The organism is Dialister micraerophilus DSM 19965 (assembly GCF_000194985.1).
GTDB classification, from domain to species: Bacteria; Bacillota; Negativicutes; order Veillonellales; family Dialisteraceae; genus Dialister; species Dialister micraerophilus.
This window is the reverse complement of the sequence record NZ_GL878519.1, coordinates 395211-452881: the sequence shown is the minus strand read 5'-3', so window position 1 is coordinate 452881 and position 57671 is coordinate 395211. Positions and strand designations below refer to the sequence as shown.

Below are 57671 nucleotides of genomic sequence, written 5' to 3'. Positions count from 1 at the left end.
TTTCCGTTCCGCTTTCAGTTCTTGACGGTAAGATTGAAAAGACGGTGAAAGATAAGAATAAAACTGTTATCGTTTATTGTCAAAGCGGCGGAAGAAGTGCAATGGCTTTGCGTGCGCTTGTCGGTAAAGGTTATACTTCGGTATATGATTTGGGCGGCATAAATTCGTGGCCTTATGAAATTGAACCTTAGATTATATTTAAAAGAATACCTGCTATGGCTGAAAGTATTATGTACCATATCGGGTGTTTTTTTAATTTGCGCAATGCAATCCATACGATTGCGGATATAAGTACGGTTTTTATATTGAATATATTTGTAAGCATACTTGGATTTTCAAAAATATTTTGTTGAATCCATGTAGTTTTTGCAACTCCTATTCCTGCAGCTGCGATTAATGCGCATGATGCAGGATTAAGTCCGTAAAAAATATCTTTCAGTGTTTGAGAGTTTTTATTTGTCATAAAAATTTTGTGAATAGATATTATACATAAAAGAGAGGGAAGAGTGAGTGAAAGTGTTGCGACAATTCCTCCGTACGGATTTGTAATGCAGTATCCGGCATATGTGGAAATATTTACACCCAAAGGTCCCGGAGCGGATTGTGCAATTGCTATCATGTTTGCAATATCCGCTGTTGTGAACCAACCTGTTTCGGCAGACATTGCATAGAAGAAAGGCAGCGTTGCCAGTCCTCCTCCTACTGCAAAAAGTCCGGCCTGGAAAAATGAAATGAAAATTTGCCAATATATCATTTAATATTCCTTTCGGTTTTAAATTTTCTTAAGATGTATCCTGCTACACCTGAAAGTATTATCAGTATTGTCGGAGAGATTGATGTAAAGAGCGACAGTAGCAGTACGATAAGAAATATAAGTAATCCGAAGTTGTCTTTTAAGGATTTTCTTACGAGATTTATTACCGTATCGAGTATAAGTACGGTTACACATGCACGTATACCTTCAAAAGCATATTGTATGTAAATATTGTTCTTGATTGAAGATAAAAACATTGCAACGAATGTAATGATTATCATTGAAGGAGTGATAACTCCTAAAGTTGCAAATGTACCGCCGATGATTCCTTTTTTCTTGCAACCTATAAAAGTTGCGGTATTTACTGCAATCATTCCGGGTGTACATTGACCTATCGCAAAGTAGTTCATCAATTCTTCTTCTGTTGCCCATTTATTTTTTTCAACGATTTCTCTTTGCAATATGGGAAGCATCGCATATCCGCCTCCGAATGTCAGTGCGCCTACTTTTGCAAATGAAATAAAAAGCTTTAAAAGTTCGTTCATAAATCCTCCTTTATAGATAATATCAGAAATGGAAGGTTGGATTTTGAAAGATTGAAAGATTTTATTATAGAAAAATTTTTTATATTAAGCTAAAAAATTTTGCTATTAGTAAATAATTTATGATATAATACAAAAATAGTAAGCTGACGTGATCCGTTAAGGATACAAAGAAAGATGCAATTGTAAGGGAAACGTACATGCGTTTCCTTTTTTTATCAATAAATTTAATGCGAAAATATTAAATTTTACAGACACATGAACACAGGAGGATACATGTACGAAACATTTAAAGAATTGGGACTTAGTGAAGAGATAATGAAGGCTGTTGCCGATATGGGATTTGAGGAACCTTCACCTATACAAAAAGAAGCTGTTCCGATTGCGATGCAAGGTAAGGATTTAATAGGTCAAGCACAGACCGGTACAGGAAAAACTGCAGCATTCGGTATTCCGATTTTGCAAAGAATAGATACTTCCAAACCGGGACCGCAGGCTATTGTGCTTTCACCCACTCGTGAACTTGCCATACAATCTGCCGAAGAAATAAATCATTTGGCACAATATATGAATATAAAAACTATTCCGATTTACGGTGGTCAGGATATAGAGCGTCAATTTCGTGCATTGAAAAAGAAGACGAATATAATTGTTGCCACTCCGGGTCGTCTTATGGATCATATGAAGCGCAAGACTATCGACCTTTCAAATGTGCAAATTGCTGTACTTGATGAAGGCGATGAAATGGTGGATATGGGATTTATTGACGATATCCGTACTATCATGGCGGCAACTCCTAAAGAAAGACAAACATTGTTTTTCTCCGCTACAATGCCGGCCCCCATTCGTGAACTTGCAAATTCATTTTTGAATGAACCGGAAATTGTAAAAATTAAAGCTGCAACGGTGACAATAGATTTGATTGAACAGGAATATATCGAACTTCCGGATCGCCAAAAATTCGATGCTTTGTGCAGACTTTTGGATATGCAATCACCGGAACTTGCAATCGTTTTCGTAAGAACGAAACGTCGTGCCGATGAAGTAACCGAAGCACTCAAAAAACGTGCATACTCGGCAGAAGGTTTGCATGGAGATTTGTCACAGCAAAAACGTGACAGCGTAATAAGACAATTCAAAGAAGGAACGATAGATTTCCTCGTTGCTACCGATGTCGCCGCAAGAGGATTGGATATAAGCGGAGTAACACATGTATACAACTTCGATATGCCTCAAGACCCTGAAATTTATGTACATAGAGTAGGACGTACAGGACGTGCAGGTAAGACAGGACTTGCGACTACATTTGTAATTTCACGTGAAATGGGACAACTTCGTGAAATCGAACGTGTAATCAGAAGAAGAATAAAAAGACGTGCAGTTCCGAGTTTGTCGGAAGTAATTAAAGGTAATGAACGTACTGCAATTGAAACATTGAGAAATACCGCACAATCCGGCGGACTTGAGCATTACATAGAAACAGCCGAAGAACTTTTGAACAATATCGATTCGGTATCGTTGGTATCGGCCGCAATCAAGCTTTTGACAAAGCAGCCTGATATAACACCGGTAAAAATTACGGAAGAAAAACCGATGTTCAGAAGAAACAGAGGAAAAGGTAAAGGCAACTTCCGTCATCGCAGAAACGGAAAATCTTTTGAACATAAGAACAGAAAATTTTCATCAAAAAAAGATCATAAATTCAAAGAAAAGAAAGTTCGCGGAAAATTTGTACCGTACTTCAAAGATTAACGTAAATCGCAATATGTTTGATTTTCAAATATATTGCGATTTTTATATTTTAACTGTTTTAGTACAATGCAATAGTATATAATGAAATCAAAGTATAAAAAAATTATAATATTGAAAAATTATAAAAGGAGTGAAAATTATAAAAGAAATAACAAAGCAACTTGTTATACAAGAAATTGCCGAAGCATCACGATTATTTGAAAAAGAAAACAAATACATTCATATAATAGGCAAGCACTATGAAGCCGACATAATGGCACGAGGAAATATGATAAAAATTTCCGGTGACGAAGAAAAAGTAAACAAATGTATAAAAGTATTGTCGGAATTACATCGAATGTATTGTGAACATATTGCAATAAATGAAAAGCAAGTAAGAACGGTTATTGAACTTTTGGATACAAATCAAACCGACCTTCTTTATGCAATGCAAAACGATATAATAAACGTATCTAAAAACGGTACGATGATACGACCTCGTACAATCGGACAAAAATATTATGTAGATGCAATACGAACACACGATATTACATTCGGAATAGGGCCTGCAGGTTGCGGAAAAACATACTTGGCAGTTGCGCTGGGTGCGTTTTATTTGAAAAATCACAATGTACAACGAATTATACTTGTAAGACCGGCAGTGGAAGCAGGAGAAAAATTGGGATTTTTGCCGGGTGATTTGCAAGAAAAAGTAAACCCGTACTTAAGACCGTTATTTGACGGACTGTCCGATATGTTCGGAATTGATGAATTTATAAAACTTCAACAAAAAGGAATGATAGAAGTTGCACCCCTTGCATACATGCGAGGAAGAACACTTGAAAAATCATTTATAATTTTGGATGAAGCGCAAAATACCACAAAAGAGCAAATAAAAATGTTTTTGACACGATTGGGAAATCGTTCGAAAATGGTAATAAATGGAGATATAACTCAAATAGATTTACCGTCACATACCGTAAGCGGACTTGTCGATGCACAAAGAGTACTAAAAAATGTGAAAGGTATATCTACAATTAAATTCACATCCGAAGACGTAGTACGTCATGACTTGGTAGCGGCAATTATAAATGCATACGAAAAAGATGCAAAAAGAAAGAGAAAAGCGGAGGACAGAAAGAATCATGGAAATAATGATCAGCTACAGTGATCAAAAATATTGCAATGAAGAAACCGAACAACTCATACTGAAAGTTTTGAAAAAAGGTGCCGAATTACAAAAACTTCCCGAAGACGCCGAATTGGGAGTTCTTATATGCGGAGCCGAAAGAATACATGAACTGAATAGAGATTACAGAGGTATAGATGCACCGACGGATGTACTCTCTTTTGCATTGAACGAAGGAGAAGACTATATACCTGAAGAAGAAAAAGCACTTGGAGATATTATTTTAAACATAGATCGTGCAAAAGAACAAGCACATATGTACGGACACAGCGAAGAACGTGAAATGGCATACTTATCCGTACACGGTTTTCTCCATATTTTGGGATACGATCACTATGAAGCGGAAGAAAAGAAGGAAATGCGCAAAGCGGAAGAAGACATATTGGGAGCTTGCGGACTTCAGCGTGTAGTGACAGAAGGAAAAATAGAAAGAAAAGAAAATGAAACAGGAGAAATTAATGGATAACGAAGAAAAATTTCATTCCGGATTTATTGCACTTGTAGGTAGACCGAATGTAGGGAAATCTACATTGTTGAATACCGTTTTAGGCGAAAAAATATCAATAGTCTCCGCACATGCACAAACAACAAGAAACAAAATTACAGGTGTATGGAACGGAGAAAATTCTCAAATCGTATTTTTGGATACACCGGGAATGCACAAACCGAAAAGCAAACTCGGAGAAGTTATAAGACAATCCACTGTCGACGCAATAGGTGAAGTGGACATAGTAGTAATGCTATGTGCATGTGACGATCCGCCCGGAGCCGGAGACAGGTATCTTTTGAGTCTTTTGGAAAACAAAAAAACACCGGTAGTACTTGTATTGAACAAAATAGACTTGGTAAGTGAAGTCGCAATTTTGAAAAAAATAAAACAATACAGTCAAATGTACAACTTCAAAGAAATAATACCGGTATCGGCACAAACCGGAAGAAATATGGACGAACTCATGCAAGTCTTGGAAAAAATGTTGCCGGAAGGCCCGAAATACTTCCCGGACGATATGATTACGGACCAACCGGAAAGAATAATAGTACAAGAAATTGTTCGTGAAAAAATACTTCTCCGTACACACGAAGAAATTCCGCATGCGATAGGAGTATTTACCGAAGAATTTAAAGTACGTGAAAACGGAAAAGTATATATTCGTTGCACCATATATGTAGAAAGAGAATCACAAAAACGTATAGTAATAGGCTCAAAAGGAAGTTTACTTAAAGACGCCGGTAAAGAAGCAAGAGAAGAAATACAAAAAGTCGTAGGCTCACCCGTATTTTTGGACTTATGGGTCAAAGTAAACAGAGATTGGAAAAATAAAGACTATATGCTACGAGAATTGGGTTATAAAGAACATAAATAAGAAAGGAAAATGAAATGCCCCCTGATCGACTGTTAATATATTTTTTTATAGCAATAATCATGCTTTTGTTGAACAAATTGTGTACATCTATAAACTTATCGTTTTCGAGAATTAAAAAAAATCAAATAGAAAAAGACGAAAACGATAAATTTTATTATAAAAAAACGTTCGCAGTTTTGGCGGCAACACAATTCTGCTCATTGATTTGCTCGGCAATATATGGAATATCCATATACGAAATATGTTTGAATTTTTATGAAATTTACTTTAAAGTTCACGGCAATATTTTTACAACAATTGCTGTTTACATAGTTTGTATCTATATATTCATATTGCTATACTGGACATTTTCAATGAAAATTCCGGGAGTAATCACATTAAACAAACCGATTAAATCTCGCTTGTTGTCTGTAAAAATAATGACAAAAATATTCAATCCGTTCACCACTTCGGGATTTGCGATTGTAAAACTGATTTGCAAATATAAAAAAGTACCGTTTAATGACGGCACGAGATTTATATACACCGAAGAAGAATTACGATCGATTATAGAAGAAAGTCATAGCGGTGGCAGACTTAATGCACTTGAAAATATACTGATAAAAAACTCATTCGACTTTTTTGATTTGATAACAAAAGACGTAATGATTCCGAGAAACAAAATGGTTACATTGGACTATGATGACGATATTGAAACTATGCATAGAATAATAGCGAAATCGCATCATACCAGATACCCCGTATACATAGACGATAAAGACAGTATTTTGGGATTTATACATGTAAAAGATTTTATGGAAAATACACTTTGCGGACAAAACAATATGAAGCACATACTGCGTGAAATATTGACCGTTCCGGAAGTAATGCCTGCATCGTCGCTCTTGCAACTTATGAAAACTAAAAGAGTATACCTTGCTATAGTGGTGGATGAATACGGAAGCACCGCCGGACTTGTAACACTTGAAGATTTGGTGGAAGAACTTGTAGGACAAATTCCTGAAGAAGATTCGAAAACGTTGGACATATTGAAAGTAAATGAAACTACATATGAATTTGACGGAATGGTAATATTAAATGACGTTTCGGAGCGTTTGGGAATAAATTTCGACGGTGACAGTACAGGTACAATCGGAGGATTTGTATTTGCAAGACTTGAAAGAATACCGAAATTCGGAGATTGTATATTTTTCTCGGGATGGAAGTTTACCGTACTCAAAATGGAAGGTTTCAGAGTAACACGCATAAGAGCGGAAAAAATAATGTTGCCGAAAATTATTGAAAAAGAAAATTGTAAATGAAAAAAGTTCAAACAATAAAAAATATTGAAGGAATACTTTTACACTCCAAGGAAGCAGGAAACGGAAATCGCATCGTTTTCATATTTACAAAAAATTATGGAAATCAAACCGCTTTCGTATCTCAAAGCACTATAAAATCATTCGGAAGCGGACTTTTGATGCCGTTTACATATTTGCGATGTTCAATGGCGGAAACAAGTTTCGATAAATGGACACTGATTCAATATGAAGGTAAAAATATATGCGACATAAGTAAATTTTCTTACGAAGATTGGTGCAGATGGTGCTTCGTCATAGAAATAATAAAATGGGGATTTCCTCTTGGAGAAAAAGATATAAATGCATACATCAGACTTGTCAAATGTTTAAAAGGAATTTTGGACAAAAACAAGCAAGTATCGGCTTATATAACCGCATTACAAATGTTGTATGCGGCAGGCTATGATGCGTCTGCACAGGAAATGTGCGAATTATATAATTTATCCGATGAATCGAAAACACTTTTACAAAAATTTATAAACTACTCATGGGAAAAACCTATGGGGATAAATATTTCAAAAGAAATGCTGAAAGAAATTGCATTATATTTAGATAAATTTGTAAAATCTGTTTGCGATATGGAATTGAAAAGTAAAAAAATGTTTATTTAAACACATACTGCTCAAGTATGTGTTTTTATCATTTATATATGCGTTTGTTATATGAATTAAATATACATTGAAAAAAGACTTGCAAAAAATGCGATAAAACAATATAGTAGAAAATACAAATTAATACTTCTTTCGGAAGGGGAGGCGAAAAAATTGTTTAGTCTAGTTAAAAATTTTGTTTGTAAGGTCTCACTCATAAAACAAATCATTGTAGGTTTGATTGTGGGATTCCTTATTGCCGGATTTTGGCAGAGTGCAGTTCCGGTAGTCGCAGTTTTCGGAGATTTATTTGTTCGCGCATTGAAGAGCGTGGCTCCGGTGTTGGTATTCTTCCTTGTCATGAATGCTATGGCAAGTAAAAAAGAAGGTCAAAACACCAACATGAAACCTGTAATTGTTCTTTATATTCTAGGTACATTTTTTGCATCGCTTGTCGGCGTCACATTATCTTTCCTCTTCCCAACGACGTTGAGTTTGCAGATTGCAAATGCGGAAGTATCACCGCCGAGCGGAATTATAGAAGTATTACACAACTTACTTTTATCATTGGTGGATAACCCCGTTAACGCAATACTTCATGCCAACTTTATCGGTATTCTGGTTTGGGCGATTGTCTTGGGATTGGCACTTCGTACTTGCGGAAAAGAATCTACAAAAGTATTTTTTGCCGATGTAGCTGAAACAGTTACAAAAGTCGTAGGTTGGATTATACGTTTTGCACCATTGGGAATTATGGGATTGGTTGCAGATGCAATCGGCAGAAGTGGTTTCAGTGCGTTGGTAGGATACGCACACCTGCTCGCAGTTTTGATAGGTGCATATGCAATTGTAGCTTTGGTAATGAACCCTGCAATTGTGTACATGTATTTGAGAAAAAATCCGTATCCGCTCGTATGGGCTACAATTGCACAAAGCGGTATATATGCATTTTTCACAAGAAGTTCGGCGGCAAATATTCCTGTCAACTTGAAACTTTGTGAAAGATTAGGACTCGATCCCGATATGTATTCCATTTCAATTCCGTTGGGCTCTGCAGTAAACATGGCGGGTGCTTCGATTACAATTGCAGTACTTGCATTGGCAGCGGCAAACACACTGGGAATTGCAGTGGATTTACCTACAGCATTATTGCTTTGCATAGTATCTACGGTAGGTGCATGCGGTGCATCCGGTGTAGCCGGAGGATCATTGCTTTTGATTCCTGTAGCATGTGCATCATTCGGTATAAGCAATGATATCGCAATGCAAGTAGTAGGCGTAGGATTCATTATCAGTGTTCTCGAAGACTCGTCCGAAACCGCATTGAACAGCTCCAGTGACGTACTGTTCACAGCAACTGCGGAATTTGCACAAAGACGTAAAAACGGAACATTGAAAGCGGAAGACATGGTACCGAAAAACTGAAACGAAATATAAAGTCGCAATAAGTAAGGTCGTAACCCGAAAAGTTGCGACTTTTAAATTTGATATAATTAAAATAAAATATTTACAATTTATTTTGGCTGTTTGCAACTTAAATTTGGTATATATATATGATAAAATTATAGTGATACATATATAGGAGGTACTTATGGCAAGACTGGGATTATTGGCCGGAGTAGGAACACTTCCTTTTGAATTTGTTCAAACGGCGAAAAAACAAGGACATGAAATTGTTTGCATAGCAGTTGTTCCCGATGTCGACACAAGACTTAGAAGTTATTCGGATAAATATTTTGAAATAAATGTTTTTAAACTCAATAAAATTTTGAAAACCCTTTGTGAAGCAAATGTCAAAGAAGTCACAATGCTGGGTAAAGTTACAAAAGAATATTTGTACAAACGAAAGTTGGTAATACCCGACTTAAGAACTGTAAAAATATTGAATAAATTAAGAAAACTTGATTTTAAAGACGATACAATCATGCTTGCATTGGTAGATGAATTGGAAGGCAGCGGATTAAAAGTTATGGATCAGACGAAATACTTGAAACCTTTGATGCCGCCGCCGCAAATTTTCACGCATGCAATGCCGAGTGAAGAACAAATGGACGATATTGCATTCGGATTTAAAACTGCGAAATTGATCGGACAAATGGATATGGGACAAACCGTAGTTGTAAAAGACAAAGCCGTAATGGCGGTAGAAGCGATTGAAGGAACGGATGCATGTATACGAAGAGGCGGCAAACTTGCCGGAAAAGGCGCAGTTGTCGTAAAAGTGGCAAAGCCGAACCAAGATCCTCGCTTTGACGTACCGGCAGTAGGACTTGATACATTGAATGCAATGATTGAAACGAAATGTAAAGTACTTGCAATAGAAGCAGAAAAAACATTATTTGTAGACAGATTTGATGTTATGGATAAAGCTGACGAACACGATATAGTAATTGTATCCGTAAATCAGGAGAGCTTATGAAAATTATGATGTCCGCCGGAGAAGTATCCGGAGATATGCATGCAGCTGCAGTTGCAAAGGAAATAAAAAAAATAAATTCGGAAGCTGAAATTTTCGGAATGGGCGGAATTCGTATGCAAAAAGCCGGCGTACGAATTATTTATGATATAGAAAATTTGGGAATTATAGGATTTGTAGAAGTAATTAAACATTTACCTCTATTTTTTAAATTGCTGTCTTTTTTGAAACAAAAATTGAAAGAAGAAAAACCGGACGTACTTGTATGCGTAGATTATCCGGGATTCAATATGAAACTTGCACATGCGGCAAAAGAAATGGGAATTCCCGTAGTTTATTACATAGCTCCGACTATTTGGGCATGGAACAAATCACGGGCAAAAAACATAGTGCGTGATGTGAAGAAAGTGGCATCCATATTTCCCTTTGAAGCGAAAGCCTATGAAAAAGCCGGTGCGGACGTTACTTTTGTAGGGAACCCTTTGGCAGATACGGTAAAACCTTCATTGAATTATGACGAGGCGATGAAATTTTTTAATGCTGACCGCTCAAAAAAACGTATATTGCTGATGCCCGGAAGCAGAAAAAAAGAAGTTTCGGATTTACTCTTTACCATGCTTTCGGCATGTCGTGAACTTTCTAAAACATTTGAATGTCAATTTTTCCTGCCGAGAGCGGATACCGTTTCGGAAAAAATGCTTGAAGAAATTTTCAAGAAAGTGCCGGAAGTAAAAGTACAAGTAACAACTGAAAAAACTTATGACTTGATGAATATTTGCACAATTGCAATAGCATCATCCGGTACGGCAACACTTGAAACCGCATTGATGGGATTGCCTACAGTGCTTTTGTATAAATTGGCACCGATTACATGGTTCTTTGCGAAAAGACTTGTACAAGTCAAATATGCCGGACTTCCGAATTTGCTTTTGAAAAGAGAAATAACACCGGAACTTTTACAAGATGAAGTAACCTTTCAAAATATTACAAAAATTGTTACACCACTGCTTGAAGATGAAGAGAAACGGAAAAAAATTGTAGAAGATTTGAAAAACGTAAAAACGGCAATGGGAGATGAAGGCGCTGTAAAAAGAACTGCGAAATTAATATTGAAAACAGCGGGGAGCATAGATGGAAAAGACGAATAAAATAAACAGCTACAAAAGACTGCTTACATATTTATATCCGTACAAAAGTAAATTGCTTTTGTCGATTTTATGTATGTTGGTAGTTGCATCTTCCAATTTGGTAGTACCTTGGATAATAAAAGATGTAATAGATAAAGTTTTGGATAAAAGAGATGTGTACATGCTCTCGCTTGTAATAATCGGAGTATTGGTTGTATTTCTTTTCAGAGGAATTACCACATTCGGACATAGATACCTTATGGGTTTTATCGGACAATCGGTAATTATGGACTTGCGAAACGTATTATACAAGCACTTGCAAAAATTATCCGTTTCATACTATGACAAAAGAAGAATAGGAGATATCATGAGCAATCTGACAAACGATATCGCCGCACTTCAGACAGCCATAGTGGACAACTTCGTTGTTTTCGTACAAGAAAGTGCGATATTCATAGGATCGTTTGCAGCCATGCTCTACCTGAATTGGAAACTTACTGTACTGTGCATGATAATGGTTCCTATGGTATATTTCGCAATAAAATTTTTCGGAAACAAATTGAATTTAAGCGGTAAAAACGTACAGGAAAAATTGGCGGACGTTACATCCATATTACAAGAAACAATTCAAGCGGTAAGAATTATAAGAAGCTTCAATCGTGACGAATATGAAATAGAAAGATTTGAAAAAGTAAACGGAGCAAGCTTCAGTGCCGCAATTAAAGCCATATTCCAACAAAGTCAACTTACACCGGTCGTGGAATTTGTAGCGGCATTGGGAGTTGTGGCAATTATATGGTACGGAGGAATTTCGGTAATTGACGGAACGATGACAACCGGTGCCTTGATAGCATTCTTGGTATATGCCATAAATTTGGCAAATCCGACAAAAAGACTTGCGGAATGCTACGGAAATATACAAAAATCATTGGCGGCGGCAGACAGAGTTTTTGCAATTTTAGACGAAGAATCCGAAGTAAAAGAAAGGGAAAACGCAAAAGAACTTATAATAACAAAAGGAGAAGTATCATTTGTTCATACCGCATTTTCATATGATTTGAAAAATTACGTACTCAAGGATTTGAACTTTACCGTAAAAGCCGGAGAAACGGTAGCGATAGTAGGTCCTAGCGGAGCCGGAAAAACAACCATAGCAAACTTACTTCCAAGATTTTATGACGTTACATCGGGAGAAATTCTGATTGACGGAATTGATATACGTGACGTTACGATAGATTCACTCAGAAACAATGTAGGACTTGTACCACAAGATACCATTTTATTCAACTCTACTGTAAAAGAAAATGTACTTTACGGAAAACTTGATGCAACGGAAGAAGAAGTTTGGAAAGCAATAAAACTTGCAAATGCGGAAACATTCGTAAAAGAACTTCCGGAGGGAATTTACACAAAAGTCGGAGACAGAGGAATGGTACTCTCAGGCGGACAAAGACAACGTATAGCAATTGCACGTGCAATACTCAAAAATCCGAAAATTCTCATATTGGACGAAGCCACCTCCGCATTGGATACCGAAAGCGAAAAAATAGTACAAGAAGCACTCGACAATCTGATGATAGGCAGAACATCATTCGTTATAGCACACAGACTCTCTACAGTGCGTAATGCCGATAAAATAATAGTTTTAAACGGCGGTGTAGTAGAAGAATTCGGAACGCATGATGAACTTATGCAAAGAAAAGGACTATATCACGAACTTTATACAATGTCGGATGAACGCAATATAGAAGGAGCATAAATGTACTTTATTTATAATTTCCTGATGATAACGGGTTGGATTTTTCAACTTCCGGTCATGCTGTATAAAATGATATTCAAAAAAGATGCATATATAAAAATAAAATCATACATGGAAATAGTATCCTATGAAATAAAAAACAAACTGAAAGATAAAGAAGTTATATGGATACATATGGCATCTGTCGGAGAAACCGTAGCTGCAAAACCTATAATAAAAGAAATAAAAAATAAATATCCGAATGCGGGTGTAGTAATTTCATGTAACACCTCCGGCGGAATGGCGATGGCAAAAAGCAACATAAAAAATGTTGAAGGATACATCTACTTTCCTTTCGATATGGTATATTTTGTACGAAAAATACTTGATGCACTTAATCCGAAAGCGGTAATAATCATAGAAACCGAACTTTGGCCAAATCTTTTGAAATCTACAGCACAAAAAAATATACCGGTATATATAATGAACGGAAGAATATCTGAAAAATCAATGGAAAGATACATGATGATAAAAGGATTTATATCAAGATATTTTTACAATATACGTGCATTTTGTATGATATCGAAAGAAGATGCCGATCGTATAATTAAACTCGGAGCAAATCCCGAAAAAGTAAAAATAACGGGAAATACGAAGTACGAAAGAACCGGTAATCCGATTTCACAAGAATTTATAAATGAATGGAACGACATACTGAAAATAAAAAATACAACAAAATTGATTGTCGCAGGAAGCACACATTCCAAAGAAGAAAAAATACTCTGTAAAATGTTTAAAGATATATCTTCAAAAAGAAAAGATGTAAAAATGGTAGTTGCGACAAGAAATATAAGTCGTTCGAATGAAGTTGAAAAAATATTTAAAAACTCGGGAATTGAAGTAAAACTCAGAACACAAATAAAAAAAGAAGATGATGCGCAAGTCATAATACTTGATACAATCGGAGAACTCGGACAATTATATTCGATAGCGGACATAGTATTTATCGGAGGAAGTTTGGTACCGGCAGGAGGACATAATTTGCTGGAAGCGGCAGCATATGGTAAACCGATAGCAGTAGGCCCGTACATGTTCAACTTCAAAGAAATACATGAACTGTTTTCAAAAGAAAAAGCATGCAAAACGGTAAAAGACGAAAATCAACTTATCGAAACATTCAATGAATTTTTTGAAAATGAAGAAAAATTCAAGAAAATGGGAAATATAGCGATGAAAATAATAAATGAAAACAGAGGATCCGCAAAAAGAGATGTAGACATATTCGGAAAAACATTTACTCAAAATTGTTAAAAGGTGAAATTGATGAGTAAGGAAAAATATTTTTTAAAACTTATATCGGAAGAAAATCCCTCAATAGCGGAAAAATGTATTTTAAAAGGACTTTTGCTTTTGGAAAAAATATATTTGAAGATAATAAGTGAAAAAGATAAAAAAATAAAAAAAGTAAGAGTAAACGTGCCGGTAATAAGCGTTGGAAATATTACCGCAGGCGGTACCGGAAAAACCCCCTGCATAATTCAACTCGGAGAATACTTGCAAAAAAAAGGTAAAAGAGTTGCCGTATTATCGAGAGGATACAGAGGAACATACGAAAAACAAGGCGGAACGGTATCCGACGGGAAAACGATATTTCTTAATGAAAAAGAAGCGGGCGACGAACCTTGTATGATTGCACACAAGCTTCCCGAAGTATCGGTATATGTCGGGAAAAACAGAATAAAATCAGCACAAAAAGCGATAAAAAACGGAAGCGAAATACTGCTTTTGGATGACGGATTTCAATATAAAACTTTGGAAAGAGATAAAAATATAGTGCTGATAGACAGTACAAATCCGTTCGGATACGAACATCTTTTGCCGAGAGGATTACTCAGAGAACCTTTGGATGAATTGAAACGTGCCGATCTTATTATTTTGACAAAAGCAAATCAAGTTTCAAAAGAACGGATAAATGAAGTAAAAGCAAGAATTTTAAGTATAAATTCTTCAGTGACTATACTTGAATCATTGCACAAACCCGTATATTTTTTTGAAATAAAGGAAAACGCAAAGAAAACTCCTTTGGAAGTCATGAAAGGCAAAAAAGCAGTTCTTTTATCCGGTATAGGAAATCCCGCGGCATTTGAAAAGACGGCAAAAGAATCCGGACTTGAAATTTGTAAAAATATAGCGAAAAAAGACCACTTTTCATTTGCATATATAGACATTGAAAAAGCTGTAAACGAAGCGAAAATTCATGGTGCGGATATAATCGTAACCACTGAAAAAGATGCAATAAAGTTGAAAGACATTATAATGAAAAACGATGTGAAATTTCCTATATATTCACTCTGCATAGAAATGAAATACCTTGAAAAAGGCGAAGAAAAGATACAAAAATATTTGGAGGAACTGATTTGAAAACCGCATGTATTATTCCGTCAAGATATGCATCGACAAGATTGCCCGGAAAGCCGCTCAAAATGATTGTCGGCAAAACTCTTATCCGGCGTGTATATGAACAAACTTCTAAAGCGAAATTGATTGATGATGTAATTGTCGCAACTGACTCCAAGCTTATAGAAAAAGAAGTAAAAGGCTTCGGCGGAAAAGTTGTAATTACATCAAAGAAGCATAATACGGGAACCGACAGGATAGCTGAAGTTGCAAAAAATACGGACTATGACATTATTGTAAATGTACAAGGTGATGAACCTTTGATAGAACCGGAACTTATAGACAATCTCGTAAGAGAAATAAGTACAAATGACGACTTGGACATGGTAACTGCAGCCGCACCATTACGTGAAAGTGAATACGAAGACCCGTCATGCGTAAAAGTTGTAAGAAATATTTACGGAGAAGCATTGTATTTCTCACGTTCGCTTATACCGTATCCGAGGCATGAATTTTCAGTACCTCCTTTGAAACATATAGGTATATACGCATATAGAAAAGAATTTCTTTTAAAATATGCAAACATGAAACAAACATCTCTTGAAAAAACGGAATCGCTGGAACAATTGCGATTGTTGGAAAACGGATACAAAATAGGAGTTGTTACTGCAAAATCTTACGGTATCGGTGTAGACACTCAAGAAGATTTGGAAAAAGTAATCGAATACATAAAGAGGAGAGAATTATGAAAGCCATTCAAGTAGGAAATATAAAACTCGATGGGAAAAAATTATTTCTTATCGCAGGTCCATGTGTAATAGAAAGCTATGAACGCACATTGATGATAGGAAAAGAAATAAAAAGAATTTGTGAAAAACTGGACGTGACATACATATTTAAAGCATCTTACGATAAAGCGAACAGATCTTCATATGATTCATTTCGCGGCCCCGGACTTGAAAAGGGTTTAAAAATACTTGCAGATATAAAAAAAGAATTGAATGTTCCGATTTTATCTGACGTACACGAAACGTCACAATTGGAAGCGGCAGCAAAAGTACTTGATATACTTCAAATACCGGCATTTTTATGCAGACAGACGGATTTGATCTGCGGAGCGGCAAAAACCGGAAAAGCCGTAAATGTAAAAAAAGGTCAATTTATGGCACCGGAAGACATGAAAAATGTAATCGGAAAACTTGAAAAAACAGGAAATTACAATATTTCATTGACAGAAAGAGGAGTTTCATTCGGATACCACAATTTGGTAGTAGATATGAAAGCCTTTCCGATTATGAGAAAATACGGATACCCTGTAATTTTCGATGCGACACACAGCGTACAATTACCGGGAGGTAACGGAACATCTACAGGAGGGCAAAGAGAATTCATACCATGTCTTGCAAGAAGTGCCGCAGCGGCCGGAGCGGACGGATTTTTTATGGAAGTGCACGATAATCCTCCCGAAGGACTTTCAGACTCTACAAATATGTTATATCTTTCGGACTTGGAAAAATTGCTCACGGACTTGGTGGAAATACATGAATTGGTAAAAAATAAAATTTAACTTAAATCGGAGGATGTATGGACGTTTTAAAAACAGCTAAAGAAGCTATGCGAATTGAGGCAGAATCAATTCTTTTGACGGAAAAAAGTTTGGACAAACACTTTAAAAAAGTTGCAGAACTTATTTTGAATATAAAAGGAAGAGTAATACTGACCGGCATGGGAAAATCCGGACAAATAGCGGGGAAAATAGCATCAACCCTTGCAAGTACCGGAACACCGGCATTCTTTTTGCATCCAGGCGAAGCCATACATGGAGATTTAGGAAAAATAACATCTTACGACATTGTATTTATGTTATCAAACAGCGGAGAAACTGAAGAAATAATAAATTTGATACCCTCTATAGAAAAAATCGGAGCAACCGTAATAGTTATGACAGGATGTAAAAACTCGACACTTGCACAAAAAGCGGACGTTGTTCTCCCTGTAGTAATAAAAAAAGAAGCTGATGAATTCAATATGGTACCCACATCATCATCGACAACCATGCTTGCAATCGGAGATGCACTTGCGATCACACTTATGAAATTGAAATCGTTTACATCCGAACATTTTGCACTCTATCATCCCGGAGGCACATTAGGAAAGAAAATGCTCATGACGGTAAAACAAATAATGCACTCGGGAAAAGATAATCCCGCAGTTAAGCCGAAATTAACCGTACAAGAAGCACTATTTGTAATGACTGCAAAAGGACTGGGGGCGGTTTCAATAATAGATGAAAAAGGTAAACTCAAAGGAATTTTGACAGACGGAGACATTCGCCGAGGACTTGAAAAACATGCGGACTTTTTGAAATTTGAAGTAAAAGAAGTAATGATAAAAAATCCTATAACAGTGCATCCGTCACAACTTGTGGTAGATGCAATAGAACTGATGAAATCGCATAAACCCAATCCCGTCACCGTACTTCCGGTATGCGAAAAAGACGGATACGTATGCGGAATGATACACTTGACAGATTTGCTCAAACAAGGAGTATTGTAATGGGCGCACTAATAAATATAAAAATGATAGCATTTGACGTTGACGGAACACTTACAAACGGCAAGCTTTATGAAAATGAAAACGGAGAACTATACAAACAATTTCACGTACATGACGGACTTATGCTGAGCCTTGCTCACAGCATAGGAATAAAAACAGGACTGATTACAGGAAGAAATTCGCCGATAGTAAAAGCACGAGGAAAAGAACTTGATATGGACTTTGTTCTCTTGGGAGTGAAAAACAAAGTAAAAGCCATGGAAAAATTGAAAAGCGAGTACAATTTGAGTTGGGAAGAAATTGCATACATGGGAGACGACTTGAATGATTTGAACTTGCTTAAAAAAGTTGCCTTCTCGGGATGTCCGAAAAATGCACGTGAAGAAAATAAAAAAATATGCGACTTCATTTCCGAATACGAAGGCGGAAACGGAGCTGCAAGAGAATTTATAGAAAAAATTTTAAAAGCACAAAATCTTTGGGAAACGGCATTGAACAAATTCAAAGAAATAACGGAAGAATAATTTTATTGAAATGAAAAGGAGACATTATGTCATTAAGTGTCAGATACATACTTCTGAAAGGTTTAAGTAAAATACTTTGCAAAATGTCTTACTCCCGTATTTTATCAATGGGTAAATTTACGGGGCCTTTCATTATGAATAAAATAAAAAAGCAAAAAAAACGCGGAATAAGTCAAATAATGACCGGACTTTCATGCAATCAAGAAAAAGCGGAAAAAATTTTACAAAAAGTGTATGAAAATATAGGCATGACATTTTTCGAACTTCTTTACACTCCGAGATTGGTAAAAGAAAAAAACAATATAAATGAATATATAAAAATAGATCATGAGGAATATTTGAAAGAAGCACTTAAAGAAGGAAAAGGAGTTATCGGACTTACCGCACACTTCGGGAACTGGGAATGGATGGGTGCCGGCGCAGCTTTGCACGGATACAAAATATCCGCAGTAGCAAAGAAACAAGATGACGATATAATGAAATTGATATCCGAATTTCGTGAAATGTCGGGACAAATCATATTCACCACCGGAGGAAGCAAGTATGAAATGATAGCTGCCGCACGTGCGATGAAAAACAATTATTTACTGGGATTTTTATCAGACAAAGACGGAAGAAAAACCGGAATACCGGTAAGACTTTTAAACAGAATTTTTTCATTTCCTCAAGGACCCGCAGTTTTTGCAAGTAAATTCAAAAGTCCGATATTGCCTGTTTTCATCATAAGAAATAAATCGGGGAAAGGGCACACCATATGTGTTCGCAAAAGTTTCTACTATGAATACACCGGCGACAAAGAAAAAGATTTAAGAGTAAACTCTCAAAAAATGGCGACAATATTGGAAGAATTTATCAGAGAAAATCCTGAAAATTGGATGTGGTTTCAACACCTTTTTTGGACGGAACCCGATGAAATTGAAAGATTTGTAAATTTATCTGAAGAAGAAAAAAATAAAATGGCCGAAGGTATGATAAATGCGCGGGAGTATACGAATGAAAAGTAAGAAAAAGATATTTATTATAATCATAACGGTTATAATATGTATAGGAATATACTTGCTGTTTCGCAAAGACGGTTTTGAATTCAAACATTCCAAAGAAGCGGAATTTGCAATAGAATTTAAAGGAACCGAACTCAAAGAAGAACGTGACGGAAAGCTTATATGGAAATTGAAAGCCGACCGTGTTAATATTGACAAGGATAAAAACGTAATGAGCATAGAAGGTGCCGAATGCATATTCAACGACAACGGAATATCCTTGAACGTAAATGCGGACTCTGCGATTTTCAATAAAAATGAAAATGTACTTTACTTGAAAGGAAGCATAAAAGGACACTCCGACGACGGTACCTCCTTAAAAGCGGAAAATTTAAAATACGAAAGCAAAACGGGAATACTTTCAAGTGACAAACCGTTTTTCATAGAAAAAGACGGACACAAATTGACGGCAGATTCTTTTACGGCAGATCGGATACTTAAAACTGTAAAAGCAAAAGGAAATGCAAGTTTAACCGACAGGGGATGATCAAATGAAAAATATATACAAACTTATAACGGTAATAATATTTACATTGCTTTCTGTCGGAAGTGTATTTGCAGCAGATATTACGGCGGATGAACTGGTTTATGACTCGCAAACGAAAACGGTTTCCGCAACGGGAAACGTAGTAATAAATGACGGAGAAAGTACTATAACCGGTGCAAGCGGAAAATACGACTTCAACGACAAAACAGCAATCTTGAGCGGCGGGGTAAATTATACAAAAAATCAAGACACTTTAAGCTGCGAAACACTCTACATTTACAGTGACAAAACTATAAACGGAAAAGGAAATGTAGAGCTTGACTTCAAATCTGAAAATATTTTTCTCAGCGGAGATGAAATAAGTTATAATCAAAATACGGGTATAGGACAAATCAACGGTAACGGATACTTCAAATCCCAAGACGGGATAATACGTGCGCCGCAAATCGAAGGACATTTGAAAGACGTACTTATAACCGCAAGCGGAGGAGTGGAAATAACTGCATACACTCAGAATGTTCACGCAACCGGAAACGAACTGATATACACAAAAAGCGGAACATACGGAACTGACGGAAAACTCGTTTTGAAAGGAAATGCAGTTGCGACACAAAACGGAAATCGTTTCGAAGGACCGGAACTTATATTTAAAGAAGAAGAAAAAGTTATCGAAACAAACGGAAGAAGCACCATGACTATCAATCTGTAGCCGAGGAAAAAATAAATGAAAATAGAAACGCACAATTTAGTAAAAAGATACGGAGAAAGAATTGTAGTAGACAAAGTAAACGTAGAAGTCGAACAAGGCAGTGTAGTAGGACTTCTGGGACCGAACGGCGCAGGTAAAACCACAACATTTTACATGATAGTCGGAATAATAAAACCGGACGAAGGCGATGTGACTGCAGGCGGAGTATCACTCGTAGGAATGCCCACACATAAACGCATAGAATTCGGAGTGGGATATCTTCCGCAAGAAGCATCCATATTTCGTAAACTCACAGTAGAAGAAAATCTTATGGCACTTCTTGAAACAAGAAAAGAATTGACACAAACTCAAAGAGAAGAAAAAGCGGACACATTACTCAATGAATTCAGAATACAACACGTAAGACACACAAAAGGAAATGCTCTCTCGGGCGGAGAAAGACGAAGAGTGGAAATTGCAAGAGCATTGACAATGGAACCGTCATTTATATTACTTGACGAACCGTTTGCAGGAGTAGATCCTTTGGCGGTAGAAGACATACAAAGTGTAATAATGCACCTTAAAACACTCGGTATAGGAATACTGATCACAGATCACAACGTTCGTGAAACATTGAGAATTGTCGACAACGCATACATACTGTCCGAAGGCAAAATACTGCTTTATGGAACATCGGATGAAATCGCACGAAATCCGATAGCGAAAAAATTTTATCTCGGAGAAAATTTCAGCTTATAACAAATACAAAAGGAGGAATTCTTATGAGAATACTCGACAAATACATACTTAAAGAATTCCTCGGACCGTTTTTATTCGGTGTTGCGGCATTCACTGCAATCTTTTTGGGATCGGACACACTCTTGAGCATTGCCGGATTTATTACAAAATACGGAGCATCATCACTGTCTGCGATAAAAATATTCATTTTGGCAATACCCCGAATTATCGTATACACATTTCCGATGGCGGTACTTTTAGGAGCACTCATGTGTATGTCATCACTCTCGGGCGCAAGTGAACTTATCGTCATGCGAAACTCCGGACAAAGTTTTTTAAGACTTGCAATGCCGATATTTATTTTCTCGGCAATAATAAGTATTTGTGCGATAGCGTTCAACGAATTTGTAGTACCGTGGACAAATCGTGAATATCAATACATATTGGACGTGGAAATAAAGAAAAATTTAAATCCGGACATTGTAGATAATATAGTAATGAAAGACATACAAGACGGAAACCTTCTGCATTTGATATATGCAAAGAAATACAATCCGGAAACGAAAGAGCTCAAAGACATAACAATACAAGAATTCAAAGACGGAAAACCCGTAAAAATTGAAATGTCACCCAAAGCCGTATGGAAAGAAGGCGTTTGGGATTTCAAACAAGGTGTAGCATACGATATAACACCTGACGGAGTTGAACACAAACTGTCATTCGACAGCCAAGCAGTACCGTTCATACAAAAACCCGATGAAATAAAAAATTCAAACAACAACGTCGGAGAAATGTCGATAAGTGAACTGAAAAAGACGGCGGACCTTCTGAAATCTGCAAACCAAGACCCGACAAGCTTTTACATGGAAATACACAAAAGATTTTCACTGCCGATTGCAAGTCTTGTATTTGCAATCATAGGCGCACCGCTGGGAATACGAAAACAAAGATCGTCATCATCGATAGGATTCGGAATATCGGTAATAGTAATTTTCATATACTATGCGGTAATGACATTTATGGAAGCAATGGGAGAAGGACACATCCTTCCTCCGTTTGCAGCGGTATGGCTTCCGGACATACTTACATTTTTGATAGGTTGCTACTTGGTACGACGTGCCAATATCTAACAAGAGAGGAGGGAAAAATGTTTATCGGCATATCAATATTTATCATACTTATGATTATGGGCGGAATAATTGCCTTTTTGGGAGACAAAATAGGATCAAAAGTCGGTAAAAGAAGACTGACCCTCTTCGGATTAAGACCCAGATACACATCAGTCATAGTAACTATAGTATCCGGTATACTTATATCGGCACTTACAATTGCGGTAATGGCGGTTTTAAATGAAAATGTACGAGTTGCACTGTTCGGAATGCAAAAACTTCAAGAAGAAATGTCCGAACTGAACAACAAAATAAAATTGAAAAATCAAGAACTTATAGAAAGTAAAGAAAAACTCGATACAAAAACAAAAGAATACGAAAACGTAGAGAAAAAATCAAAAGAAATCTCATACGAACTCGCACGTGTAGACTCGCAACGTATACACATGGAAAATGAACTTGTCGCAGTACAACAAGCATACGACGAAGCAAAACACGGAATAGACTTATCCGCAAAAGAAATCGAAGAACTCGAAAGCACAAAAAATCAATTAAATAAAAACATAGAAAAACTCAACAAAGAAAAAGAACTGCTCTTGGGAAACATAACGGCAATTCGAGAAGGTACCGTAATATTCAGAGCGGGACAAGTAATAACCGAAGCGGTAATTGACGAAAAAACATCAACAGGAAACACAATAGACACACTCGAAAACATACTCGGACAAGTAAACAACGCACTTAAAGAAAGAATGCGGATAAAAGACGAAAAACTGCAACTGGTACGCATACCCAAAGACTCATTCACACATGCAGTATCACAAATTGCAGACTCCGACAATAAAAAACTCGTACGAGTAGTAGCGGCAGGAAACCTCATACTCGGTGAACCTACAGTAGTAGACTTCGAAGTATACGACAACAAACTTATATTCAACGAAGGACAAACAATTTACAGCTCCGGACTTGAAAAATACAAAGACATAAACAGTTACGAACTCAAAGTAATCAGATTTTTGAAAGACCTCAACAAATTTGCAGCGAAAAAAGGAGTGCTTCCCGACCCGATAACAGGAAACATAGGACAACTGGAAGGAAGAGAACTTTTGAGAGTAATACAAGAAGTAAAAGACTGCGGAGGAAACTGCAAACTGTATGTAATTGCAAAAACAGACATATACACAAGCGGACCGCTCATCATAGAAGTAAGAGTGGAGAGAACAAGATGATACTTTCAATAGATCCGGGATCTGAAAAAACAGGAATTGCCGTCGTAAAAAAAGACGGCAATCTTGTTATGAAAAAAATAATAAAAACAGAACGCCTCGAAGAAGAAATCAAAACACTTACAAAAAAAATTGAAATAACTGAAACTGCAATCGGAAACGGAACACACCATAAAAAATTAGAAAAACGTATAGAAAAATTATACGAAGAAATGAAAAAAGAAATACCGATATCAATCGTAGATGAAAAATATACAACTGAAATCGGAGAACAATGGTACAAAAAAGCAAATCCTCCGAAAGGATGGAAACGCATTATTCCCTTCGGAATGCGAACGGTCGACAAACCGGTAGACGACTACGTAGCGTGGGTAATAGCATGCATACATTTGGGGAAAATTGAAGCGGAAGACGTAGGACACAAAAAAATATAAAGTATAAATATAATTAAACGGTTGACGAAAATACATAAATATAATACAATAATAAAGTGTTCCGGGGCATAGCGCAGTTGGTAGCGCACCTGCTTTGGGAGCAGGGGGTCGCCAGTTCGAGTCCGGCTGCCCCGACCAACAATATGGCTCAGTAGCTCAGTTGGATAGAGCAACCGCCTTCTAAGCGGTGGGTCGGGGGTTCGAATCCCTCCTGGGTCACCAGAAAAGGACAGCCGTAAACGGCGACAAAACAGAATCTTCTACAAGATTCTGTTTTTTAATTGAAAAATATTTATAAAATAAGTAGGAAGATTAATGAATACTTATATTTCCGATAAAGGAATAAAAATTTTAAAAGAATTGAAAAATAAAACCTTTATCAGAATTATTGCAGATGATTGGAGAGATTATAATAGAAGTTGCGGAAATATCAAAATAGATTTTGAGGATTGTTCCATAGAAATAGAAAATGATTATAGAAATGTTTCGTACTTCGGTGTAAATGAAGAATTGGCTGGATATGACGTTATATGTTTAAAAAACGGAAATTTTGAATCGTCCGTTATGTCGGATAATTTGTATGTAAAAAAATAATAAGAAAATTACAGGAATCAGTATTATTAGAGATACCGTTATGATTGATTATTCAAGTAATTTAAAAAAGAAAAGTATTTAATAGATTAAGCCGTTATTTTTAAGTTTGATTATATGAAATGGATTATTTCTCAAACCTCAATATTTACTCTTATGTCAAAAATGTTAATTTCAAAAATTATTCTATTTCCGAAAATAAAAAATTTATGTTGGAAAGCAGCGTTTTTTGCTGTATGTGAAATGTTGAGCGTGTGAAATATTTTATTTTCTGTTTGACAAATGATATTTTTGTGCTATATTGAAAATGTAAATATAATATTTTTGAAATAAAATCTATAAAAGAGAAAGAGTGCCTAGGGTTCCGAAAGTTTTGCTTTGCTGGTCCGAGCGGCACGAGTACTTGAATGCAAGTATGACACCAAGGGGATAAAAGCCCGGAAGGTAGGTTTCACTTTGAAGCTTACTTCCGGGTTTTATTTTTTTCACAAAATCAGGAGTCGGAAGCAGGCAAGGTTGATTTATTTTTACTTTTATGGAGGTATTTCTGTGAAAAAAATTTATGTTGGCAAGACAAAAGATATTTACAAAAATTCTGCCGGTAATTACGTTTTGAAGTTTAAAGACGATGTTACCGGAGCAAACGGTGTTTTCGATCCCGGTGCGAATGCTGTCGGTTTGTCTATTGACGGTGTCGGACATGAGGGTCTTCAAATTACAAAATATTTCTTTGAAATTTTAAAGAAAAGGGGTATAGCTACTCATTATATCGATTGTGATTTGAATGAAAATACTATGACTGTAAAACCTGCACAGGTTTTCGGTGACGGTCTTGAATTTATTTGCAGATTCAAGGCGACAGGAAGTTTTTTCAGAAGGTATGGAAAGTATGTAAAAGAAAATGCGGATTTGGATACTTATGTGGAAGTAACTTTGAAGGATGATGAAAGATGCGATCCGCTTGTTACCGAAGATGCATTGGTTGAATTGAATATTTTAACGAGAGAAGAATACGAAGAGGCGGTAACTCTCACAAAAGAGGTCTCTACTATTGTGCGTGATGTTTTGAATGATAGGGGACTTACTCTTTTTGATATCAAATTGGAGTTCGGCAGAATTGACGGCCGAATTGTTTTGATAGATGAAATTTCCGGTGGAAATATGAGAGTTTACAAGGGCAATAAATTTATTGCTCCGACTGATTTGTATTCTTTTTTGCATGATTGATTTTATGAAAATTTCAAGGGGTGTGAGTTTATGAAAGTTGCATTGATTGCAGGAAGTATTTCTGACAGGGAGATTGTAAAAAAAACGTGTGATGTTTTAAAGAAGTTCGGTGTCGATTATGAGGCGAGAGTTATTTCGGCACACAGATCTTTGGATTTTGCGATTGATTTTGTGGAAGGTATGGAAGAGAACGATATCGAGTTGATTATCGCTTTTGCCGGTAAGGCTGCACATTTGGCAGGTGTGCTTGCAGGCATGTCGACTGCTCCGGTTATCGGTGTTCCGGTGAAGAGTTCAACGCTTGACGGTCTTGATGCTCTTTTGTCTACCGTTCAAATGCCTAAGGGCGTTCCCGTAGCTACCGTTGCGATTAACGGTGCGGAGAATGCGGCAATTTTGGCAGTTCAAATTCTTTCTCTCAAGTATGACGAATTGAAAGTGAAACTCAAGGATTACAAATCGGAAATGAAAGCGCAAGTTGAAGAGATGAATAAGGAACTTGATTTATAAACAGGGGGAATTTATGGCACTTACTTATGAATCTGCAGGTGTAAATAAAAATGAGGGATATAACGAAGTAAATTTAATAAAGAAATTTATAAAGAAAACTTATACCGACGGTGTTCTTTCGGATTTGGGAGGTTTTTCGGGACTTTTCGAGTTGAATAAGGATAAGTTCGAGTGTCCCGTTTTGGTTTCGGGGACTGACGGTGTAGGTACGAAGGTGAAGCTTGCACAGATGCTTGATGTTCACAATACAATCGGTATTGATTGTGTGGCGATGTGTGTGAATGATATTTTGTGTCAGGGTGCAAAACCGTTATTCTTTTTGGATTATATTGCTTGCGGCAAACTTGTTTCCGAAAAAATGGCAAGTATTGTAGAGGGTGTTGCAGAGGGGTGTGTGCGTGCCGGCGCTGCTTTGATCGGCGGTGAAACTGCAGAAATGCCCGGAATTTACAAGTTGAATGATTATGATCTTGCAGGTTTTTGTGTGGGTGTTGTCGACAAAAAGAAAATTATCGACGGTAAAAAAACTGTAAAGAAAGGAAATGCAATTCTCGCTCTTCCTTCTTCAGGTTTGCACAGTAACGGCTTTTCGCTCGTGAGAAAAATAATTTTTGAGCATAAGAAGTTTTCTCTTGATATGAAACTCGACAGCGGAAAAACTTTGGGTGAGGAGCTTTTGACACCTACAAATATTTATGCAAAACAGATTGGAAGATTGCTTGAAAAGTTCAACGTGAACGGAATTTGTCATATAACCGGCGGCGGTTTGTATGAAAATGTTCCTCGTGCACTTTCGGAAAATACGGATGCACGTATTTATAAAGACGCAGTTCCCAAAAAAGAAATTTTCTCTCTTCTTCAGGAGTGGGGCGGAATAGAAACCGATGAAATGTACGGAACTTTTAATATGGGTTTCGGTATGTTGATATTTGTAGAAAAAGAAGATGTTGAAGGTATAAAGAAATTATTTGAAAAATCCGGTGATGAAATTTACGAAGTCGGAGAAGTTATAGAGGGAAGTTCAAAAGTTGTTTTATGCTAAGTGGAGGCAGCGTGGATAAAAGAATTTTTGTAAAAAAGAGGAAAGGCTACGATAAAGCGACTGTCGAGCTTGAAAAAAATCTGAACTTCGAGTTCGGTTTGAATTTGAAAAATACGGAAAGTTATATAATTTACGATATTTACAATATTGATGAAGAAACGTATGAAAAAGCGAAGAAGTCCGTTTTTTCCGAAGTCATGATTGATGAAGTTTTCGAAGATTTAATTCTTGAGGACGGTAAGTATTTTGCTTACGAAACATTGCCGGCACAGTATGACCAAAGAGCGGACAGCAGTATGCAATGTATTTCTTTGTTGGATGAAGATGCCGATGTAAAAGTAAGATGCGGAAATATAATTGTTTTTGACAGAAGACTTGATGAAAGCGAATTGAAGAAAGTTGAAAAGTATTTAATCAATCCTATAGAGTCGAGAGTCAAGGACATGAGTGCTTTGAGTTTTTCGGTTGATTCCGAAATGAAACCTTTGAAAGATTTAACCGGTTTTGTAAATTTTTCAAAAGAAGAATTACTTGATTTGAAGAATGAATTGTCTCTTGCGATGGGTTTTGAAGATTTATTTTTCATACAGGAGCATTTTAAAAGCATAAAAAGAGATCCTACGGAAACCGAAATTTACGTTTTGGATTGTTATTGGAGCGATCATTGCAGACATACAACGTTTGAAACGGTGATTGATGATGTGAAGATAGAGTCGAATTTATTTCAAAAAGAAATGCAGTCGGCTTTCGATGTATATCTTGATGTGAGGAAAAAACTCAATATAAAGAAACCGATTACACTGATGGATATGGCAAGTTGTTTCGGGAAGTATCACAAAAATATTTTGCATGATGAAAATATAGAGGTAAGTGAAGAGGTAAATGCTTGTTCGTTTTTTACGGATATAGTAAATAACGGAAAAAGTGAAAAGTGGCTTATTCAGTTTAAGAACGAAACGCATAATCATCCTACCGAAATCGAACCTTTCGGCGGTGCAAGCACTTGTGTGGGAGGTGCAATTCGTGATCCACTTTCCGGACGAAGCTATGTTTATCAGGCGATGAGAATTACCGGCAGCGGAAATGTTTTGCAAAAGCGTGAAGATACTTTGGCGCATAAATTACCTCAGGCGGATATTTCAAAGAAAGCTGCGGCAGGTTATTCTTCTTACGGTAATCAAATCGGACTTGCAACGACATATGTAAAAGAATTGTATGACGATTCTTATGTTGCAAAACATATGGAAGTCGGTGCGGTAGTCGGTGCGGTAAAAGTCGGAGATTACAAAAGACAGTCACCGGAAAACGGAGACATCGTTTTACTTATCGGAGGACGTACGGGACGTGACGGAATTCAAGGTGCAAGCGGATCCAGTTTAAGTCATACAAATGATTCTTTGGATACGATGTCAAGTCAGGTACAAAAAGGTAATGCAATCGAAGAAAGAAAAATTCAGAGATTATTCAGAAAACCCGAAGTAACGAAATTAATAAAAAAATGCAACGACTTCGGTGCGGGCGGAGTTTGTGTGGCGATAGGCGAACTTTCGGACGGTGTGGAAATTCATTTGGATAAAATTCTTGTGAAATATGAAGGTTTGAATCCTACCGAACTTGCTACAAGCGAATCTCAGGAACGTATGGCGGTGGTGATTTCACCCGCTGATTACGATACTTTCATAAAAGAGTGTAAAAAAGAAAATATAGAGTATTCACATGTAGCAACGATAACCGACAGAAAACGTCTTGAAATGTATTATTTCAATCAAAAAGTTGTAGATATGAGTGCGGAGTTTTTGGAAACGGCCGGAGTACGTCAACACTCAAGTGCGATTTTGAAAGACAATGAAGGTAAAAATCCTTTTGAAAGTGTGGAAGTTACAAAAGACAACATTTTGAAAGAACTGAAATCTTTAAACGTAACTTGTCAGAAGGGAATTGCACAAAGATTTGACGCATCAATCGGTGCGATGACGGTATTGATGCCGTTTTCCGGTAAAAATCAACTTACACCGGTTCAGGCGAGTGTTCAAGCACTTCCGACAATACACAGTACAAGCGATACGGCAACAATTCTTACCTACGGATTTATACCGAAGATTTCTCATTACTCACCGTTTTTGTCATCGATTTATGCAGTTCTTGAATCCGTTGCAAAAGTTTATGCGGCGGGCGGAAACAGAAAAGATTTGTATTTCTCATTTCAGGAATATTTCGAAAAACTCGGCAAAGACTTTACAAAGTGGGGTAAAGTTGCACAGAGTTTACTCGGAGCGATTTACGCACAAAAAGAAATTGAAGCGCCTTCCATCGGCGGAAAAGACAGTATGTCGGGTACCTTCAACGATATGAATGTCGTTGAAACTTTGATTTCATTTGCATGTACGACAGTCAAAATCGAAGATGTAATAACTCCTGAATTAAAGCGTAAAGGAAATAATTTGTACTATGTACCGGTAGTTAAAGATCATAAAAATTATCCCGATATAAAAGAAACAATCAAAAATTATGAAGAAGTAGAGAAATACATAAAAAGCAAAAATATCGTATCGGTATATGTACAAGAAGAAGGCAGCATAGTTGCATCTTTGGTGAAAATGGCGATAGGAAACGGTTTGGGATTTACGGTAGAAAAAGAAAATATTTCGGATTTTGTACCGGCATCCTTGATTGTCGAATCGGATATTGAACTTCCGTTTGAAAAAATAGGAAAAGTCGGAGATGAAATTACTGTAAACGGTATAAAATTCACAAAAGATGAAATTTTCAATGCATACACAAACACGTTGGATGAATTGTATCCGTTGTATGAAAATGCGGACAAAGGAACATGTGAAAATATTTCCGTTAAATTTGAAAGTAAAAAATACTATCCCGAGTATGTTGAAAACGTAAGAGTTTTAATTCCGGTATTTCCGGGAACAAATTGCGAATACGATTGTGAAAAAGCATTTATTGATGCCGGTGCAACAACAAAGACGCTCGTATTCAGAAATAAAACTTCAAAGGATATAGAAGAATCTATTGACGAATTGGCAAGAGAAATAGAATTGTCGCATATCATTATGTTTGCCGGAGGATTTTCAAGCGGTGACGAACCTGACGGAAGTGCGAAATTCATTGTAAATGTTTTGAAAAATAAAAAAATAAAAAAAGCCGTTTCAAATCATTTGGCACAAAAGAAACTTATTTTGGGTATATGTAACGGTTTTCAAGCATTAATCAAATCCGGTTTACTTCCATACGGTGAAATACGAGAACTTGATGAAAACGATTTGACACTTTTCAGAAACGACAGTTTCCACCATATTTCAACCGCTGCGATAACACGAGTTGCAAGTACAAATTCACCATGGACACAAGATTTTGAAGGAGGTGAACTGCATGAAGTGCTGTTCAGTCACGGTGAAGGTAAACTTGTCGGAAAAAATATTGAAAAGTTTAAACACTTGGCTGCTTTCCAATATTCCGATTTCAACGGAAATGCAACTTACAACGGTAAATTCAATCCGAACAATTCATCGTATGCGATCGAAGGCATGATAAGTGAAAACGGACTTGTTCTCGGCAAAATGGGACATAGCGAACGATATGGTACAAATTTGTATAAAACAAAAACCATACAGAAAAAGCAAGACATATTTAAAAACGGAGTAAATTATTTTAAAAGGAGCTAAAAAATGAAATTATTATACGAAGGTAAAGCTAAACAGTTATATGAATGTGAAAACAATGAAGAAATTTATGTACATTACAAAAACAGCGCAACTGCATTCAACGGTGTGAAAAAGGAAGAATTCGACCGCAAGGGAATTTTGAACAATACAATTACATCATTTATTTTCAAATATTTAAGTGAACGTGGAATTGAAACACATTTCATCAGAAAAGTAAATGAAACGGATCAGATTTGCAGACATGTAAAAATTATTCCGTTGGAAGTAATTACAAGAAATATAGTGGCCGGTTCTATGGCAAAAAGATACGGTTTGGAAGAAGGAAAAAAACTCAAAAAGCCGATATTCGAATTGAGCTATAAGAATGACGATTTGAACGATCCCTTGATTAATGACGATCACGTAGTAGCATTGGAAATTGCAACGGAAGATGAACTTGCATATATCAAGGAACAGACAAAGAAGATAAATAAATTGTTACAAGAAATGTTCTTGAAAGCTAATTTGATTTTGGTTGATTTCAAAATAGAATTCGGACGTACATCTGACGGAAAGATTATTCTTGCAGATGAAATTTCTCCGGATACTTGCAGACTTTGGGATGTACACACGATGGCGAAGTTGGACAAGGACAGATTCCGTAGAGATTTAGGTTCCGTAATGGAAGCATATGACGAAGTTTTAAGGAGATTGACAAGTGCGTGGAATTAATGAAGAATGCGGAGTTTTCGGAATTTTCAATCATGAAAATGCTGCAAATCTCACGTATTTCGGGCTGCACAGCTTGCAGCACAGAGGACAGGAAGGCGCAGGAATTATTTCAACCGACGGAGTGAAACTTTATCAGCACAGAGATTTGGGACTTGTGTCGGAAGTTTTCAAAAACAAAGAATCACTTGGAGAATTGAAAGGTAAGAATGCAATCGGACATGTGAGATACGCAACCGCCGGTGACAATAGTGTAAGAAATGTACAACCGTTTTTATTCGACTTTCATGATATGAGTGTGGGAATTTGTCACAACGGCAATTTGATAAATGCGATAACACTTCGAAAAGAACTTGAGAAAAAAGGTGCGATATTTCATTCCTCGTCCGATACCGAAGTTTTAATACATTTAATAAGAAGAAGCGAAAAAGAAACTTTCAAAGAGCAGTTGAAAGAAAGTTTCAGAAAACTTGAAGGCGGATTTACATACTTGGTACTTTTGAAAGATGCACTTTACGGTGCTGTAGATCCAAATGCGTTAAGACCTCTTGTTGTGGGAAAAACAAAAAACGGTGCTTATATAGTAGCAAGTGAAACTTGTGCAATAGATACAATCGGAGCGGATTTCGTATGCAATATAGGTGCCGGAGAACTTGTAATCATAACAAAAGACGGAATGAAAATTGAGCAATATACAAAACCCGAGAGAACTTCCATTTCTGCGATGGAATATGTATATTTCGCAAGACCCGATTCCGATATTGCAAATATAAACGTTCATACTGCAAGAAAAAGAAGCGGTAAAATACTTGCAAAAGAATGTCCGACACCAGATGCGGATATCGTAGTAGGTGTACCGAATTCTTCACTGTCCGCTGCCAGCGGATATGCTGAAGAAAGCGGACTTCCCTATGAAATGGGACTTATAAAAAATCAATATATTGCCAGAACATTTATACAACCGACACAAGAACTTCGTGAACAAGGCGTAAAAATGAAATTGTCTGCAGTAAAAGGCGTGGTAAAAGGTAAAAAGGTTGTAATGGTTGACGACTCGATAGTAAGAGGCACTACCTGTAACCGTATAGTAAGACTTCTCAAAGACGCAGGAGCGGTTGAAGTACACGTACGAATAGCATCACCGCCATTTATGTTTCCAAGTTTCTACGGTATAGACACATCACGAACCGAAGAACTTATCGCCGCAAATAAAACGGTAGAAGAAATAAGAGAATACATAGGTGCGGACTCGCTCGGATACCTCAGTGCCGAAGGACTTGTTGAAGCTATCGGAACTGATTTTGAAGGGCCTTACAAAGGATTGTGTATGGATTCGTTCTGTGCGGACTATTCTGCAGGACTTGGAGATTATAAAGAAGATTTCATAAGCTCGCTTACAAATATACAGAAAGAATTTTTGGAGAAAAATAAGGAACAAAAATGAAAAATATAGCCGTATTTATATCCGGAGGCGGAACAAATCTGCAAGCAATTATAAATGCAACGGAAAATAAAGAAATAAATGCAAAAATAAAACTTGTATTTTCAAACAAAAAAAACGCTTACGGGCTTGAAAGAGCAAAAAAAGCAAATATCGAAACTTTGTATTTAAACAGAAAAAATTTTTCCAAAAGTGAAGAATACGATGAAGAAATTTTGAAAGTTTTAAAAGAAAAAGATATAGATTTGATAGTTCTTGCCGGATACTTGGGTATATTGACATCAAAAATAATTTCAAACTACAGAGGAAGAATAATAAATATTCATCCGTCGTTGATACCGTCATTTTGCGGCAGCGGATTTTACGGAGAACATGTACATAAAGCGGTTATAAAAAAAGGTGTAAAAATTACCGGAGCAACAACACATTTTGTAGATGAAATTATAGATGGCGGCGCAATAATCATGCAAGATACGGTACCCGTACAAATGAATGACGATTATAAAAGCATTGCCGAAAAAGTACTTGAAGTCGAGCATAAAATACTTGTAAAAACAGTAAAAGCTTTTTGTGAAAACAGAATAATTTTTAAGGAAAACGGAGCATTTATAACGGAGGAATGAAATGACGAAAAGAGCCTTAATAAGCGTTTTTGAAAAAGACGGAATAGTTGATTTTGCGAAAAAACTTACAGACTTGGGGTGGGAAATCATTTCCACCGGAGGAACATATAAGTTATTGAAACAAAACGGAGTAAATGTAATTGAAGTAGATGAAGTTACGGGATTTAAAGAAATTTTGGACGGAAGAGTTAAAACTTTACATCCGTTCATTCATGGTGGAATTTTGTACAAACGTGATGATGAAAATCATGTAAAAACAGTTAAAAATTCAGGTATTTCATCAATAGATATGGTTGTAAACAATCTTTACCCGTTTGAAAAAGTTTTGAACGGAGAAAACAACACACACGAAAATTTGATTGAAAACATAGACATCGGCGGTCCGTCAATGATCAGAGCTGCGGCAAAAAATTACAACGATGTTTTAGTAGTTGTTTCACCTTCAGATTACAAAGAAGTTTTAAAAAGACTTGAAAACAATACTGCCGACAAAGATTTCAGACTCGGATTATCAGCAAAAGCATTCAATTATACCGCTTACTATGACGCACTTATCTCAAGCTACTTCAATGACTTGCTCGGAATTGAATTTCCGGAAAAGCTTACCGTAACATATAATAAAAAATCTCATTTGAGATACGGTGAAAACCCTCACCAAAGAGCATCATATTACGAAAAAGTATATGTAAAAGAAAAAGAAAAAACATCATTCAGACAACTGCATGGAAAAGAATTGTCATACAATAATTTGAATGATATGTACTCTGCAATAAAAATAGTAAAAGAATTCAACGAACCTTGTGTTGCGGCAATCAAGCACAATAATCCCTGCGGACTTGCAGTAGGTAAAACAATAGACCAAGCATACGACAAAGCATATGCTTGCGATACCGAATCCATTTTCGGGGGAATAATTGCACTCAATGAAGAAGTTACTGAATACGTAGCTGAAAAAATACACAGTTTCTTTGTGGAAGTTGTAATTGCACCGAAATTTTCAAAAAAAGCACTTGAAATATTGGAAACAAAGAAAAATATAAGACTTGTTGAAATCGAAAATCTCAAAGATTTCTCTATTCCGTCACAAACATTCAAAGAAGTTTTGAACGGACTTGTTTATCAAGATTACGACAACAAACTTTTGACACACGAATTGGAATTTGTAACGAAAGCAAAACCCGATGAAGAAACATTGAAAAACCTGTTATTTGCATTCAAGACCTGTAAATGCGTGGCATCAAACGGTATAGTCGTAGTAAAAGACGGTGCGGCAATAGGAATAGGACAAGGCGAAGTAAGACGCTCATGGGCTGCAGAAGAAGCACTTGAAAGAGCAAAAGGTAAACTTGAAGGCGCAGTAGTTGCATCCGATGCATTTTTCTTTGAAGACACCGTTGAATTACTTAATGCAAACGGTATAAAAGCAGTTATTCAACCGGGCGGCTCAATAAAAGACCCGAAAGTAATCGAACTTTGTGACAAGTACGGTATTGCAATGGTATTTACAAGAACAAGACATTTCAGACATTAATTTTTACCGGAGGCGAAATGAGAGTATTAGTAATCGGAAACGGCGGACGAGAAGACGCAATTTGCAAAAAAATATCCGAAAGTAAAAAACTTACAAAATTATACTGTTCAGAAGGCAACGCAGGTACGTTGCGTTATGCGGAAAATGTAAAATTGAAAAGCAATGATGAAATTCTTGATTTTGCAGAAAAAAACAATATAAATCTTGTGATAGTAGGACCTGAAGTTCCCCTTTGCGAAGGTATAAAAGACAAATTTGACAATACAAATATAAAAGTTTTCGGAGCAGACAAAGAAAGTGCAAAACTTGAAGGAAGCAAAGATTTTGCAAAAGAATTTATGTTGAAATACAATATTCCCACTGCAAAATACGAAACGGTAACCTCGAAATCCGAAGGCGAAAAAGTCATAAAACACTTTACATATCCGCTCGTAATAAAAGCGGACGGACTTTGCGCAGGGAAAGGTGTAAAAATTTGTCAAAACGAACTTGAAGCAAAAGAATATTTAAAAGAACTTTTTGAAGAAAAAATTTTCGGACAAGAAGGTACAACAGCAGTAATCGAAGAATTTCTCGAAGGTAAAGAAGCATCACTTCTTTGTTTCGTATCCGACGGAAATCTTATTCCGATGGAAAGCGCAAGAGATTACAAACGCATCTATGACGGAGACAAAGGTGAAAATACAGGCGGAGTAGGCTGTTACTCACCGAATGAACTTTTCAATGAAGATTTGAAAAAAAGTATAAAACCGGTACTGGAAAAAATTTCATACGGACTGAAACAGGAAAACCTCGCATACTCGGGAATACTTTTCATAGGATTTATGATAAAAAACAACGAACCGAAAATTCTCGAATTCAATGTGCGATTTGGAGATCCTGAAACCGAAGTCGTACTTCCACGAATGGAAAGCGACCTTATAGATGTAATTGAAAAATCTATAGAAGGTACATTGAAAGCGGAAGATTTGATTTGGAAAAAAGACAAATGCATGACGGTAATACTCACCTCAAAAGGCTATCCGCTGAAATACGAAAAAGGAAAAGAAATAAGCGGAATTGAAAATGTAGACGAAGACATTTACGTTTATCATAACAATACGGAATTTAAAAATAATAAAATTTTAAGTGCCGGAGGAAGAGTACTGTCCGTAACGGCACTCGGAAGTGATTTTGAAGAAATGAGAAAGCGAATTTACAAAAATATAGAAAAAATCAATTTCGAAAACAAAACCTTCAGAAAAGATATAGGAATAATAAAATAATAGAAGAAATCTTTTGTGTGAAAATGCACAAAAGATTTTTTTTACAACACCATAGTATTTTCGACAATATTACCGGAAAAAGTTTAATTAAAAAAGTTAGAATTGAAAAAACTTGAAAACACTTAATATTAAGCAAACAAGATACAAAAACAACAAAAGAAACACAAAATAGTATAAATTTAGGACATGCGCAATAATTAAATATTATGTTTTGGGACGTAAGTGTTTTGGATTGTTCAATCCGTACTTTTAAGCATAACAGTAAAAAAGAGATATTTATGACGGGTATTTAAGTAAAAAATGACTATCTGATATGAAAAGATATTCCGATTACACGTTTAAATTCTTAAAAGGATTTGTCCGAAAAAGAATTTGAATTTATAAAAACGGAATAGACGATTGAAGCTGAAGAAAAACATAAATTAGAATTATTTGCAAATGTATCAAGTGTGTATCGTATTACATATACTCTTTCTTTTGTATGGATATAATGTAAAAATATATGGTTGGAATTTTGTAATTTCTGCGTTTTATGCTATATTATTTTCGTGTATTTTACGGTTAATATGCACTATATAAATTTTGTATAATTTTTGTTGCATATCATAATTTTTGGTGCTATAATACTAACTTGACTAAAGATATCGAAGTATGGAAGCGTACATTTACGGAGTTTGTAATTTGCCGTATGTGTATGTTATTTTTCTTTTATTTTTATCGAGGATTGATTAGAAATATCGGGAGGTGGCACCATTGGCGATCAAGCAGACACAGTTCGCTCAGTGGATCAAAGAATTAAAAGCAAAGGAAACTGAGGAAGGAGTACTTTCTTACAATTATTTCATTGATTTTGCAAAAGAAAAATCTTTGAATGTAAAGCAACTTGATCAATTGAGTCAACTTCTACATGATCATAATATTGAATTGGTTCTCGATGATGAAAATCCGGAAGATGAAGATATTATTTTGGATGAAGATATCGATGAAAATCTTATAGAAGATTCCGATGATGATAAAGATTGGGAAAAACAGGAAAAAGATTGGACCAAAGTCGAAAATAATGATTATGCGGTAACTCAAGGGAATGTAAGCGATCCGGTAAGACTTTACTTGCGTGAATGCGGTGCGACACCGTTATTGTCCGCAGAAGAAGAAATGACGCTTGCAAAACAGATTGAAAAGGGAAAAATGCTCGATGCAACCGAAGAGGATAAGCTGAGAGCCGAAGATGCAAAAAAAGAAATGGCAAATGCGAATTTGCGTCTTGTAGTTTCCATTGCAAAAAAATATCCCGGAAGAGGTATGCCCTTTTTGGACTTGATTCAAGAAGGTAATATCGGGCTTTTAAAAGCTGTGGATAAGTTCGACTATAAAAAGGGATATAAGTTCAGTACATATGCTACATGGTGGATAAGACAGGCAATCACACGTTCAATTGCAGATCAGGCGAGAACAATTCGTGTACCGGTTCATATGGTTGAAACTATCAATAAAATGAATCGTATCGGAAGAAAATTTTTGCAAGAATTCGGTAGAGAAGCCAGCAATGAAGAACTTGCAAAAGAGATGGGTATTTCAGTGGAAAAAATACGTGAGGCGAAAAAGGCCGCACAGGATCCGATTTCACTTGAAACACCTATAGGTGAAAAAGAAGATTCACACTTGGGAGATTTCATAGAAGATCAAAAAACAAGTTCACCGGAGGAAGAAGCAGCCGCAACAATGAGGAGAGAGCAAATTTATAAATTGCTCAATGAACTTACCGAACGTGAAAAAGGTGTGTTGGCACTACGTTTCGGTATGGATGACGGAACTCCGCGTACATTGGAAGAAGTCGGTAAATATTTCGGTGTAACACGTGAACGTATACGTCAAATCGAAGGTAAGGCATTGAAAAAATTAAGAAAACTTGCAATTCCTATGGAAGGTTTATAAAAAAATTGCCATATCGGAATTAATATGATAAAATAACGTCGTCAGTCTGGACAGTCCGCTGCCATAAAACGATCGGCATGAATGTCCTGTGAGAAGGAGGAAAAGATCGTGAATATTATTGAAACATTGGAGAAAGAACAGCTCCGCAACGACATCCCTGCATTCCGTCCCGGAGATACCGTACGTGTACACACAAAGGTTATCGAAGGAAAGACCGAAAGAATTCAGGTATTTGAAGGCATTGTTATTGCAAGAAAGAATTCAGGAGTAAGAGAAAGCTTTAAAGTACGTCGTATTTCTTACGGTGTAGGTGTAGAAAGAACTTTCTTGGTTCACTCTCCGCGTCTTGCAAAGATTGAAGTTAAGCGTTCAGGTGCAGTTCGCCGTGCGAAATTGTTCTACTTACGTGGATTGTCAGGTAAGGCGGCAAGAATTAAGGAAAGAAAATAAGAAAAGGAAGAAGGCCGTAAGGTCTTCTTTTTTTCTTTATGAATACAATTTGTGATAATATATTAAGGAGAAGTATATGAAATTTAAAATGATACATCTCATACTTCCTATTGCAGTTTTCTCATGTATGGCCACAGTTCATGCAAATGACATACGCTCAGCAATTGCAGTAAATGATCGGACAATAGAAGTTCAAATGGAAGAACAACTTTCAAAAGAAGAGTTGGATATAAACAAATTACTCGAAGATAATTATAAATCACCATTTGAAATAGATCCGTCAGTTGAAATTATAGGAGTGCCGGTTCTTGTAGAAAACAGTCAGAATGACAATGTTTACAGAATTTCAGTTTCATTGCTTTCCGAATACACTCTCTATAGAATTTCCTATGAAGGCAAGCGTAAACGTACATTTTTAACATACAACGAACAGCAAACGGAAGAACATTACAAAAAAAGATACGGCGAAACTTTTTAAAAAGGAGTGATAGCGTGCATATCGTATTGGTTGAACCGGAAATACCCGGAAACACAGGAAATATATCCCGACTGTGTGCTGCGGAACATTTGACGTTACACTTGGTCGAACCGCTGGGTTTTTCTATAGACGATAAGCATTTGAAACGTGCCGGTTTGGATTATTGGAAGTTTTTGGATATTCATATTCACAAAAACTTTGAATCGGTAAAACAAATGCTGAAAGGAAAACGCTTTTTTTACAATACAACAAAAGCAAAACACGTTTATACGGATATTTCATATAAAGAAGATGACGTGCTTGTATTCGGGAAAGAAACAAAAGGATTGCCGGAAGAATTATTACTTGAAAATCAAGACTCTTGCATACGAATACCGATGGTAGAAGAAGCAAGATCTCTCAATCTGTCCAATGCAGTTGCAATAGTGGCACTCGAAGCATTAAGACAAACCGGATTTCCCGAATTGAAAAAAGGCAATCAATATCTTGAAAAAATGAAAGGAACTATATCAAATGAATATGTATGATGAAGCTTACGCTCTTGCAAAAGCAATTAAAGAAAGTAATGAAATGAAACGTTTGAAAGCCGCATCCGAAAAAGTAGGAGCGGACGAAGACGCAAAGAAAATGGTAAAAGAATACATAAGCCTGCAAATGCAAGCCGACTATGCAAAACTTGCAGGACAAAAAGAAGATGAATCAATTTATAAAAAATTGCAAGAAACGGCGATCATTGTAAGTAACAACGAACTTGCACAAGAATACTTGCAAGCGTTGATCAGTTGGAATCAAATAGCTGCGGATTTGCAAAAGATAGTGGCAGAAGCGATGTCGCAGGGTTTAGATATATTGGATTTGAAAAAATGACAAATTGGAATTCTTTTTTTGAAGGGATTTTAGATTCAAAGCAAGTAAAAATAAATGAACCGATGAAAAGGCACACCACCTACGGTATAGGCGGAACGGCAGATGTATTTGTGACGCCTTTTGAAATTGAAGAACTGCGCGAAATTTTGAAAAAAGCACATGAAAATTCAATAAAAGTAAGTATAATCGGCGGCGGTTCAAATACATTGGTGAGTGACAAAGGTATCAGAGGTATTACCATATGCACGGGACGCTTAAAACCTTCAATGGAATGTGAAGATACATTTATCATCGCAAAAGGCGGAGCGGGAACAGGCGGTGTTGCAAGATTTGCGCTTAAAAATTCCTTATCCGGATTTGAATGGGCAGTAGGAATACCGGGCACGCTTTGCGGTGCAGTATTTATGAACGCAAACGGATACGGCGGACAAATGAAAAAAGTAGTGCAAGAAGTATACGCAATAAGTCGTGACGGAAAAGAAATGAAAACATACGATTGGGATGATTTGAAATACGGAGATAGCGACAGCGTATTCATGCACAACGGAGATATTATAATAGGTGCAAAACTTCATTTGAAAAAAGGAAACAAAGAAGAAATTGATGCAAAAATGAAAGAATACCAAGCATCACGAAGAGAAAAACAACCTTTGGACAAAAGAAGTGCAGGCACAATGTACCTGCGTCCTCCGGGATACTATGTAGGACCGATGATAAAAGCAAGCGGACTTGCAGGATTTTCAATCGGAGATGCACAAGTATCCGAAAAACATCAAGGCTTCGTAGTAAACAACGGAAAAGCAACATGTCAAGATGTTGTCGACGTATTAAAACACGTAAGAAAAACGGTAAAAGAAAAATTTAAAATAAAAATAGGCATAGACGTCAGAGTAATAGGCGAAGATACGGAACAACTAAGATAAAATACAAAATAACATAAAAATAATTAATGAAGATATTCAAACGAGTATCTTCATTTTTTGCGTATGATAATAATTTTGTATTTATTTTTGAAGTATATAAAATTGTTTTGTAAAATATCTTTTTATTTATCAAAGGGTTGCGAAATTTATTTTCGTAAAATTTTATACAATAAAAGATAATATTAAATTATGCAGTAATCATTTTATTGTGTTTTGTAAATATTTTTTGAAAAAATATTTTTTTAAAATACTTGCATTTTGCAAAAATATTTTGTAATATATGTATGTAAGTTAGCACTCGATTTGGGTGAGTGCTAATAACATAAGGAGGAATAAATATGTTAAGACCTTTAGCAGATAGAGTTTTGGTTCAAGTTAAAGAAGAAGATACAAAGACAAAGAGCGGTATTTTGTTACCGGATACAGCACAGAAGAAGTCACAACGCGGAGTTGTAATTGCAGTAGGTTCGGGAAAGCTTGCAGATGATGGCAAGCGTATTCCGCTTGAAGTTAAAGTCGGTGATGAAGTATTGTTCTCGAAGTATTCCGGCTCTGAAATCAAGCAGGACGGAAAAGATTACTTGTTGCTTGATGAACGTGATATTCTCGGAGTTTTTTCAAAGTAATATAATTCAAACAAATAAGGTTAGGAGCGATATATATGGCAAAGAAAGTTCTTTATAATGAAGAAGCACGCGCAGCACTTTTGAAGGGTGTTGATCAGCTTGCAAATGCAGTAAGAATTACATTGGGACCTAAGGGCAGAAATGTAGTATTGGATAAGAAATTCGGTGCACCGAATATCGTTAATGACGGTGTTTCCATTGCACGTGAAATCGAATTGAAGGATCCTTTTGAAAATATGGGTGCTCAGTTGGTTAAGGAAGTTGCCACAAAGACAAATGATGTTGCAGGTGACGGTACAACCACAGCTACATTGCTTGCTCAGTCCATGATTCATGAAGGTATGAGAAACGTTGCGGCAGGTGCAAATCCGATGGTACTCAAGAAGGGTATTGAAAAAGCCGTAAAGGTACTTGTAGAAGAAATCAAGAAGAAATCAGTTCCGGTTGATACAAAGGAATCAATCGCACAGGTTGCATCAATTTCTTCCGCAGATGAAACAATCGGCGGCTTGATTGCAGATGCTATGGAAAAAGTCGGAAATGACGGTGTAATTACAGTAGAAGATTCCAAGACAATGGGTACAAATCTCAAGGTTGTGGAAGGTATGCAGTTCGATCGCGGCTATCTCTCACCGTACATGGTATCCGATACCGATAAGATGGAATGCATTATGGATAATCCTCTTATTTTGATTACAGATAAGAAGATTAATGTTCTTCAGGAAGTATTGCCGCTTTTGGAAAAGGTTGTACAGGCAGGCAAGGAACTTCTCATTATTGCCGATGATGTAGAAGGCGAAGCATTGGCTACTTTGGTAGTCAACAGATTGCGCGGTACATTCAAATGCGCAGCTGTAAAGGCTCCGGGATTCGGTGATCGTCGTAAGGCAATGCTTCAGGATATTGCAATTTTGACAGGTGCAACAGTTATCAGCGAAGACTTGGGACGTAAACTTGACAGTGCCACATTGGAAGATGTAGGACATGCACATCAGGTACGCATTACCAAGGACAACACCACAATTATCGGCGGTGAAGGTGATGCCGAAGCAATTAAGCAGAGAGTTGAACAGATTCGTGAACAGTTCAAGAACTCCACTTCTCAGTTCGACAAAGACAAGCTTCAGGAACGTCTTGCAAAACTCGCAGGCGGTGTAGCTGTAATTGAAGTAGGTGCGGCAACGGAAGTTGAAATGAAGGATAAGAGATTGCGCATCGAAGATGCTTTGAATGCAACACGTGCAGCTGTTGAAGAAGGTATTGTTTCAGGCGGCGGTACAACATTTATCGACATTCAGCATGTTTTGGACGATATTGAAGCTGAAGGCGATGTAAAGACAGGTGTAAACCTTGTTCGTCACGCTATAGAAGCTCCGGTACGTCAGATTGCCGACAATGCAGGAGTTGAAGGTGCTATCGTTGTAGAAAAATTGAAAGAAGCTAAAGACGGAACAGGTTACAATGCGGCTGAAGACAAGTATGAAGATATGATGAAAGCCGGAATTGTGGATCCTGCAAAGGTAACACGTTCAGCATTGCAAAATGCAGCATCAATCGCAGCACTCGTGCTTACAACCGAAGCGGTAGTAGGTGAAATACCGGAAGAAAAGCCGGCTGTGCCTGCAATGCCGGGAATGCCGGGCGGAATGATGTAATAGATTACATGAAATAAGTAAACAACTCGAAATAAATTTGAGATTATCTCAAAAATTTCGAGTTGTTTTTTTATTATAAATATACATGACTTTTTTTCATATGTTAATATAAATCAAGAAAGACAGATAATTAATCCGACGGGAGAAAAATATGAATCAGGTTATAATAAGTAAACGTGCGGAATTGGCGGTAAGAGGAGGCCATCCGTGGATATACGGAACGGAAGTAAAAGAATTTGACGGCAATATAAAAAACGGTGACATAGTAAAAGTAAAAACTGTAAAAGATAAATTTTTGGGAAGTGCTTTTTACAATGCCGAATCGAAAATTACATTGAGAATGATTTCATTTAATGCAAATGATACTTTTGATGAAAATTTTTGGAAACGCAGATGTGAATATGCAGTAGATTACAGATTGCAAGTCATGAAAAAAGAAGATTATGATTGCGTGCGAATTGTATTCGGTGAAGCGGATCAACTTCCGGGACTTACGGTGGACAGATTCGGAAGTGTACTTTCAGTTCAAATTTTATCGCTCGGAATTGAACTTAGGAAGAAAGTAATACTTGATAATTTAATTACAACTTTAAGAGAAAAAAATTTGCCCGTTACAGCAGTATATGAAAGAAATGATGTTTCTATACGCAGACTCGAAGGTATGGAAGAGTATAAAGGTTTTTACAAATCTGAATTGCTTGATGAAAAAGATGAAGTTACAAATGTAAGAATTTGTGAAAACGGAATAAAATATGATGTAGATATAGAAAACGGACAAAAAACGGGATTTTTTTTGGATCAGAAGTTTAACAGAAAAGCTGCCGGAAACATAGCAAAAGGGAAAAACGTACTTGATTGTTTTACACATACAGGTGCATTTGCATTGAACGCTGCAAAGTCGGGAGCGAAAAGCGTTACGGCGATAGACATATCTCAACATGCAGTGGATATGGCAACTCATCATGCCGAAATAAACGAACTTGAAAATATGAAAGTTTTAAAAGCCGATGTATTTGATTATTTGACACAGCAGGATAAAAACCATGAGCATAAATATGATTATATAATTTTGGATCCGCCTGCATTTACAAAATCGGGAAGTACCGTACATTCGGCATTCAGGGGATATAAAGAAATAAATTATCGTGCAATGAAACTTTTGCCGAGAGGAGGATATCTTGCCACATGTTCATGCTCACATTTTATGAAAGAGGAACTTTTCATAAAAATGCTTAAAGAAGCTGCAAGAGATGCAAATGTAACTTTAAGACTTATCGAGAGCAGAATGCAGTCACAAGATCATCCGATGATAATGACAATTCCTGAAACATTCTATTTAAAGTTTTATATATTTCAAATTATTTAGACTCCATGCGAGTCTTTTTTATTGATAAAATCATGCTATAATTAATAAAAACAATCGAAAAGCGGTGAAAATATGGAACTGTTCAATGAAACAACGTCAAGCATAAAACCTTTAAATACGGAAGTTATGAAATTTGTACGAACACGTTTCGATGACCTTTATACAGGAACGGGAAACTTGGGAAATCTTGAAGAAATCGTGGTAAAATTTGCAGGAATTTCAGGAAACGAATTTCCGGAAATATCCGAATGTATACTGGTACAAATCGGAGAACGAGGAGATTTCAATTCGGAACTTTCGGAGCTTGAAAAGAAATCTGCGAAGCTTTTGAATGCACGTTTACTTAATCTCAAAAAGTCCGGAAAAAACAATTTCAATATAATTGAAACTGTTGAAGAAGGTATAAATTTTATAGATGAAAATATACATGAAAAAGGATGTGCGGTAATACCTTCAATTGCAATGAATTATGAAAATAAAATATCTGCATTTTGCATTGCTGCCATGCTTTGTAAAAAAGAAAAAAGTGACATTTTCGACAATATAGAGTATTTATTGCAAGATATATCGGGGTTGAGCATCGAGGATGTAAAGCAAGCATTGGAAGAGTCTACCGTAAATACGAATGAAATGTCGGATTTATTCAAAAAAACAGGTACATATGATATTTGGTTCACCTTAGGTATAATGCTCGGAACAATGAAAAAGCACGGTATTATAATATTGAGCGGATGGATATCTTTACTTTGCGCATGTCTTGCGAAACAGTTGTCTGCGGATTTTTCAGATTATTTTCTTTCATCGCAAATATCTTCACTCAATATTCATAATGAATTGTCGAAAAAAACTTTCAGTAGAAGGAAATATAAATTGCGGTAAAAATGAAAACGATATATTTGCCGCAGTTTTACAAAAAAATATGCTTGAAACCGCAATAAAAATTTATATCGAATCAATAACCAAGGAAGAAGCAGGGGTAAAAGGATGATAAGTAAGGATATGGCATGGAAAGATATTTCACAAAAAATTTTAAATAAGGTGAAGATTGACTCGTTGCCTTTGCGAAAAGCGATAGTTATTGCCGGAGGAGATACTGCGGTAGACGGACAAAATGAAACGCACGGATTTGTGAGTTTTCATGAAATGCGTGCATTGGCGCAAGGCGTAGGAGCCGTAAGTGCCGTTGCAAGAAAAATTAATGCACCGATTTACCTTGTGGATACGGGATTGGAACAAGACACATCATCTTTGAGAGGAGTATTGGTGAAAAAAATGCGTAACGGAACGCATTTGGGAACTCCTGCAATGAGTGTGGAAGAAGCAAAGTATGCAGTTTCATTGGGAATGTCCGTAGGAAAATCACTTGCTTTGCAAAAAGTTCAAGCAGTTGCACTCGGAAATGTCGGTGAAAGATGTATGCTTTCCGCATTGAGTGTGACGACAGCTGTTTTAAAAGACGATTTGCAAGGAAGTGTTTTTGATAAATCTTTAAAAATACAATTCGATAAATTGGAAAATTTCAAAGAAAATCCGGTTTCTGTATTGAGTAAAACAGGTTCTACGGAAATTGCGATGCTTTTCGGTTTGATTGTACAATCCTTCCGTGAGGGGATTTATGTAATTTTCGATAACGCCGTTACCGGTGCAGCCGCACTTGCTGCGGTGACGGTATATCCCGAAATTATCGACAATGTAATTTCTTTTGCTGACTATGATGAACCTCTTTATAAAATACAAGCAAAAAAACTTAATCAAAAAGGAATTTTAAAATATAATTTTACAAAAGCACAGGGATTGGGATCTGCACTCGGATTGGAGTTGCTTGAAAGCATAATTTCAGTGTAAATATAAGAAGAGGAGGTTTCATGAAAGCTTTATTCATAAAAGGATATTATAAAATTACTGCAGACATGCTTATCGGTGCGATGATCGACATGGGAGTTCCGTCTTTGTATTTGAAATCGGAATTGAAAGATGCCGGTCTTTCGGATTATTTTATAGAAATGGCAAATCCTAAAGCTAAAATCGGAGCACATTATTTCTTTATTCCGAATACAAGCGGAGAAATCGATTTCACTGAAGAGTCATGGACTTTGAAATGGGCAAAAATATGTAATAAAAAATACAAGGAACGCATTTCTTGCGGTATAAATGTAATTAAAACCGTTACACGAGCTTTTGATGAATTGAATATAAAAGACAAAAGCTTGGGCATGGTGGGAATAGACGGAAGTTCACATGCAAAACTTTATTGTATATTATCTGCACTTGACTACTTGGGAGTGGAAAATGTATTTACTTGTCCGTTTTCAGTTGAAGACGGTAAGGATGAAAAAGGTAAAATTACAAAAAGTATATTGAAACGTGCCGTTACAACAACAAATTTATCATTATATGCGGAAAATATCACTCCTTTTGCCGCTGCAATATTGGAAAGTATATCTGTTGATTTTTTACCTATGGACGGACGTTTTTTGGTGGATAATACTGCATACGGAAGTGACAGTGTAGAAAAAACCGACGGGGAAAATACATTATCCATATACTTGGGATATTTTCATGACAGAGAAAGTTCAATTTTTAAAAGTAAATTGAAAGTGTTCGGAACGAAGAATATTTTTTCATAAATGAAAATGAAAAACAGTTGACATACATCGATTTTTATGATAAAGTATTTTGCGTAGCATCTTCAGTTCGGATGTTGGAAGTTAAAGTTTAACTTGACAATATCTGATAAGATGTTATAATAATAACGTTGCTTACTGATGCGGAAGTAGCTCAGTGGTAGAGCACCACCTTGCCAAGGTGGGGGTCGCGGGTTCGAGTCCCGTTTTCCGCTCCAATGTAGTAACGAGTGTTCCTGAATAGCTCAGTTGGTAGAGCAATCGGCTGTTAACCGATCGGTCGTAGGTTCGAGTCCTACTTCAGGAGCCATAGGGGTATAGCCAAGCGGTAAGGCAACGGACTCTGACTCCGTTATGCGTAGGTTCAAATCCTGCTACCCCTGCCACACATGATCCATTAGCTCAGTCGGTAGAGCACTTGACTTTTAATCAAGGTGTCCCGCGTTCGAGTCGCGGATGGATCACCAAATGGCCCGTTCGTCAAGCGGTTAAGACACCGCCCTTTCACGGCGGAGTCGGGGGTTCGAATCCCCCACGGGTCACCATTAATTTGGGCGATTAGCTCAGCTGGGAGAGCGTCTGCCTTACAAGCAGAATGTCGGCAGTTCGATCCTGTCATCGCCCACCAATGGCCCGGTGGTGTAGCGGTCTAACATGTCGCCCTGTCACGGCGAAGATCGTCAGTTCAAATCTGATCCGGGTCGCCATTATGCCTCGGTAGCTCAGTTGGTAGAGCAAAGGACTGAAAATCCTTGTGTCCCCGGTTCGATTCCGGGCTGAGGCACCACTTTTTTATGCGGCTGTGGCGGAATTGGCAGACGCGCTACTTTGAGGGGGTAGTGATCTTTCGATCGTGTGAGTTCAAGTCTCACCAGCCGCACCAAAAAATAAGGTGCAAAAAAAGTTAATAAGCGGTTGTGGCGGAATTGGCAGACGCGCTATCTTCAGGCGGTAGTGGATTTTATCCGTGAGAGTTCAAGTCTCTCCAACCGCACCAAGCGTTTATCTCATCTTTGGATGAGCTTTTTTTATTATGTAGAGAAATCACAAAAAACCGCATCGGTAGATACATATTAAAAAATCATATATAATGAAGTGAAGACAATATTGCGGGGGTATATATGGATAAAAAATTAGTTATTATAGACGGCAGCAGTTTATTTTACAGAGCCTTTTATGCATTGCCGTTACTGTCCCACAACGGAATATATACAAATGCGGTATATGGATTTTTGCGTATGCTTGCAGGGCTTTATCGTAATTTGGACCCTGAATATATAGCTGTAGCATTCGACAAAGACAGATATACATTCAGAAACGAAATTTATAAAGACTATAAAGCTACAAGAAAATCTGCACCGGCCGAACTTGTACCTCAATTTAAATTGATAAAAGATTTGTTGCGTGTAATGGGAGTTGCCGTATATGAAATGGCCGGATACGAAGGCGACGACATACTCGGCACATTGGCATTCAAGTATAAAGACGAATTTCCGGTTTTGATAGTTACGGGAGATAGAGATTCGTTGCAATTATCAAGTGAAAAGGTAACGGTATTTCTCACGCAAAAAGGTATAAGCAACATGGCGGAAATGACCCCTTCCGCAGTAGTTCAAAAGTACGGAATAAAACCTTCTCAGATAATAGACATGAAAGCATTGATGGGAGACACATCCGACAATATACCCGGAGTAAAAGGAATAGGCGAAAAAACTGCAGTAAAACTTTTACAAAAATATGAAAATCTCGAAAATATATACAAAAATATTGAAGAAATAAAAGGTGCACAAAAGACGAAACTTTTAAGCGGTAAAGAAGATGCATATTTGTCACGAAATTTAGCCAAGATACGTATCGATATACCCATAAATGCAACCCTTGAAGAAATGAAACAACCGATACATTACGATGAAATGAAAGAATTGTTCGATAAATTGGGACTTCATTCGATAGCTGAAGAATTAAGCGGATTGCCGAGATTTAAAATGCTTGCCGAAGCGAAGAAAAAAGAAATGGAAGAAATGAAACCGCTTTTAAATTGGGAGAAAAATATTTCATTTGAAGATGAAATTATTTCATTTGTACCGGAAATTCAAGGTAAAACTCCTTTTTTCAAAATAAATGAAGTAATAGCAGGAACCAAAAGCGGTAATTACAAAGTAGAACGTAAAGATTTTTCAGAATTTAAAAAGCAACTTTTGAAAGCAAAGGCAATAATAGCAGAAAACAGCAAAGAAATATTCGAATCGGATTTTCCATATGAAAATTTGAAATTTTATGATGTAACTCTTATTGCGTACTTACTTGATCCCACGCATGTTACTTATAATCGCTCATATGTAGGAGAATTATTTAAAGTACCGTCAATATATATTGACGAAAACGCAAGTTTTGAACAAAACGGAAATATGATTGCAGATTTCCTTTTGGCTTTATACACATCATCCTATGAACTTTTGGTAAAAAATGATATAGAAAAATTATTCAAAGAAGTAGAACAACCGTTAATCGAAGTATTGGCAGAAATGGAAAAGAACGGTATTTCTATAGACGAAGAAAATTGGAAAAAAGTTCGGAAAAACATGAAAGAAAAAGAAGAAAAACTTCTTTTGGAAATTTATAGAGAAGCCGGAGAAGAATTCAACGTAAATTCTCCTAAACAATTAAGCCACATATTATTCGATAAAATGGGAATGCCGACAGGGAAGAAAACCAAAACCGGATACTCTACGGCGGCAGATGTTTTGGAAAATCTTGCAATAGATTATCCTTTTGTAAAGAACATACTTGAATACAGAACATTGGCAAAACTTATTTCCACATATCTTGATGCAATACCGTTACTTGTGCGAAAAGAAACAAAGCGAGTACATACATCATTCAATCAAATGGTAACCGCCACGGGAAGATTGAGCAGTTCGGATCCGAATTTGCAAAACATACCCGTAAGAACGGAAGAGGGAAAAGTAATTCGTTCTTTGTTTGTACCGGGTGAAGGATACGATTTCTTTATATCTTCGGACTATTCACAAGTGGAATTGCGTGTATTGGCACATATGTCGGGAGATGAAGGACTTATACGTGCATTTGAAAATAAAGAAGACATACACAGAAGAACGGCATCTGAAGTATTCGGAGTTCCCTTTGAAGAAGTAACGAGTGAACAACGTTCACATGCAAAAGCCGTAAACTTCGGTATCATTTATGGAATAAGCGATTTCGGACTTTCAAAACAACTTGGAATAAGCAGGAAAAAAGCTGATGAATATATAAAAACATACTTGAAAAGATACCCCGGAATACATGAATTTATGAAAAAGATGACGGAAGAAGCAAGAAAAACCGGAAAAGTGAAAACATTGTTTGGAAGATATCGTGATTTGCCTGATATAAACAGCAAAAATTTTCAACGCAGATCATTTGCCGAACGTACTGCTATGAACACTCCGATACAAGGAAGTGCAGCGGACATCATGAAAATTGCCATGATTCAAGTATACGGAAAAATGAAAAAGGGCAAGTACAAGAGTCGTATTTTATTACAAGTACATGACGAACTTGTTATAGAAGCGGTAAAAGAAGAAGTTGAAGAAATAAGTAAATTGCTTAAAGAAACAATGGAATCCGTTGTTTCATTAAAAGTGAAACTTGTTGCAGATGTGCATGTAGGTAAAAATTGGGCGGAAACCAAGTAATGAATATGTATTTAATAGGACTTACCGGAGGTATGGGATCAGGTAAAAGTACGGTAGCGGATTGTCTGCGTTCAAACGGAATACCTGTCATAGATGCCGATGTGATTGCACATAAAATTATGAATGAAGAAAGTACATTTGATAAAATACATGAAATTTTCGGTAAAAATGTTTTCGATAAAGACGGAAGCTTGAATAAAGTGAAATTTTCATCGGTGTTGTTTACAAATACCGTAAAAAGAAAGAAACTTAATGAATTTGTACATCCGAAAGTTTGGGACGAAATGATGAACGAAACGGAAAAATATGTAACGGAAGGAAGTAAAGTTATATTTTTAGACGTACCGTTGCTGATAGAAAGCGGATGGCATACACGTGTAAATGAAACGTGGCTTGTAAAAGCCGATTATAATGAACGGATTGAAAGATTACGTTTGCGTACAAATCTTTCAACGGAAGAAATAAAAAAACGTATAGAAATTCAAATGCCCGAATCGGAAAAAGAAGAATATGCCGATAAAATAATAAATAATGGCGGCACAATTGAAGAAACCGGAAAACAAGTAATTGAAGAACTTCAAAAAATAATTGAAAAAACAGAAAAGAGGTAAATATGAAAAGACATAAAAAGTCTAATGTACGACAAAATCATATTAAGCGCGGTGTTAGACTTTTTACGGTGCTTTTATTCATAGGTATTGTTTTATTTTCAATATTTTTACACAACTATTTAAGTCGACCTGCACCCGAAATACGTATGATAATAACTGAATACGCACATAAATACAGAGTACAAAGACACTTGGTCGAAGCTGTAATGCATGCGGAAAGTAAATTTGATCAAAAAGCGGTATCACATGTAGGTGCTGTCGGAATGATGCAATTGATGCCGAAAACCGCCGAATGGATAGCACAAGAAGGCGAATTGCAATATACGGATTTGAAAGAACCTCGACAAAATATAATGCTCGGAACGTGGTATATAGATTATTTGCTCAAAAAATATCACAATAACGAAGTTTTGGCACTTGCAGCATACAATGCCGGAAGAGGTAATGTAGATGAATGGATAACCGAATACGGTTGGAAAGATGATTTCACAAATATAAAAGAAATACCGTTTCCGGAAACAAGAGAATTTGTAAAATTGGTAGTGGAAACAAGAGACAGATTGGATGAAGAAGAAAATACAGAAGAGCAAGAGGGAGTAGAGAATGAGCGACATAAATAAAATAAAAGAAGAACGTGAAAATCGAAGGAATCTGTTTTTAAATTGGAAAATAGAAGATGATTTGCCTCAAACTGTTCATGAATACAGTTTAAAAAGAGTAGATGTTCAAGATGATCGTAAATACTATGCATTCTCTTACGTAAATGAAAAAAACGGTTGGGAAGTAAAAGCATTGTTCGATGAAGAAACAATGGATTTTATGATAAAAGCCGATTTCAGATTATTTGTAATAACTCAAATTGAAATGATAACAGGTGATTTTGAAAAATTTAAAAATATTGTAAAAACGATGCTACCCGAATTCATATACAAAGAAATGATAGATAGAAGTAAGGTATCTGTACTTGTAAAAAGCACCGGATTTACGAAATGGGATTATTCAAAAGCCATGCCGGAAACAATACATAATTACAAAAGAGTCATAGAACCGTCCATGCCGATTTTGGGGCTTAACGGTTCATATATAGTAGCTGCATATGAATGCAGGCAAAATAACAGCGGTATTTTATTTTTTTATAATATGTACAGAAATCAATATTATGGAGAAATGCGTGCCGGGGGAATTCCTAAAATAATACACAAATATGACGCAACGACACTTAAAGAATTCGAGCAAAAAATAATCAAGAATTTAAAAGAAGATTTACACAATCTTTATTTAAATCCCGTATCGGAAGAGTAGGAAAAATGTTTAAATCGTTTTACAATTTATACAAGAAACACTTAAAAGAAATAATAAGATTTGTAGTTGTCGGCGGATTTTGTTTCGTGTTGGAATTCGCAATGCTTTACGGATTTACCGAATATTTGCACATACAGTACTTAATTTCTTCGGCAGCGGCTTTTATTATTGCACTTATAGTAAATTATTTTTTATGCGTGTATGTTGTTTTCAATACCGAAAATCAGTCAAACACAAAACGTACGTGGTTTGTAATTACATCTGTTGCAGGTTTGGGTATAAATCAAATCGTAATGTACATTATGGTTGAAAAAATCGCAATTTGGTATATGTTTGCAAAAGTTTTTGCAGCTGCTGTTGTGATGATTTGGAATTACATAACGAAAAAAATAATATTAAGATAATAAAAAAGGCAAGAGTTTTAATCTCTTGCCTTTAATTTATACACCGATTTCTTTTATAAAATCCTGTAAACCTTCTCTGAAAAGAGTTGCACCTCCGTTTGCAGGATGTCTTACGCCGGTAACTTTGTAGCCGGCATTTTTTAATGTAGTTTCGCTTTTTTTACCGACTGCACAGATTTTAATATTTCCACCTACCAACTCAAGAAGTTTTTCGGTATAAATCAATCCGGCATCCAATTCTTTTTGAGTGGGAGTGCGATTGGTAAGCATTTTGCCCGGTTTATGCGGATGGAAAGGGAAAATATTCCATAGTATAAAATCGTCAGGCGCCAATCCGCTTTCCAAAGCTGCTTTCCAAACAATTGTATCCGTAGGTTCGTTAAATCCTTTTTCACGCTGAATATCGGCAGGAAGAAACGGACTTTCTTTTCTGCTTGTTCTGCGTCCGGGAGAACCGATTATCATTTTACTGTTTACAACAGGATGTAAATCAAGCATCATACGCTCCGAAGTCAAAGGTATTCCGGTAAAACGGCAACCTTGATAACCGCAAGCTTCCGCAACTATCAACAAGCGGGGAGAATCCATGCGATGTACAAGGTAACGTTCAAGCTGTGCTTTTCTTATAGAACGTGAATGAGCAATATCATAATCGGGATCGAAATCGGTCCATGGATTGAAAACATTTTTTTCTTTGTATTTCTTCAGAGATTCGGTAAAAACTCTGATTTTATGCATTATGTGAGGATAATTCATCAATAGTCACCAACTTGTAAATTGTTCCGTCGTCAAATTTCTTTACCGGAACAAAATGATTATAAAATTTCCAATTTTTAAAAGCATCCGCATTCTTATTATAAACGAAAACAAACGCCGATTCATTTAATTTTTTATTTTCGAATTCATTATCACTTATTGTCGGCATAATAAATTTAAAATCCCAAAGCGAATTTCTTGATTCAACATTAGTTGCGAGTGCAGTTGACGGTTTTATTCTGGTGGCTAAATCGCTTGTGTAATAAACGTAAGATGTGCTATATGTGTCGAAGAAATAGTGTTTGTCCGGTAAATTTTTAAATTCGTCAGCAAAGAAAACTGGAGCACGAGTATTCATGTAAACGGGAAGACCTTGTAAAATCATGCTTATATACATAAGTAAAGTGAAAGTTGAAACATATATATATCCTTGTCGCAAATTTTTTTTGAAAAATAATCCTACAAAAACAATTGATAGGATAATTATAAAATACATGAAAGTCCAATTTACTTCATGCACACGAGTCGTCAAATATCCCATTGCAACGGTTAAAATGAAAAACGGTATTGAAAGACATATATATGCCTTTGTACTTCCTTTTTTTATGCTTTTTATAGCTTTTGCGGCTAAAACAATTCCCGGTATAACTGCGATATATGTGTATGTAATATACTTGGTAGCCATTAAAGTGTAAAAGAAAAATGTACCTAAAAGCCAAGTCATTAAGAATAAATACAAATCCGTTTTTTCTTTCCATTCTTTAATTGCCTGATAAACTGTAAGACCGAACCACGGAAGCAGAGATAACGGAAGCACAATCAAGTAATAATACCAATGATTGTCGGAAGGATGCTCCGAAGAAGTTGCACGAAGTACATTATGAATACCCAAGAAACCGTTTATGAAATCTTGTCCGTGAATTAAGTACATACCGCCATACCAAGGTAGAACTACAATTAAGAATAAAATTATACCTTGCCACGGAAAGCATCTTTTTAAATACACGGACGAACGCATAAGTCCGCACCAGATTAAAAGGAAAAGACCGGGAAGTACCAATCCTACGGGGCCTTTTGTAAGACATGCAAATCCTGCGGCACCGTAAGCTATAAGCATATGTTTGATATTATTGTTTTTTATACCTGTATATGCGGAAAACAATGTAGGAATAGTAAACATAAGCAAAACGGCATCTGTAATAATTCCATGAGAAATAAGCCAAAATTCAAAAGACGTCAAGAGCATTATTCCGGAATAAAATGCAATTTGCTTATCTTTTAAAATGTGAGAAACATAATAATATAAAAGAGGAACGGAAATTGCACCGAAAATTATCGAAGGCAATCTCGAAGCGAAATTTGTAAATCCGAAAATGCTGTATGAAACGGACAAAAGCCAGTAAATCATTATGGGTTTATCAAACCAAAAAACGCCATAAATCTGAGGTGACATCCAATTACCCGACAAAACCATTTCTTTCGCCGTAAGTGCATAATTCGATTCAACCGGATCGGTTACGGGAAGGAGAGAACTTCCGATTGAAAGCAAAATGAAAGAAACAATAAAAAGTACGGCAATAAGATGTATATTTTTGCAGCTTTTTATTTTTGCATCAAATCTTGTAATAAATGATTCTTGCATAATAATAAATACTCCTTGAAAAAACAATCATACAAAAAACGACGCATTATAGCGCCGTTACAATTATTAAACATTATCTTTGCGCTGTCTGATAATAAAATATAATACCAATGCAATTATAAGTACACCGATTGAAAAAAGTGCAAGTTCAAGTTTGTAATTAAGTAACTCGTGCCAATTTTCACCGAGCAAGTCGCCTATATATATAAGCATAAGTGTCCACGGTATAGTACCTATTATCGTATAAATTACAAATTGTACCAAAGGATAATGCGAAATACCTGCCGGCAAAGATATGAATGTGCGTATTCCGGGAAGCAATCTTCCGGTAAATACCGCAAGCCCTCCATACTTTTTGAACCATGCATCCGCCATTTGAAGTTTTTTATTTGTAAATGAATTTTTCTCAGCTATTTTCAATAAAAAAAGCCGACCGCTTGTCGCACCGATCCAATAAGACAATAATGATCCGACAACACCTGCAATTGTGGCAACTATTACCGTCGGCCAAAATGAAAAAATTTGCTGTGAAACAAGAAATCCTGCAAAGCCGAGAATAATTTCACTCGGAATCGGGACATTCATATTTTCCAAAGCCATAGTTACAAACAGTGCCGAATATCCCCATTCGGAGAGAAAAGAAATTATAAGCTCCATGAAAAACCTTTCTTATTTATATATTTATATTTTAATATAGCATGATATGCAATCATGGTCAATTTAAGATAAATGTAAATATAGATTTCTAAAAAACGAAGCATATAACGGTGCTGTAAGAATATACACACAATTAAAATTAGAAACGAAATAAAAATACAAAAAGTTGAATAAATTCTATTGACAGTGTTAAATTGCGGTGTTATTATAACTTTCAACACGTAGTAAAAATCAATACTACAATTTAATAACAGGAGGATGATTATATGTTTGGTAAGAAATTTAAAACAATACTTGCTATAGGTGCTATGGCAGCAGCTCTGATTTCTGCAGGATGCGGATCGGACAGTACAACAAAGAACGGGATTCCTCCGGTTATCCGAGTAGGTTCGGAAACGACTTTCCCACCGTTTGAATTCGTAGACGGTGATAAATACGTCGGATTTGATTTGGATTTGGCGGAAGCTGTTATAAAGCAAATGGGAAGTAAGATGGAATTCAAGAGTATGGGTTTTGATGCATTGATACCGGCAGTACAAAGCGGACAAATCGATATGATTGCCGCAGGTATGGATGCTACACCGGAACGTGCAAAACAAGTTGCATTCTCAGATCCCTATTTCAGTGAAAACGGATATGTAATTGTTACAAGAAAAGACAATGACACAATTCATGATTGGAAAGATCTTGAAGGTAAGAATGTAGGTGCTCAGGTAGGAACGAAGTCGGTAGAACTTGCACAGGAAGCAAAAGCTGCAAATGTAAAACAACTTGACTCAAACTCACAGGCATTTATGGAATTGCAGGCGTCTACACTTGATGCAGTAGTTCTCGATCGTCCGGTAACAATGTACTACTTGAATCAGGGTGCCGATAAGGATCTTCAAATAGTAGGAACACCGAAGCCCGGTCCGGCAATGTCGCTTGCAGTAAATAAAGACAATAAAGAATTGCAAGATGCCGTAAACAAAGCTTTGAAAGAAATCAAAGAAAACGGAACCTATGACAAGATTTACAAAAAATGGTTCGGTGAACAACAGAAACAGTAATAGAAAAACACTTCACATTACATCTG

57 protein-coding genes and 12 tRNA genes (1 of these 69 only partly in view) are annotated in these 57671 nt (G+C 36.4%); 64 read left to right on the top strand and 5 right to left on the bottom strand.

The window, feature by feature from the left end; genetic code table 11:
• A protein-coding gene (locus HMPREF9083_RS02240; RefSeq protein ID WP_007554964.1) for a rhodanese-like domain-containing protein crosses the window boundary here: on the top strand, positions 1–191 show its end. It extends 262 nt beyond the left edge of the window; 191 of the gene's 453 nt are visible here — the last part of the coding sequence; its start codon lies beyond the left edge, outside the window; the stop codon is at positions 189–191.
• Here HMPREF9083_RS02240 and HMPREF9083_RS02235 read toward each other — a convergent pair.
• Positions 188–754 (bottom strand): chromate transporter, encoded by a 567-nt coding sequence (locus tag HMPREF9083_RS02235; RefSeq protein ID WP_007555011.1) that lies wholly within the window; start codon positions 752–754, stop codon positions 188–190. The two genes, HMPREF9083_RS02240 and HMPREF9083_RS02235, sit on opposite strands and share 4 nt — an antisense overlap.
• A complete protein-coding gene (locus HMPREF9083_RS02230; RefSeq protein ID WP_007555750.1) occupies positions 751–1299 on the bottom strand; it encodes a chromate transporter in 549 nt (182 codons plus the stop codon). The genes HMPREF9083_RS02235 and HMPREF9083_RS02230 overlap by 4 nt, the downstream gene beginning before the upstream one ends.
• Before the next feature lie 273 nt (positions 1300–1572).
• On the opposite strand from HMPREF9083_RS02230, the gene cshA reads away from it, so the two are divergent.
• The 62 genes from cshA (at position 1573) to HMPREF9083_RS01920 (ending at position 53541) form a co-directional block, all read left to right on the top strand.
• Positions 1573–3048 carry a degradosome RNA helicase CshA gene (gene cshA / locus HMPREF9083_RS02225; RefSeq protein WP_035062592.1) on the top strand — a complete coding sequence of 492 codons (1476 nt, stop codon included), beginning with the start codon at positions 1573–1575 and terminating at the stop codon, positions 3046–3048.
• A 130-nt stretch (positions 3049–3178) separates the two neighbouring features.
• Positions 3179–4198 carry a PhoH family protein gene (locus HMPREF9083_RS02220; RefSeq protein WP_007555748.1) on the top strand — a complete coding sequence of 340 codons (1020 nt, stop codon included), beginning with the start codon at positions 3179–3181 and terminating at the stop codon, positions 4196–4198.
• Entirely contained in the window at positions 4173–4682 is a 510-nt protein-coding gene (ybeY, locus tag HMPREF9083_RS02215) for an rRNA maturation RNase YbeY (protein WP_007555034.1), read from the top strand. Before HMPREF9083_RS02220 ends, ybeY begins: the two co-directional genes overlap by 26 nt.
• Entirely contained in the window at positions 4675–5580 is a 906-nt protein-coding gene (gene era / locus HMPREF9083_RS02210) for a GTPase Era (protein WP_035062590.1), read from the top strand. The genes ybeY and era overlap by 8 nt, the downstream gene beginning before the upstream one ends.
• A gap of 14 nt (positions 5581–5594) precedes the next feature.
• Entirely contained in the window at positions 5595–6881 is a 1287-nt protein-coding gene (locus HMPREF9083_RS02205; protein ID WP_007555746.1) for a hemolysin family protein, read from the top strand.
• Positions 6878–7531, top strand: coding sequence for a recombination protein O N-terminal domain-containing protein (locus HMPREF9083_RS02200; protein ID WP_007555745.1), 654 nt, complete (start codon positions 6878–6880; stop codon positions 7529–7531). Before HMPREF9083_RS02205 ends, HMPREF9083_RS02200 begins: the two co-directional genes overlap by 4 nt.
• A 153-nt stretch (positions 7532–7684) precedes the next feature.
• The gene (gene sstT / locus HMPREF9083_RS02195; protein ID WP_007555744.1) at positions 7685–8935 is read left to right on the top strand and encodes a serine/threonine transporter SstT; all 1251 of its coding nucleotides are present in this window, start codon (positions 7685–7687) and stop codon (positions 8933–8935) included.
• A 166-nt stretch (positions 8936–9101) separates the two neighbouring features.
• A complete protein-coding gene (locus tag HMPREF9083_RS02190; protein WP_007555743.1) occupies positions 9102–9929 on the top strand; it encodes an LpxI family protein in 828 nt (275 codons plus the stop codon).
• A complete protein-coding gene (lpxB, locus tag HMPREF9083_RS02185; protein ID WP_007555742.1) occupies positions 9926–11074 on the top strand; it encodes a lipid-A-disaccharide synthase in 1149 nt (382 codons plus the stop codon). Before HMPREF9083_RS02190 ends, lpxB begins: the two co-directional genes overlap by 4 nt.
• Positions 11058–12812, top strand: coding sequence for an ABC transporter ATP-binding protein (locus HMPREF9083_RS02180; protein WP_007555741.1), 1755 nt, complete (start codon positions 11058–11060; stop codon positions 12810–12812). The genes lpxB and HMPREF9083_RS02180 overlap by 17 nt, the downstream gene beginning before the upstream one ends.
• Positions 12813–14102 carry a 3-deoxy-D-manno-octulosonic acid transferase gene (locus tag HMPREF9083_RS02175; RefSeq protein ID WP_007555740.1) on the top strand — a complete coding sequence of 430 codons (1290 nt, stop codon included), beginning with the start codon at positions 12813–12815 and terminating at the stop codon, positions 14100–14102. It abuts the gene before it with no gap.
• 12 nt (positions 14103–14114) lie between these two features.
• The gene (gene lpxK / locus HMPREF9083_RS02170; RefSeq protein ID WP_007555737.1) at positions 14115–15212 is read left to right on the top strand and encodes a tetraacyldisaccharide 4'-kinase; all 1098 of its coding nucleotides are present in this window, start codon (positions 14115–14117) and stop codon (positions 15210–15212) included.
• A complete protein-coding gene (kdsB, locus tag HMPREF9083_RS02165) occupies positions 15209–15937 on the top strand; it encodes a 3-deoxy-manno-octulosonate cytidylyltransferase (RefSeq protein WP_007555736.1) in 729 nt (242 codons plus the stop codon). The genes lpxK and kdsB overlap by 4 nt, the downstream gene beginning before the upstream one ends.
• The gene (gene kdsA, locus HMPREF9083_RS02160; protein WP_007555735.1) at positions 15934–16755 is read left to right on the top strand and encodes a 3-deoxy-8-phosphooctulonate synthase; all 822 of its coding nucleotides are present in this window, start codon (positions 15934–15936) and stop codon (positions 16753–16755) included. The genes kdsB and kdsA overlap by 4 nt, the downstream gene beginning before the upstream one ends.
• 17 nt (positions 16756–16772) lie before the next feature.
• Positions 16773–17744, top strand: coding sequence for a KpsF/GutQ family sugar-phosphate isomerase (locus HMPREF9083_RS02155; RefSeq protein ID WP_007555734.1), 972 nt, complete (start codon positions 16773–16775; stop codon positions 17742–17744).
• Positions 17744–18268: a KdsC family phosphatase gene (locus HMPREF9083_RS02150; RefSeq protein WP_007555733.1), complete on the top strand. Its 525-nt coding sequence runs from the start codon at positions 17744–17746 to the stop codon at positions 18266–18268. The genes HMPREF9083_RS02155 and HMPREF9083_RS02150 overlap by 1 nt, the downstream gene beginning before the upstream one ends.
• A 26-nt stretch (positions 18269–18294) precedes the next feature.
• Complete coding sequence (locus HMPREF9083_RS02145) at positions 18295–19272, top strand: lysophospholipid acyltransferase family protein (protein WP_007555732.1); 978 nt, start codon at positions 18295–18297, stop codon at positions 19270–19272.
• Positions 19262–19795 (top strand): LPS export ABC transporter periplasmic protein LptC, encoded by a 534-nt coding sequence (gene lptC / locus HMPREF9083_RS02140; protein WP_007555731.1) that lies wholly within the window; start codon positions 19262–19264, stop codon positions 19793–19795. Before HMPREF9083_RS02145 ends, lptC begins: the two co-directional genes overlap by 11 nt.
• Before the next feature lie 4 nt (positions 19796–19799).
• Positions 19800–20504 (top strand): LptA/OstA family protein, encoded by a 705-nt coding sequence (locus HMPREF9083_RS02135; RefSeq protein WP_007555730.1) that lies wholly within the window; start codon positions 19800–19802, stop codon positions 20502–20504.
• 15 nt (positions 20505–20519) lie between these two features.
• Positions 20520–21242 (top strand): LPS export ABC transporter ATP-binding protein, encoded by a 723-nt coding sequence (gene lptB / locus HMPREF9083_RS02130; protein WP_007555729.1) that lies wholly within the window; start codon positions 20520–20522, stop codon positions 21240–21242.
• Positions 21243–21265: 23 nt separating this feature from the next.
• A complete protein-coding gene (locus tag HMPREF9083_RS02125; protein WP_007555007.1) occupies positions 21266–22351 on the top strand; it encodes an LptF/LptG family permease in 1086 nt (361 codons plus the stop codon).
• Between the two features lie 17 nt (positions 22352–22368).
• The gene (locus HMPREF9083_RS02120; protein ID WP_007555728.1) at positions 22369–23559 is read left to right on the top strand and encodes a DUF3084 domain-containing protein; all 1191 of its coding nucleotides are present in this window, start codon (positions 22369–22371) and stop codon (positions 23557–23559) included.
• Positions 23556–23990 (top strand): Holliday junction resolvase RuvX, encoded by a 435-nt coding sequence (gene ruvX / locus HMPREF9083_RS02115; protein ID WP_007555726.1) that lies wholly within the window; start codon positions 23556–23558, stop codon positions 23988–23990. The genes HMPREF9083_RS02120 and ruvX overlap by 4 nt, the downstream gene beginning before the upstream one ends.
• Positions 23991–24052: 62 nt before the next feature.
• Positions 24053–24128 (top strand) — tRNA-Pro (locus HMPREF9083_RS02110).
• 7 nt (positions 24129–24135) lie between these two features.
• Positions 24136–24212: transfer RNA gene (locus HMPREF9083_RS02105), tRNA-Arg, on the top strand.
• Positions 24213–24305: 93 nt separating this feature from the next.
• Positions 24306–24584 carry a hypothetical protein gene (locus HMPREF9083_RS02100; RefSeq protein ID WP_007555725.1) on the top strand — a complete coding sequence of 93 codons (279 nt, stop codon included), beginning with the start codon at positions 24306–24308 and terminating at the stop codon, positions 24582–24584.
• Between the two features lie 546 nt (positions 24585–25130).
• Positions 25131–25808 carry a phosphoribosylaminoimidazolesuccinocarboxamide synthase gene (locus HMPREF9083_RS02095; protein WP_035062587.1) on the top strand — a complete coding sequence of 226 codons (678 nt, stop codon included), beginning with the start codon at positions 25131–25133 and terminating at the stop codon, positions 25806–25808.
• Between the two features lie 30 nt (positions 25809–25838).
• Positions 25839–26318, top strand: a complete 480-nt coding sequence (gene purE, locus HMPREF9083_RS02090; protein WP_007555722.1) for a 5-(carboxyamino)imidazole ribonucleotide mutase — start codon at positions 25839–25841, stop codon at positions 26316–26318.
• A 13-nt stretch (positions 26319–26331) separates the two neighbouring features.
• On the top strand, positions 26332–27360 hold the full coding sequence (purM, locus tag HMPREF9083_RS02085; protein WP_035062585.1) for a phosphoribosylformylglycinamidine cyclo-ligase: 1029 nt from the start codon (positions 26332–26334) through the stop codon (positions 27358–27360).
• Between the two features lie 11 nt (positions 27361–27371).
• On the top strand, positions 27372–31037 hold the full coding sequence (locus HMPREF9083_RS02080; RefSeq protein WP_256998179.1) for a phosphoribosylformylglycinamidine synthase: 3666 nt from the start codon (positions 27372–27374) through the stop codon (positions 31035–31037).
• Positions 31038–31040: 3 nt separating this feature from the next.
• A complete protein-coding gene (gene purC / locus HMPREF9083_RS02075) occupies positions 31041–31748 on the top strand; it encodes a phosphoribosylaminoimidazolesuccinocarboxamide synthase (RefSeq protein WP_007555718.1) in 708 nt (235 codons plus the stop codon).
• On the top strand, positions 31735–33189 hold the full coding sequence (gene purF, locus HMPREF9083_RS02070; RefSeq protein ID WP_007555717.1) for an amidophosphoribosyltransferase: 1455 nt from the start codon (positions 31735–31737) through the stop codon (positions 33187–33189). Before purC ends, purF begins: the two co-directional genes overlap by 14 nt.
• A complete protein-coding gene (gene purN, locus HMPREF9083_RS02065) occupies positions 33186–33809 on the top strand; it encodes a phosphoribosylglycinamide formyltransferase (protein WP_007555716.1) in 624 nt (207 codons plus the stop codon). Before purF ends, purN begins: the two co-directional genes overlap by 4 nt.
• Before the next feature lies 1 nt (position 33810).
• The gene (purH, locus tag HMPREF9083_RS02060; RefSeq protein WP_007555715.1) at positions 33811–35340 is read left to right on the top strand and encodes a bifunctional phosphoribosylaminoimidazolecarboxamide formyltransferase/IMP cyclohydrolase; all 1530 of its coding nucleotides are present in this window, start codon (positions 33811–33813) and stop codon (positions 35338–35340) included.
• A gap of 17 nt (positions 35341–35357) precedes the next feature.
• Entirely contained in the window at positions 35358–36605 is a 1248-nt protein-coding gene (purD, locus tag HMPREF9083_RS02055) for a phosphoribosylamine--glycine ligase (protein WP_007555714.1), read from the top strand.
• 753 nt (positions 36606–37358) lie between these two features.
• Positions 37359–38540, top strand: coding sequence for an RNA polymerase sigma factor RpoD (gene rpoD, locus HMPREF9083_RS02050; RefSeq protein ID WP_007554992.1), 1182 nt, complete (start codon positions 37359–37361; stop codon positions 38538–38540).
• A gap of 108 nt (positions 38541–38648) precedes the next feature.
• A complete protein-coding gene (gene rplS / locus HMPREF9083_RS02045; RefSeq protein WP_035062582.1) occupies positions 38649–38990 on the top strand; it encodes a 50S ribosomal protein L19 in 342 nt (113 codons plus the stop codon).
• A 76-nt stretch (positions 38991–39066) separates the two neighbouring features.
• Positions 39067–39468: a hypothetical protein gene (locus tag HMPREF9083_RS02040; RefSeq protein WP_007555711.1), complete on the top strand. Its 402-nt coding sequence runs from the start codon at positions 39067–39069 to the stop codon at positions 39466–39468.
• 14 nt (positions 39469–39482) lie between these two features.
• Positions 39483–39995, top strand: coding sequence for a tRNA (cytidine(34)-2'-O)-methyltransferase (locus HMPREF9083_RS02035; protein WP_007555030.1), 513 nt, complete (start codon positions 39483–39485; stop codon positions 39993–39995).
• The gene (locus HMPREF9083_RS02030; RefSeq protein WP_007555018.1) at positions 39982–40335 is read left to right on the top strand and encodes a YlbF/YmcA family competence regulator; all 354 of its coding nucleotides are present in this window, start codon (positions 39982–39984) and stop codon (positions 40333–40335) included. Before HMPREF9083_RS02035 ends, HMPREF9083_RS02030 begins: the two co-directional genes overlap by 14 nt.
• Positions 40332–41258 (top strand): UDP-N-acetylmuramate dehydrogenase, encoded by a 927-nt coding sequence (gene murB, locus HMPREF9083_RS02025; protein ID WP_007555710.1) that lies wholly within the window; start codon positions 40332–40334, stop codon positions 41256–41258. Before HMPREF9083_RS02030 ends, murB begins: the two co-directional genes overlap by 4 nt.
• 338 nt (positions 41259–41596) lie before the next feature.
• A complete protein-coding gene (gene groES / locus HMPREF9083_RS02020) occupies positions 41597–41884 on the top strand; it encodes a co-chaperone GroES (protein ID WP_007555708.1) in 288 nt (95 codons plus the stop codon).
• 35 nt (positions 41885–41919) lie between these two features.
• Positions 41920–43539, top strand: coding sequence for a chaperonin GroEL (gene groL / locus HMPREF9083_RS02015; RefSeq protein WP_007555020.1), 1620 nt, complete (start codon positions 41920–41922; stop codon positions 43537–43539).
• A gap of 151 nt (positions 43540–43690) precedes the next feature.
• On the top strand, positions 43691–44905 hold the full coding sequence (locus tag HMPREF9083_RS02010) for a class I SAM-dependent rRNA methyltransferase (RefSeq protein WP_007555700.1): 1215 nt from the start codon (positions 43691–43693) through the stop codon (positions 44903–44905).
• 72 nt (positions 44906–44977) lie between these two features.
• Positions 44978–45784 carry a nicotinate-nucleotide--dimethylbenzimidazole phosphoribosyltransferase gene (locus HMPREF9083_RS02005; RefSeq protein WP_007555699.1) on the top strand — a complete coding sequence of 269 codons (807 nt, stop codon included), beginning with the start codon at positions 44978–44980 and terminating at the stop codon, positions 45782–45784.
• Between the two features lie 105 nt (positions 45785–45889).
• A complete protein-coding gene (locus HMPREF9083_RS02000; protein WP_007555698.1) occupies positions 45890–46750 on the top strand; it encodes a nicotinate-nucleotide--dimethylbenzimidazole phosphoribosyltransferase in 861 nt (286 codons plus the stop codon).
• A 20-nt stretch (positions 46751–46770) separates the two neighbouring features.
• Positions 46771–47532: a nickel insertion protein gene (gene larC / locus HMPREF9083_RS01995; protein WP_007555697.1), complete on the top strand. Its 762-nt coding sequence runs from the start codon at positions 46771–46773 to the stop codon at positions 47530–47532.
• Positions 47533–47672: 140 nt separating this feature from the next.
• Positions 47673–47747, top strand: a tRNA-Gly gene (locus HMPREF9083_RS01990).
• 16 nt (positions 47748–47763) lie between these two features.
• Positions 47764–47839, top strand: a tRNA-Asn gene (locus tag HMPREF9083_RS01985).
• Between the two features lies 1 nt (position 47840).
• Positions 47841–47915 (top strand) — tRNA-Gln (locus HMPREF9083_RS01980).
• 5 nt (positions 47916–47920) lie between these two features.
• A tRNA-Lys gene (locus tag HMPREF9083_RS01975) sits at positions 47921–47996 on the top strand.
• Between the two features lie 3 nt (positions 47997–47999).
• Positions 48000–48074, top strand: a tRNA-Glu gene (locus HMPREF9083_RS01970).
• 7 nt (positions 48075–48081) lie between these two features.
• A tRNA-Val gene (locus tag HMPREF9083_RS01965) sits at positions 48082–48157 on the top strand.
• Positions 48158–48159: 2 nt separating this feature from the next.
• Positions 48160–48236: transfer RNA gene (locus tag HMPREF9083_RS01960), tRNA-Asp, on the top strand.
• Between the two features lie 4 nt (positions 48237–48240).
• Positions 48241–48316 (top strand) — tRNA-Phe (locus HMPREF9083_RS01955).
• Between the two features lie 9 nt (positions 48317–48325).
• A tRNA-Leu gene (locus HMPREF9083_RS01950) sits at positions 48326–48412 on the top strand.
• A 28-nt stretch (positions 48413–48440) separates the two neighbouring features.
• Positions 48441–48526: transfer RNA gene (locus HMPREF9083_RS01945), tRNA-Leu, on the top strand.
• Between the two features lie 124 nt (positions 48527–48650).
• On the top strand, positions 48651–51224 hold the full coding sequence (polA, locus tag HMPREF9083_RS01940; RefSeq protein WP_007555696.1) for a DNA polymerase I: 2574 nt from the start codon (positions 48651–48653) through the stop codon (positions 51222–51224).
• Positions 51224–51835 carry a dephospho-CoA kinase gene (gene coaE, locus HMPREF9083_RS01935; protein WP_007555695.1) on the top strand — a complete coding sequence of 204 codons (612 nt, stop codon included), beginning with the start codon at positions 51224–51226 and terminating at the stop codon, positions 51833–51835. The genes polA and coaE overlap by 1 nt, the downstream gene beginning before the upstream one ends.
• A gap of 2 nt (positions 51836–51837) precedes the next feature.
• The gene (locus HMPREF9083_RS01930) at positions 51838–52455 is read left to right on the top strand and encodes a lytic transglycosylase domain-containing protein (protein WP_007555694.1); all 618 of its coding nucleotides are present in this window, start codon (positions 51838–51840) and stop codon (positions 52453–52455) included.
• Entirely contained in the window at positions 52439–53137 is a 699-nt protein-coding gene (locus tag HMPREF9083_RS01925; RefSeq protein WP_007555693.1) for a hypothetical protein, read from the top strand. The genes HMPREF9083_RS01930 and HMPREF9083_RS01925 overlap by 17 nt, the downstream gene beginning before the upstream one ends.
• Before the next feature lie 5 nt (positions 53138–53142).
• The gene (locus tag HMPREF9083_RS01920) at positions 53143–53541 is read left to right on the top strand and encodes a GtrA family protein (protein ID WP_007554963.1); all 399 of its coding nucleotides are present in this window, start codon (positions 53143–53145) and stop codon (positions 53539–53541) included.
• A gap of 36 nt (positions 53542–53577) precedes the next feature.
• Here HMPREF9083_RS01920 and HMPREF9083_RS01915 read toward each other — a convergent pair whose 3' ends face one another.
• From HMPREF9083_RS01915 to HMPREF9083_RS01905, 3 genes are all read right to left on the bottom strand, one after another.
• Positions 53578–54297, bottom strand: a complete 720-nt coding sequence (locus HMPREF9083_RS01915; protein ID WP_007554994.1) for a uracil-DNA glycosylase — start codon at positions 54295–54297, stop codon at positions 53578–53580.
• The gene (locus HMPREF9083_RS01910) at positions 54272–55939 is read right to left on the bottom strand and encodes an ArnT family glycosyltransferase (protein ID WP_007555692.1); all 1668 of its coding nucleotides are present in this window, start codon (positions 55937–55939) and stop codon (positions 54272–54274) included. Before HMPREF9083_RS01910 ends, HMPREF9083_RS01915 begins: the two co-directional genes overlap by 26 nt.
• A gap of 66 nt (positions 55940–56005) precedes the next feature.
• On the bottom strand, positions 56006–56596 hold the full coding sequence (locus HMPREF9083_RS01905) for a DedA family protein (RefSeq protein WP_007554996.1): 591 nt from the start codon (positions 56594–56596) through the stop codon (positions 56006–56008).
• Positions 56597–56862: 266 nt separating this feature from the next.
• Between HMPREF9083_RS01905 and HMPREF9083_RS01900 the strand changes: the two genes are divergently transcribed.
• Entirely contained in the window at positions 56863–57645 is a 783-nt protein-coding gene (locus HMPREF9083_RS01900; RefSeq protein ID WP_007555690.1) for a basic amino acid ABC transporter substrate-binding protein, read from the top strand.
• Positions 57646–57671 lie beyond the last annotated feature (26 nt).

What these genes read in the sequence shown, in the direction of transcription:
- murB (WP_007555710.1), top strand. Translation starts at nt 40,332, where the DNA reads ATGACAAATTGGAATTCTTTTTTTGAAGGGATTTTAGATTCAAAGCAA.
- HMPREF9083_RS02175 (WP_007555740.1), top strand. Translation starts at nt 12,813, where the DNA reads ATGTACTTTATTTATAATTTCCTGATGATAACGGGTTGGATTTTTCAA.
- ybeY (WP_007555034.1), top strand. Translation starts at nt 4,173, where the DNA reads ATGGAAATAATGATCAGCTACAGTGATCAAAAATATTGCAATGAAGAA.
- HMPREF9083_RS01930 (WP_007555694.1), top strand. Translation starts at nt 51,838, where the DNA reads ATGAAAAGACATAAAAAGTCTAATGTACGACAAAATCATATTAAGCGC.
- HMPREF9083_RS02100 (WP_007555725.1), top strand. Translation starts at nt 24,306, where the DNA reads ATGAATACTTATATTTCCGATAAAGGAATAAAAATTTTAAAAGAATTG.
- HMPREF9083_RS01920 (WP_007554963.1), top strand. Translation starts at nt 53,143, where the DNA reads ATGTTTAAATCGTTTTACAATTTATACAAGAAACACTTAAAAGAAATA.
- purE (WP_007555722.1), top strand. Translation starts at nt 25,839, where the DNA reads ATGAAAGTTGCATTGATTGCAGGAAGTATTTCTGACAGGGAGATTGTA.
- HMPREF9083_RS02205 (WP_007555746.1), top strand. Translation starts at nt 5,595, where the DNA reads ATGCCCCCTGATCGACTGTTAATATATTTTTTTATAGCAATAATCATG.
- HMPREF9083_RS02135 (WP_007555730.1), top strand. Translation starts at nt 19,800, where the DNA reads ATGAAAAATATATACAAACTTATAACGGTAATAATATTTACATTGCTT.
- era (WP_035062590.1), top strand. Translation starts at nt 4,675, where the DNA reads ATGGATAACGAAGAAAAATTTCATTCCGGATTTATTGCACTTGTAGGT.
- HMPREF9083_RS02040 (WP_007555711.1), top strand. Translation starts at nt 39,067, where the DNA reads ATGAAATTTAAAATGATACATCTCATACTTCCTATTGCAGTTTTCTCA.
- HMPREF9083_RS01905 (WP_007554996.1), bottom strand. Translation starts at nt 56,596, where the DNA reads ATGGAGCTTATAATTTCTTTTCTCTCCGAATGGGGATATTCGGCACTG.
- purN (WP_007555716.1), top strand. Translation starts at nt 33,186, where the DNA reads ATGAAAAATATAGCCGTATTTATATCCGGAGGCGGAACAAATCTGCAA.
- HMPREF9083_RS02190 (WP_007555743.1), top strand. Translation starts at nt 9,102, where the DNA reads ATGGCAAGACTGGGATTATTGGCCGGAGTAGGAACACTTCCTTTTGAA.
- HMPREF9083_RS02010 (WP_007555700.1), top strand. Translation starts at nt 43,691, where the DNA reads ATGAATCAGGTTATAATAAGTAAACGTGCGGAATTGGCGGTAAGAGGA.
- HMPREF9083_RS02145 (WP_007555732.1), top strand. Translation starts at nt 18,295, where the DNA reads ATGTCATTAAGTGTCAGATACATACTTCTGAAAGGTTTAAGTAAAATA.
- ruvX (WP_007555726.1), top strand. Translation starts at nt 23,556, where the DNA reads ATGATACTTTCAATAGATCCGGGATCTGAAAAAACAGGAATTGCCGTC.
- HMPREF9083_RS01915 (WP_007554994.1), bottom strand. Translation starts at nt 54,297, where the DNA reads ATGAATTATCCTCACATAATGCATAAAATCAGAGTTTTTACCGAATCT.
- lptB (WP_007555729.1), top strand. Translation starts at nt 20,520, where the DNA reads ATGAAAATAGAAACGCACAATTTAGTAAAAAGATACGGAGAAAGAATT.
- larC (WP_007555697.1), top strand. Translation starts at nt 46,771, where the DNA reads ATGAAAGCTTTATTCATAAAAGGATATTATAAAATTACTGCAGACATG.
- HMPREF9083_RS01925 (WP_007555693.1), top strand. Translation starts at nt 52,439, where the DNA reads ATGAGCGACATAAATAAAATAAAAGAAGAACGTGAAAATCGAAGGAAT.
- lpxK (WP_007555737.1), top strand. Translation starts at nt 14,115, where the DNA reads ATGAGTAAGGAAAAATATTTTTTAAAACTTATATCGGAAGAAAATCCC.
- HMPREF9083_RS02230 (WP_007555750.1), bottom strand. Translation starts at nt 1,299, where the DNA reads ATGAACGAACTTTTAAAGCTTTTTATTTCATTTGCAAAAGTAGGCGCA.
- HMPREF9083_RS02235 (WP_007555011.1), bottom strand. Translation starts at nt 754, where the DNA reads ATGATATATTGGCAAATTTTCATTTCATTTTTCCAGGCCGGACTTTTT.
- purM (WP_035062585.1), top strand. Translation starts at nt 26,332, where the DNA reads ATGGCACTTACTTATGAATCTGCAGGTGTAAATAAAAATGAGGGATAT.
- cshA (WP_035062592.1), top strand. Translation starts at nt 1,573, where the DNA reads ATGTACGAAACATTTAAAGAATTGGGACTTAGTGAAGAGATAATGAAG.
- HMPREF9083_RS02180 (WP_007555741.1), top strand. Translation starts at nt 11,058, where the DNA reads ATGGAAAAGACGAATAAAATAAACAGCTACAAAAGACTGCTTACATAT.
- HMPREF9083_RS02005 (WP_007555699.1), top strand. Translation starts at nt 44,978, where the DNA reads ATGGAACTGTTCAATGAAACAACGTCAAGCATAAAACCTTTAAATACG.
- groES (WP_007555708.1), top strand. Translation starts at nt 41,597, where the DNA reads ATGTTAAGACCTTTAGCAGATAGAGTTTTGGTTCAAGTTAAAGAAGAA.
- HMPREF9083_RS02125 (WP_007555007.1), top strand. Translation starts at nt 21,266, where the DNA reads ATGAGAATACTCGACAAATACATACTTAAAGAATTCCTCGGACCGTTT.
- purH (WP_007555715.1), top strand. Translation starts at nt 33,811, where the DNA reads ATGACGAAAAGAGCCTTAATAAGCGTTTTTGAAAAAGACGGAATAGTT.
- lptC (WP_007555731.1), top strand. Translation starts at nt 19,262, where the DNA reads ATGAAAAGTAAGAAAAAGATATTTATTATAATCATAACGGTTATAATA.
- polA (WP_007555696.1), top strand. Translation starts at nt 48,651, where the DNA reads ATGGATAAAAAATTAGTTATTATAGACGGCAGCAGTTTATTTTACAGA.
- lpxB (WP_007555742.1), top strand. Translation starts at nt 9,926, where the DNA reads ATGAAAATTATGATGTCCGCCGGAGAAGTATCCGGAGATATGCATGCA.
- coaE (WP_007555695.1), top strand. Translation starts at nt 51,224, where the DNA reads ATGAATATGTATTTAATAGGACTTACCGGAGGTATGGGATCAGGTAAA.
- HMPREF9083_RS02000 (WP_007555698.1), top strand. Translation starts at nt 45,890, where the DNA reads ATGATAAGTAAGGATATGGCATGGAAAGATATTTCACAAAAAATTTTA.
- kdsA (WP_007555735.1), top strand. Translation starts at nt 15,934, where the DNA reads ATGAAAGCCATTCAAGTAGGAAATATAAAACTCGATGGGAAAAAATTA.
- HMPREF9083_RS02155 (WP_007555734.1), top strand. Translation starts at nt 16,773, where the DNA reads ATGGACGTTTTAAAAACAGCTAAAGAAGCTATGCGAATTGAGGCAGAA.
- HMPREF9083_RS02030 (WP_007555018.1), top strand. Translation starts at nt 39,982, where the DNA reads ATGAATATGTATGATGAAGCTTACGCTCTTGCAAAAGCAATTAAAGAA.
- HMPREF9083_RS01900 (WP_007555690.1), top strand. Translation starts at nt 56,863, where the DNA reads ATGTTTGGTAAGAAATTTAAAACAATACTTGCTATAGGTGCTATGGCA.
- HMPREF9083_RS02120 (WP_007555728.1), top strand. Translation starts at nt 22,369, where the DNA reads ATGTTTATCGGCATATCAATATTTATCATACTTATGATTATGGGCGGA.
- HMPREF9083_RS02150 (WP_007555733.1), top strand. Translation starts at nt 17,744, where the DNA reads ATGGGCGCACTAATAAATATAAAAATGATAGCATTTGACGTTGACGGA.
- HMPREF9083_RS01910 (WP_007555692.1), bottom strand. Translation starts at nt 55,939, where the DNA reads ATGCAAGAATCATTTATTACAAGATTTGATGCAAAAATAAAAAGCTGC.
- HMPREF9083_RS02200 (WP_007555745.1), top strand. Translation starts at nt 6,878, where the DNA reads ATGAAAAAAGTTCAAACAATAAAAAATATTGAAGGAATACTTTTACAC.
- groL (WP_007555020.1), top strand. Translation starts at nt 41,920, where the DNA reads ATGGCAAAGAAAGTTCTTTATAATGAAGAAGCACGCGCAGCACTTTTG.
- purC (WP_007555718.1), top strand. Translation starts at nt 31,041, where the DNA reads ATGAAATTATTATACGAAGGTAAAGCTAAACAGTTATATGAATGTGAA.
- purD (WP_007555714.1), top strand. Translation starts at nt 35,358, where the DNA reads ATGAGAGTATTAGTAATCGGAAACGGCGGACGAGAAGACGCAATTTGC.